This is a genomic window from Frischella japonica (genome assembly GCF_014489845.1).
Lineage (GTDB): Bacteria > Pseudomonadota > Gammaproteobacteria > Enterobacterales > Orbaceae > Frischella > Frischella japonica.
The window spans coordinates 57,672-115,342 of sequence record NZ_JABURY010000021.1 but is presented as its reverse complement, the minus strand read 5'-3'; the positions used below and the strand labels follow the sequence as shown (position 1 = coordinate 115,342).

Here is a 57,671-nt window from a genome sequence, read left to right as displayed (position 1 = left end):
CGCATTAAACCTATTTTATGGCGGACAAGGGGATGTTTGACTTCGACAATTTTCATGAAATGACCTCAGTGTTTTAAATCTATTAATCATTTAAATTTAAATGACCACTGGCGGCAGATTGTAACATGAATAACTTAATAAATAAAAATCAATTTGTGACCACACATCAAGTAATATGTGGTCTTGATAAAAATTTTTTAATTTAAAGCTGTCAATTTTTGAATAATTAATAAGTTACGTTCAGCATCTAACTGCGGAATTTGTAATTTTATACAGTTTTTTAATTGATAATCATGGGATAGGTTAGTTAACTCTTCTTGTGAAGCTTGACTTTTTAATGCATAGAATAATCCCGTTTTATTTGGTAAATGTTGACACCAATCAAGCATATCCATCAAAGAAGCAAAAGCACGACTGATTACGCCATCAAACTGTTTATGACGATACGCTTCAATTCGACTTTGTTCCGGATGAATATTACTTAATTTTAGTTCGAATTGCACTTGTTTTAAAAAGCGCACACGTTTACCAAGACTATCAACTAAGTCGAAGTGTTTATCTGGATTAATAATGGCTAGTGGAATCCCTGGTAATCCAGGGCCGGTTCCAACATCAATAAATTCTTGACCTAATAAGTATGGAGAAATGACTAAACTGTCCATAATATGTTTTATCAACATTTCATTAGGATCACGTATAGACGTTAAATTATAAGCTTTATTCCATTTATCAAGCATCATGACATATTGAATCAATTGATCAATTTGTGCCTCGCTAATCAAAAGATCCGTTTGTTGAATAAGTTTAACTAATTGGCTTTTTAACATAACTTATAGTGCCTTTTTACAGATGTAATTTTTTTTCTTTAAATAAACTAATAACATTGAGATTGCAGCTGGAGTTATCCCTGAAATTCGCGAAGCTTGACCGATACAAACCGGTTTATGTTGTTTTAATTTGGCAACAACTTCATTAGATAAACCTGAAATATCAGCATAATCAATTTCTTGCGGAATTAGTGTTTCTTCATTACGTTTCTGTCGTTCGATTTCTTCAATTTGCAATTTAATGTAACCATCATATTTAACTTGTATTTCAACTTGTTCTGCAGCTTGTCCTTCTGCTAAACCTGGAGCAAATAGTGATAATGATTTTAAGGTTTTATAAGTCATCTCTGGACGTTTTAATAACTCTTCACCATTAGCTTCTTTGGTTAAATTAGCACTTAACACCGCATTGACTTCATCAATAGTTTCAATATGTGGATGAACCCAAATATCGCGTAATCGTGCACGTTCTTGTTCAATAGCTTCTATTTTTTGATTAAACTGTAGCCAGCGATAATCATCTACCAAACCTAACTTTCGACCAATTTCAGTTAAACGGATATCGGCATTATCTTCGCGTAACATCAAACGGTATTCAGCACGAGAAGTAAACATACGATAAGGTTCATTAGTACCTAATGTACAAAGATCGTCAACTAATACGCCCAGATAAGCTTGATCGCGAGTTGGATACCATTGTTCTTCGTCATACACAAAACGAGCTGCATTTAATCCTGCAAGCAGTCCTTGGGCAGCAGCTTCTTCATACCCGGTAGTACCGTTGATCTGACCGGCTAAAAATAATCCTTTGATCACTTTGCTTTCAAGAGTTGGTTTGAGATCCCGTGGATCAAAATAATCATATTCAATTGCATATCCTGGTCTTATAATGTTCGCATTTTCGAGACCTTTCATACTACGTACAAAAGCGAGCTGTGTATCAAATGGTAAGCTGGTAGAAATTCCGTTTGGATAAATTTCATTACTATTTAATCCTTCTGGTTCTAAATAGATCTGATGAGAATTGCGATCCGCAAAACGCATGATCTTATCCTCTATAGATGGACAATAACGCGGTCCGATCCCTTCGATCACGCCGGTATACATTGGGCTGCGATCTAAATTATTGCGAATGATCTCATGAGTTTTTTCATTGGTTGATGTTATGTAACAAGGGATCTGTTTAGGGTGATCGCTTGGTTTCCCTAAAAATGAAAACACGGGTATAGGATCATCTCCCGCTTGGATCCCTAATTGAGAAAAATCAATTGTACGCGCATCGATCCTTGGTGGTGTACCTGTTTTTAAGCGACCTATTCTGAATGGGTATTGATGTAGAGCATGTGATAAACCGATTGAAGCAGGATCACCTGTGCGTCCACCACTATAATTATTTAATCCAATATGGATCTTTCCAGCTAAAAATGTACCAGCTGTGATCACAACTGCTTTAGCTTTGAATTTGATACCCATTTGGGTAATAACACCGGTGATCTGATCGTTTTTAATGATCACATCTTCAACTGATTGTTGGAAAAGCATTAAATTAGGTTGATTTTCCAATGCAATTCGGATGTTATTGCGATATAAGGAACGATCTGCTTGTGCGCGCGTAGCTCTAACGGCAGGACCTTTACTGGCGTTTAAGATCCTAAATTGGATCCCAGCATGATCCGTTGCTTGGGCCATTAGTCCACCCATTGCATCGATCTCTTTAACCAAGTGTCCTTTGCCAATGCCACCAATTGCTGGATTGCATGACATTTGTCCTAATGTATTGATATTATGGGTTAAAAGCAGTGTTTTTCTACCCATTCTTGCTGATGCCATTGCTGCTTCAGTACCTGCATGACCGCCACCGACGATGATGACATCGAAAAGATCCGGGTAAAACATATCTAACCTCAACTGAATATAATTAAAAAATGGCTATCAAGAGATAGGAATTTATTCGAATGATAAATTTTACTCGTCTTTTTAGCTACGTCAAATGATCTGTTTGTGATCACTAAATAATTAAAAGGATCTTTTATGTTTTTAGATTATATTTTTTATTATTAATAAAGAGATCTTTGTGTATAAATTTTTGTATCCCTTATTTATCAATATGTTGTTAAGGATCAAAACGTGTTGATAACTCTAATTAAACTTAGGATTAAGCTATGGATAACGATCCTTTTTATCCACATTGATTAATGTGTGGAAAGTTATTTCCATGTTGATAACAGGATTGTGATCGTTTTAATGACAGAGTTATCCACAAAAAATCAGTTTGATCGCTGTTTTTCTGTTTATTAATAGGTTATTTTGGCAGCATGATTCGATCAATTATTTGGATCTTTTATGTTTTTTTAACAGAATTTTTATCGAGAAAATTGTAAATTTCGCTATATTAAGATCATCTTTTTACAACGAGGATAGATTTGGTTAATCTGACGATCTTATTTGATTATGTGGAAAGAGGCATTAAGAGACGTATTTGAGTGTTTTCAAAGAGAGAAGATGATCGATTGGTAGTTATCTTAAGTTCACTTCGATCATCTTTAATTTTTAAACTATATTTAGTGCGCTTCGTCCCAGTTATTGCCAAAACCTACGTCGACTTTTAAAGGAATATGAAGTTGATAGCAGTTTTCCATAATCGTTTTTATTTGCTCGGTTATGGTATCTAGATGGGTTTCTTTTACTTCAAAAACTAATTCATCGTGTACCTGCATGACCATTTTAACATTATCTCCTTGTTTTTGAATAAAATGATTTACAGCTATCATTGCAGTTTTAATGATATCTGCAGCAGTACCTTGCATTGGTGCATTAATTGCAGCACGTTCGGCTGCGCGTTTTTCGATACCGCTTGCAGAATTTATTCTCGGTAAATAAAGTCGTCGACCTGATAAGGTTTCTACATAACCTTTTTCCGCAGCTAATTTACGAGTATTTTCCATATATTGTTCAACACCGGGATAACGCTCAAAATAGCGATCAATATAAAATTTTGCTTCATTTCTGGGAATATTAATTTGTCTTGATAAACCGAAAGCACTCATACCGTAAATTAAACCAAAATTGACAGCTTTAGCACGCCGACGCTCTTCTGATGTGACTTCATTTTCTTGTTTACCAAGAATTTCACTGGCGGTAAAACGGTGAATATCTTTATTATTGGCAAAAGCATCTAATAAGTTTTTGTCTCTTGATAAATGCGCCATGATTCGTAGTTCAATTTGTGAATAGTCGGCTGAGACAATCTTATAACCTTTTGGAGCAATGAAAGCCTGACGGATTTTACGTCCTTCCTCATTGCGTACTGGAATGTTTTGTAGATTTGGATCATTGGATGATAAACGGCCTGTTACTGTGCCAATTTGGTTATAATTAGTATGTACGCGATGATCAATGCGACTTATCATTAATGGTAATTTATCAGTATAAGTATTTTTAAGTTTAGCTAGACCGCGATATTCAAGAATCAGGCGGGGTAATTCATAATCATTGGCTAGTTCACTTAACACTTCTTCATTCGTTGATGGATCACCTTTGGGTGTTTTTCTGATAACTGGAAGTTGATTTTTTTCAAACAGAATGACTTGTAATTGTTTAGGGGAAGCGATATTAAATTTTTCACCAGCTAAGTCATGAATCTGTTGTTCGAGTTGATCAAGTTTAGATTGGATCTCTGTTGAATATTGGTGTAATAAGCTTTCATCGATTAAAACACCGGTTCTTTCCATATTGGCTAAGATGATCGCTAATGGCATTTCAATATCATTAAAGAGGTGCGTTAATTTACTATCTTGTTTCAGTTGAGCCCATAATTTGTTATGAATAGTAAGGGTTAAATCAGCATCTTCACAGGCATAACGTGTGGTGTGTTCGATATCGATTTTATCAATTGTTAGTTTCTTTTTATCGACTTTGGTTAATTCATCATAGGTTATTGTTTTTACATGTAGATGTTTTTGGGCTAAATGATCTAAATCATGTCTGTCATTACTATTAAGAACGTAAGATTCTAACATGGTATCATATGTAATACCTTGTACGGTAATGCCATAATTCGCTAATATTGAATAATCAAATTTGACATTTTGCCCAACTTTTTTAAGTTTTGCATTTTCAAATATTGGTTTAAGCTTTTGGATAACTTCATCAAGCGGTAACTGTTTTGGTACACCTAAATAGTGATGATGAATTGGTATATAACAGGCTTCATTTTCAGCAATACTCAACGATATACCGACTAACTCGGCGTGAAAATGATCAATATTATTGGTTTCAGTATCAAAAGCAATTAAATGGCTGGTGGCTAATTTTTTTACCCAACTGTCTAATTGTTCACTGGTTAATATAGTTTCATAATGCTTTTCCGCTTGAGGGGAAGGGATTGATGACTGACTGTTTTTATCGTTTTCTGACACTTGATTAACTAAAGGTTGCTCTGATTTGATAAATCGTCCATGATTAAGTTCGGTTAGCCAACGATTAAAACCGTGGTATTCAAAAATTTGCTTAAGTTTATTAATGTCAATTGGTTGTGGTTTTAATTGTTCATTACTAAAATTGAGTTCGACATCGGTTTTTATGGTAGCGAGTAAATAAGATAAACGAGCTTCTTGTTCATTATCGATTAATTTTTGTTGAATAGATTTAGCTCCACGAATAGATAGCGTGATGACTTTATCTATATTGTGATAGATATCATCAATACCTGTAAATTCACTAAGTAAACTACTGGCTGTTTTTTCTCCAACACCTGGTACACCAGGAATATTATCGGAGCTGTCACCCATTAAGGCTAAATAATCGATAATTTTTGTCGGTGGCACGCCAAATTTTTGTTGTACACCATTCGGATCTAAAACAACGTTATTCATGGTATTAATTAAAGTAATTTTATCTGAAACGAGTTGTGCCATATCTTTATCGCCAGTGCTGATTAATACTGATAGACCTTCTGCTTCAGCTTGTTTGGCTAGTGTACCAATCACGTCATCAGCTTCAACATTATCTACACATAATAGTGGTAATCCCATTGCTTTTAAAATGTTATGAATAGGTTCGACTTGTACTCGTAGATCTTCCGGCATAGCGTCACGTGTTGCTTTATACTCGCTGTATAACGTTTTTCTAAAAGAGCCTCCTTTGGCATCAAAAACTACCGCAATATGAGTTGGTTGATATTGATTAATCAGGCTTCTGATCATGTTTGTTACGCCATAAATCGCACCAGTGGGTTCCCCTTTGGTATTTGTTAACGAAGGCGTTGCAAAAAAGGCTCGATATAAATAGGATGAACCATCGATAAGGATAATCGGTTTTTCTGTTTTCATAGTAAATTCACTTTGATTGAATATAAACAAGTTGTTAATAATGAGTATACTCAAAAGTGATAGAAATAAAAGTCATAGCGTAGAAAAGGTGATTCTTGTCAGTTAATTAAAGTATTTATTCGTTATTTTATATAAAGGGATTGGGGTAAATAAAAATAAGATTAGTCAGAATATTAGAATTAACGCTAGTATTCTGACTATCATTGGGATGGTAGATTAATCTTGTTGTAGTAAAAAATTGATTACACGTGAATAATCCTTAATATAAGTTTCATAAGAAGTAGCATCTAGACCTTGAGAATTAATAATATACAATCTGTTAACGAAAAAACTAGGAATCGATGTTGGTTGTAACTCATCTCTAGCTTCATTTTGCTGAACTTCAAAGGCTTTTACCAAAAAGTTATCTTTCATGCTTTCATACTTGGCTTCATCAATACCTAAATTGATGAAAACACCTTTAATATCGTCGGCTGTTTTGATAGTTTTATCAAGTTGAATACCATCATAAAGATCAGATGCTATTTCATTTTGGATACCTAATACATTTGCAATAGCCCATGCTTGCGACAATTCTTCAGCGAGAGGACCAAAATTATTTAAATGATAACGTTTAAATTTAATGTTTTTCGGCAAATTAGACGTAATAGTTTCGTTAATTTTATATGTTCTTTCAAGCTTAAAACAAGATGAGCAATTAAAAGAAAAAAATTCAATCACTTCTTTTTCGGGAGAAGCAAACTTGGCTAATTTATAATATTGCTTGCCATCAGTAATTTTAACCGGTTCAACGGATTCTTCAGTTTCAGCAGCCAAAGTACAAAACGATATAATAATGGCACTGATTGTCACAAAAAACTTTTTAAACATGTTAAAAGGCTCCTAAAATTTAGTCATTCAATTAGTCATATAATGATTCAAATCAGTGTAATTAAGTAATGCCACGCGCTTTCAATAAAGCGGATTTAAAATCAGCTTCATAATCTTTTTTTATACCAGGAATTGCTTCCGATTTATCTGTATCACGCATTTTCAAATGATAAATTAATACTTCATCACTCAAGTTATTTAATTCGCCTTCATAACCTGCTTCACTACCTAATTTAGCTAGAAATTCAAGTAGATTTAAATCGGATTCTTTCTCCCAAGCTGGGGTAAGAAGTTCGATAAGTTCTTCAATTCTATGGCACGCCATAATAATTTACCTATTTATTTTGATTAATTTTGCTTATAGTAATGGTATTTAAAATTTTAGCAATGCTCTATAAGCGATTATTTATGTCACTAATGCCTATAACTGCAATTATTCTGGCTGGCGGTCAAAGTAGCCGAATGAATCGACAGAATAAAGGACTGCAATTATTACACGGTAATCCATTATACTATCACGTTATTAATAAAATAAAACCGCAAGTTAATCATATTGTGATTAATTGTAATCAAGATATTGAACAGTATCAAAAATCAGGCTATCCAGTTATTGTTGATGAATTAATTGGCTTTTTAGGACCATTAGCAGGGATTTTCTCAGGATTAATAACCAGTTCAACCGATTGGAACTTAGTGGTAAGTTGTGATACACCTTTTTTACCAGATGATTTAGTTAAGCGCTTACAAGCGCATTGTGATACTCATCTCGCGGCTTATGTGTTTGATGGTGAAAAATCACATCCTACATTAATGCTAATTCATCGTCAATTAGCTCCAATGATTAAACATTATTTATTACAAGGTAAACGAAAATTACTTGGTTTTTTACAGCAAATCGACGCTATTCAGGTTGATTTTAGTGATAAACCAGACGTATTTATTAATATTAATACGTTAGAACAATTGGCTTATTGGAATCAAAAGCAATGCAAATAATTGGAATATGTGGTTATAGTGGTAGTGGTAAAACTACGCTATTGACAAAATTAATCCCTTTACTAAAACAACAATCTATTCGTTTAGCCGTAATTAAACACAGCCACCATAATATGGATATTGACTTGCCCGGTAAAGATAGTTATCAGTTGCGTTATTCTGGTGCAGATCAAGTGATTGTTGCTAGTGATAAACGATGGGCATTAATGACTGAAACACCACATAATCCACCTGATTTACTGACATTAGCCAAACAATTTAATCAAGTTGATTTAGTTTTAGTCGAAGGGTTTAAACATGAAATGATTCCTAAAATTGTCTGTTATCGGCATTCTCTCGATAAACCGCCATTTTATGATGAGTATACACTGGCAATAGCTACCGATTACGAACTGGATATTGCAATTAAACAATTTGATATCAATGATTTAATAACAATTAGCCAATGGATTAAGCATTATTTATTGCTTTCAATATCTTAATCCAATTGGAGGAATCAATTATCAATAAAAATATTGATCGCTTTTATCTTGATGGTTAAAAAAATAATATCATCAATATGTAGATAATTTATTGATTATCATATCAATAGTATCTGTATTGAATTTTAAATATATCAATCCATTAGGTACGAGGTTAATGTTTGAATAAACATTATACGTTAGCATAAAATACAACAACGATAATAGAGTGATTATGCAGATCTCTTCGAGCATATAAAAATAACCTTTCGCTGCTGGATATCACAAATTTTGCTTATCATTTTTTTTTGCTCTTCTTGTCTCTAACTTAGTGATATTACACAATCAACAGCATCAATCGTTACAAGGCGCGAGTATTTTAGCCAATAGGTGACTAAAAATCTCTTGTTATGGTTATTGCAGAATGGTATCCGTTAACGATTGGTTCTTAGGTATACTGTTTAAAATATTTGGTAAAAATAACGTATCCTAAAATTTTACTTTAATAGTGACAATGGGGAAATGGTATATTTGCTATAGAATTGGCATTCAATATTATTTTCCTACTAATACCAAATAATTACCACCAAAGCTAACAAGTTTACTTGCTGCGGTATTACCAATTCCCCATCAATTCAATCCCATTTATCTCAATGATAGGTTACATTGTAAAGCAAACTGGATTGAGAGATAAATAGTCAATTTAGGTAAACAGAACTAGTTAGAACATCTATCGCATTAATAACCTCTTTCATCATTCATATTTATTACTAAGCGATTTTTGTTAGTAACTGTTGAATAAAATGGGGTACAATTTGGCTAGCAGGTCCATAAATTTTTAGATCAAACAGATTTTCTTTTAACGATGGTTCTAAATTTAATTCAATAGTATGTGCGCCAAACTGATTGGCTAGTTGTACAAAATTGGCTGCTGGATAGACATGACCGGATGTGCCTATGGCAATAAAATAATCTGCTTGTGTTATTTGTTGATGGATTTCATCTATATAAAGTGGTATTTCACCAAACCAAACAATATGTGGACGAATCATTTTATTTTTCTCGTAATAAATATCATCATAGCAATCGAAGATTTGACCCGTTTGTTCATCACGAACTTTTAGTAACTCACCATGCATATGAATAATATTTTTAGATCCTGCCTGTTCATGGAGGTTATCGACATTTTGCGTCACAATGGTTACATTTTCGCTGCCTATTGTGTATTCTAATTTAGCTAATGCAAAATGAGCTGTATTAGGTTTAACGTTCGGTTGTTGTAATTTTTTACGTAGCATATTGTAGAAGCGATGAACTTGAACGGGATCACGTAAATAACCTTCATATGTGGCGACATCATCCACATTATACCCTTCCCATAAACCATTTTGTGCACGAAATGTTGCTAAACCTGATTCAGCTGAAATACCAGCACCAGTTAAAATGACGAATTTAGTTTTTTTCATTATAGTTCGCTCTTTTTTAATAAGTTTTAGCTATATTGTAACGGTTTTGATATATAACTGATATTACTTAATTATTTTAAATCGAGTTTTAATGAAATAATTTTATAAAGAGATATGTAAAAATAGTATAAAATCAAATAGATATTGTTATAAAGTTTTTTTTTGGCTAATCTGTACATTAAGTGATTTTTTGATAATTTATTGAGTTTTCTACAAAAATGATAAAGTGAGTTCCATCATCACAAACTCATCGCGACGAATGATTAATTTTGTAATTTTTATAAAATAGTAAACAGGAGCAAATGATGAGTAAGAAGTACCACAAAGCCGTTATGCCAGATCAACGAGCCGTACACCCCCATACTTTTGACACCGCACCTAGTGATATCAATATCAAACCAACGCCTAAACCTACTCAGCCAGGCAGTGAACCTTATGCTGCGGGTTCACAAAAATTACCACAAAATAGTAATGCAAAATTACAAGATTTGGATACTTATCGCAGTGTCGATGATAATCAACCATTGACCACCACAACTGGGGTAAAAGTAGCGGATAATCAAAATTCATTAAAAGCCGGGGTGCGCGGTCCAACGTTAATGGAAGATTTTTTACTACGCGATAAAATGATGCACTTTGACCGTGAACGTATTCCAGAGCGGGTAGTTCACGCGCGTGGTGCAGCGGCGCATGGTTATTTTCAGCTTTATAAATCATTAGATAAATACACTAAAGCAAACTTTTTAAATGATACCGGCTTAAAAACCCCCGTGTTTGTGCGCTTTTCAACCGTGCAAGGTTCACGTGGTTCAGCTGATACGGCACGAGATGTGCGTGGCTTTGCCACTAAATTTTATACTCAAGAGGGAAATTTTGATATTGTCGGTGTGAATACGCCAACATTTTTTATTCAAGATGCAATTAAATTTCCAGATTTTGTTCATGCGGTAAAACCAGAACCGCTCAATGAAGTACCACAAGGACAAAGTGCCCATGATAGCTTTTGGGATTATGTCTCTTTACAACCAGAAACGATACAAAATGTGATGGTTGTAATGTCTGATCGTGGTATTCCACGGAGTTATAGTAATATGGAGGGGTTTGGTATCCATACATTTCGGTTAGTAAATAGTAAAAATGAAAGCTGTTTTGTACGTTTTCATTGGAAACCGATTGCCGGAACGTGTTCAATGATTTGGGATGAAGCTCAAGCCCTGATGGGACGTGATCCTGATTTTCATCGTAAAAATTTATGGGAAAGCATTGAAGCTGGCGATTATCCAGAATATGAACTTGGTTTGCAAATTATTCCGGAAAGCCAAGTAAATAATTTTGATTTTGATATTTTAGATGCGACGAAATTAATTCCTGAAGCCTTAGTGCCAGTCCAACGAATTGGTAAAATGGTCTTAAATCGCAATCCAGATAACTATTTTGCCGAAACTGAACAAGTGGCATTTTGCCCAGCTAATTTAGTTCCTGGTGTTGATTTTTCAAATGATCCATTATTACAAGGTCGTATCTTTTCGTATATTGATACTCAAATGTATCGACTTGGTGGCGCCAATTTTAATGAGATCCCGATTAATAAACCGGTTTGTCCATTCCACAATCAGCAACGTGATGGATTTCATCGGATGGAAATCAATACCAATCCGGCAAATTATGAACCTAACTCAATTAATAATAACTGGCCAAGGGAAACCGCCCCCAAAGCCCAAAATGGTGGATTTAGTAGTTATCAAGAAACATTGGATGGCGAAAAAATTCGGCAACGTAGTGAATCGATGACTAACTTTTATTCCATGCCTCGGCTCTTCTGGCAAAGTCAAACAGCAACCGAACAACAACATATTATTAACGCCTTTAGTTTTGAATTGGGTAAAGTGATGCGTCCTTATATTCGTGAACGTGTGGTTGATTTGTTATGTAACATTAATCATGATTTAGCGAAAGGTGTGGCCACTCATTTAGGTATTACATTAACCGCAGAACAAAAAGCGCGTCCCGCTCCGATTTTGTTTAATAACTTAGATAGTGATCCGACACTGAGCTTGTATGCCAATAAGACATTACCATTAACTAGTCGTAAAGTTGCTATATTAGTGAGCGACGGCGTATGTGGGGAATCTGTCGATAAAATTCGTGAAATGTTGACCAAGAAAAAGCTTTACAGCTTACTACTTGCTCCACACATGGGAGTGGTAAAAACGCAACAAGGTGACAGCTTGAAAGTAGATGGTACAATTGAAGGGAATCCTTCTGTTACCATTGATGCTGTAGTGGTTCCAACCAATCAAAATATTGAGATGTTACTCAACGACGGTAACGCTAAATATTATTTACAACAAGCTTATAAACATCTTAAACCAATTGCATTACACAATAATGCTAAACGTTTATTTGATGCGGCGATGCTTGAGGAAGATAAGGGTACGTTGATGGATGACAATATTGTTGAATTGATTTTAACCTTGATGAAAGTCCTATCCTTGCATCGTATCTGGGAACGTGAAGAAAAGGCTTTATCCGTGCCAGCTTAATACTCAAAAATGATTGGTATTAAAATTAGAATATAAACATATTATATTCAATAAAATCAATCAGTTATAATATTAAATGTAACTGGTTGATTTATTAAAATAAATCAACATATTGGTTTAATTTTTTATCTGTTAGCTAAAAAATGTCACTATATGGAATAAAAAAGTAATTATTTATCTTTAAGATCAACACTTATTTCAAAAAAGGTGTATAATTTTGCGCCTAATTATCCTGTTAATTTTTTCTGGAATCGATATTGTGATTGAAAATATAAGAAATATTGCCATTATTGCGCACGTTGACCATGGTAAAACGACATTGGTTGATAAACTCCTTAAACAATCGGGAACCCTTGATTCACGTGGTGATGACACTGAACGTGTTATGGATTCCAATGCGTTAGAGAAAGAACGTGGTATTACCATTTTGGCAAAAAATACGGCGATTGATTGGAATGGTTACCGTATTAATATTGTCGATACCCCAGGCCATGCTGATTTTGGTGGTGAGGTTGAGCGGGTTATGTCAATGGTTGATTCTGTGCTATTGCTGGTTGATGCTATGGATGGACCAATGCCACAAACCCGTTTTGTAACGCAAAAAGCGTTTGCTTATGGTTTAAAACCAATTGTTGTGATTAATAAAGTAGACCGTCCAGGTGCTCGTCCTGATTGGGTAGTTGATCAAGTTTTTGATTTATTTGTTAATCTCGGTGCCACAGATGAACAATTGGATTTTCCCATTATTTATGCTTCCGCATTAATGGGTGTAGCGGGTGAAGATCATGAGGCTATGGCAGAAGATATGACACCGCTATTTGAAGCGATTGTTAAACATGTTGAGCCACCAAAAGTTGATGTTGATGGTCCATTCCAAATGCAAATTTCTCAGCTTGATTATAATAGTTATGTGGGTGTAATCGGTATTGGGCGTGTTAAACGAGGTCGTATCAAACCAAATCAACAAATTACGATTATTGATGCTGAAGGTAAAAAGCGTAATGGTAAAGTGGGACAAGTTTTAAGACATTTAGGTCTTCAACGTTATGAAGCTGATGTTGCTGAAGCTGGCGATATTATCGCTTTAACGGGATTAGGGGATTTAAATATCTCTGATACGATTTGTGATGTCAATGCTGTTGAAGCACTACCAGCTTTAACAGTTGATGAACCAACTGTGACCATGTTTTTTAATGTTAATACATCCCCATTCGCTGGAAAAGAAGGAAAATTTGTCACTTCACGTCAAATTTTAGAGCGTTTAAAGAAAGAGTTAGTGCATAATGTGGCATTACGTGTTGAAGAAACCCCTGATCCAGATGCTTTTAAAGTCTCAGGTCGTGGCGAATTGCATCTTTCCGTATTAATCGAAAATATGCGTCGTGAAGGATATGAATTAGCAGTTTCACGTCCAAAAGTTATCTTTAAAGAGATTGATGGACGTAAACAAGAGCCGTTTGAACAAGTTACCATTGATGTTGAAGAACAGCACCAAGGTCCGGTAATGGAAGCACTAGGTTTACGTAAAGGTAATCTGACTAATATGATGCCAGATGGTAAAGGTCGAGTGCGATTGGATTACGATATTCCAAGCCGTGGCTTAATTGGCTTTAGAACTGAATTTTTAACGATGACTTCTGGTACTGGTTTACTTTATTCAACTTTCAGCCATTATGATGATGTGCGTCCTGGTGAGATTGGACAACGTATTAACGGGGTATTAATTTCTAATGGAACAGGTAAAGCGTTAGAATATGCATTACATAGCTTACAAGATCGTGGTCGTTTATTTATCGGACATGGTGTAGAAGTATATGAAGGCCAAATCATCGGTATTCATACTCGCTCAAATGATTTAACTGTAAACTGTTTAACTGGTAAAAAATTAACCAATATGCGAGCTGCCGGTACAGATGAAGCCACAACACTATCACCACCAATTAAAATGACCTTAGAACAGTCATTAGAATTTATTGATGATGATGAATTAGTTGAGGTTACACCATTATCCGTTCGTTTACGTAAGCGTCATTTGACGGAAAATGATCGTAAACGAGCATTCAGAAATAATAATAACGACTAATTTTTATTCAAAATTAAAAAGCGTTGACGATTACGTTAGCGCTTTTTTTGTACGCTCAGTTTTTATTTAGTACCCCCTCTTCTTTACCGATTAATTATCCTTAATACTGGCTTGCTATGCTGATAAATAATAGTGGCGTAGGTGAAGCTTGCTTATATTTTGTTTAATAAATAATCTTACATGTGATATTTACATGTAAGATTATTGTGATAAAATGTCTTCATCTACTTTTATTAAATATGTCATTTTTTGTTAGCCAAATTATATGGAAAAAACGCAACCAATTAAGAATTCTGCTTTTTATCAAAGACGCTATCGTCAACGTCTACAAGAACAAGGTTTTGTAAAAAAAGAAGTGTGGATTTTGCCAGAAAATACACCTAAATTACAGGAAATAGAACTGAAATTACGCCAATTTCAAAATAATGTCCAAGATATAAATACGAACAAACTACAGGAAAAAAATACAATGAAAAAAAATGAAGTATGGGGTATTACCGATCTTTACCAAACCTTAAAAAAGGAACCTTTATTTACACAAGGTACGGCGAGCATTGAAATCATTGATGGTGTTGATGCCTGCTTGCATATAATTATGCATCAGTATGGTGATTTACCGCTATTTTTAAGTGTTTCTAATCAACAAATCATGGTTGAAGCATTGCTTTGGCCGGTAAACATGGTTAACCAACCAGAAAAATTTAATCAGGATGTATTGTGTACGCGTAAACTTTTCCCGTTATCGACTATTGCCATTGAAAAAGCCGGTGATGGTAGCGTTAACTATATAATGTATGGTGCATTAAGTTCAACATCGTTATTAAGTAATATTATTTATGAACTTGAAATGCTTTCCGATAATGTTATTAAAGCAACAGAAGCTTATGAACATTATTTAAATATAAATAAACAAGATTAATCATTAATCGAATTAGAAAGAATACGAGGTTTAAAAATGGCAATATTATCAAAATTAATTACGGCATTGCGTGGTGGCATAAATGAAGCTGGCGAAGCGATTATTGATACACAAGCATTACGTATTTTAGATCAAGAAATTCGTGATGCTGATAGTGAATTAAAACAAGCGAAGGAAGCGTTAGCTAGTGTTATGGCCCAGCAGAAAATGGCTGATAAACAAGTTGTTGAAACGCAATCGAAAATTACTGAATATGAAGGTTATGCACTTAAAGCGTTAGATAATAATGATGAAGTATTAGCGTTAGAAGTTGCAGAAAAAATCTCGCAACTTGAAAATGTATTAGCTGGTCAGCAAAAACAAGCTAAAGCGTTTGCTGAAAGTGTAACGAATTTGCGACAAACTATTTCACAAACCGAAATTAATATTCGCAATTTAAAACAACAAGTTGATATTGTAAAGGCAACAGAAAGTGTACAAAAAGCACAGTCTGCTGTTTCTCAACGCTATGGGGGATCAACAGCAAAATTACAAACAGCATTGGATTCCTTAGATAGAATTAAACAGCGTCAGGAAAAAAATGCGGCAACAATTGAAGCGAAAAATGAATTAGCGCAGTCAGAAAATCATGATCCATTAGATGCTAAATTAAAAGCAGCCGGAATTAAATCAGAAAATCAAAATGCTGCGATCATTTTAGCAAAATTAAAAGAAAAAAATGCTAAATAAGTGAAGTGATTTATTTTTGATTTTTTTAGGCTAAAATAGCAAAAAATAACTAACATAAAATATGTCACACAGATATCTTGGATAAAAAGGAAAAATAACAATGGATATTTTTGTCAGTATATTTCTTGCCTTTCCTGTGGTAATTTACAGTGGCTTACTGACTTTATGTGTTTTATATTGGCTGTTTGCGGCAATGGGTATACTGGCTATAGACTGTCTTAATTTTGATCTCGATCTTGACCTTGATGTTGATGCCTATCACGCGGAAATACCTTCAACCAGTTTGGGGGGACTTCTAATGAAATTTGGTTTTAATCAAGTCCCGTTAACCTTGATTATTACGCTAATTTCGTTGATTGGTTGGATCATTTCTTATAGTTCTTTTCAATTATTACTCCTCCCTTTTTATGATGTGCCATGGATTTATTATCCAGCGGGTATCGTTGTATTTTTTGTAGTATTAATCATCGCTATATATATTACAGCTTTTATTATTAGACCAATACGGCCGCTATTTAAGCAATTGAATGCGACAAATCATAAGACTTTACTTGGACAAACCGTCGTCATTCGTTCAAGTGTTGTAAATAATGATAAAGGTGAAGCAATTTATGAAGATGGGGGGGCTGGATTAATTTTACAAGTTAGGTGTGATGAATCATATCAATTTAAACGTGGTGATAAAGCTATATTGCTTAATTATGATGCAACTTATAATAGCTATCAAATCGTGAGTATTGATGAATTTAATGGATCGTAAAGGTAAATTTTTGGAGAATAAAAAATATGGGTTTTAGTTTTGATAGTTTAACACTTTTTGGCATTGTGATTGCGATTATTGCCATTATCATTGTCGGTTTTATAGCATTATTTAAATCATTTTATATCAAGGTACCACAAGGAACGGCGTTAATTGTTAATGATATGACATCAAGCCCTAAGGTACATTTTACTGGTGCATTAGTTTATCCGGTAATCTACAAAAAAGAGTTCATGAAAATATCTTTAATCTCTTTTGATGTTGAACGTCGTGGTAAAGATGGTTTGATTTGTAAAGATAATTTGCGGGCAGATATTTGTGTCGCTTTTTATTTACGCGTTAATGAAACAACCGAAGATGTTTTGAAAGTTGCTAAATCAATCGGTGTTGATCGTGCTTCAGATCAAAAAGCAGTGAGTTCCTTATTTAGTGCTAAATTTTCCGAAGCATTAAAAACCGTAGGTAAGCAATTTGAGTTAGCTAAATTATTTGAAGATCGAATGAATTTCCGTGAGCGTATTATTGATGTTATTGGTAAAGATTTAAATGGTTATGCTTTAGAGGACGTTGCCATTGACTATTTAGAACAAACACCAATTCGTTCACTAGATCCAGATAATATTTTTGATGCTGAAGGGATTAATAAAATCACCTATATTACAGCAATTCATAAAGATGAAACCAATAAACGTGAACGAGATCTTGAATTAGCATTAAAAAAGAAAGATACCGAAACAATAGAAGCTAAACTTGAACTTGAACGTCAACAAGCGGATGCTGAAGCGCGCCAAAAACGTGAAATTGAAACAATTCGTGCTCGTGAACTTGCTGAAACATTAAAAGTGAAAGAAGAAGAACGTTTAAAAGCAGAACAAGCACGAATTCAAGCTCAACAAGAAATTGAAGTCAGAGAAGAAAATCGTCAGCGTGAAGTGGAAGTAGCACAACAAAACCGCTTACGCGCTGTTGCGATAGAAGAAGAACGTGTAGAAAGAGCACGCTCTTTAGAAGTTGTGGCTCGTGAACGTGAAGTTGAGTTGCAACGAATTGAAAAAGATAAAGCACTCGAAGAAGAAAAAAAGAATATCGCCAATGTGATTCGTGAACGTGTATCTGTTGAAAAAACGGTTGCTGTAGAAGAGGAACGTATCAAAGAAGTGCGTGAAGTATCAAAAGCCGATCGTGACAAACAAATTGTAGTTATTGATGCGCAAGCGCGTGCCGAACAAGAATTAGTAAAACAGGTTAAACAAGCAGAAGCAGATGAACAAGCGGCGAAACATCGTGCGGTCGAAATCAGTATTATCGCTCAAGCTGAGCTTGAAGCAGCAGCTAAAAACGCTGAAGCGAAAAAACAATTAGCGCAAGGTGTTGAGGCTGAAGAAGCTGCTATTGGTCTTGCTGAAGCAACCGTACGTAAGGCCAGCGCTGAAGCTGAAGAAAAAGAAGGTTTAGTTAAAGCGCATGTTTGTGCTGAAACATTATTAGCCGAAGCGAAGGGTAATCAAGAGAAGGGCTTAGCCGAAGCAAAAGTCATCGAGGCAAAAGCAATTGCCCTTGAAAAACAAGGTTTAACAGAAGCAAAAGTGTTAGAAGAAAAACTTTCTGCTCAAGCACGTGGTGATGAAAGAATTGGTTTAGCAAAAGCTACTGCAACCAAAGAAGTTGGGATCGCTGATGCTCTAGTGATTCGTGAGCGCTTAACGGCAGAAGCAAATGGTTTGGTTGAGAAGTTCCAAGCTCTTGGTACAATGAATGAGCAATCAAAAAATCATGAAGAATTCCGCTTAGCATTGGAAAAAGGTTTTGAACAGGCGATGGCGGCGATTGCAGCGAATAAAGAAATTGCCAAAGAACAAGCCGAAGTACTTGCGGCTGCGTTTAGTAAAGCTAACATTGAAATTGTGGGTGGTAATGATAACTTCTTCAATAGCTTCTCAAAAGCAATTAGTGTAGGTAAAGCGATTGAAGGGGCTGTCGGTCAAAGCCCTGTACTACAGAATGCATTACAATCCGTATTAGCTCGCTTATCAAATAACAAGGATATCGATATTAAAGAAGCGCTTGGTAATACCGATTTAAAAGCATTAGCTAAACAGTTCTTATCTTCTTCTGATCAGAGCTAGTAAGGCGATTGTTTTATAACACTTGGTAATAAAGTGATTTTCATTATCTGTTTTTACTCAGCCGCTTCATTGGCTGAGTAAAAATAATCATCTTTTCTGTATAATAATTAATGAGTTAAAAATGACAGACGTTCAACAAGATAATCAACAGCAAACAGCACTGGATAATGCCGTAGCCGAAGGCGGTGCTTATGAAATTCTCCGTAAACGTTTAACCGCATTGGGTCAAGAGCTACAGCAAAAAACGGAAGCATTAAACCAACAAAGATTGTCTGAGTTCGGTAAAAGTGATATGTCAATTATTAGCCGAATTCGTATTCGTACGGAAAATAATTGTATCGCTCGAGATATTGTACGATTTGGTGATTGGTTATTATTTGGTTATAACGTCTTTCTAGGGTTGAAAAAAGAGACCAAAATAGCCGATGTATTTTCACTTTATCAGTTAGTAGAACGTGATGGTAATTACGAGACTGAACCGGTTGCTCTGGGTGATACCTTTTTAAATATTGAGCGTTTTGTACAAGATTTTAATGAACTTTATACTTATTATAAAAATGCTCAACTTTTGCAATTAGTTGAACGAGATGGGAAATTACTGGCAAGTTTTCAAATTGGTGAAAGGGTTAGTGATATTCGGGTTTTCCGTTGGTCTATTTCAAGTGATAAAAAAACCATTAATTATATTGATAATCGTGGTGAACGTGATATTGCCTTACCGCCCGCTTATGATTTTGAATGGGTTGAAACAACGCGTGAAAATATTGTTAATGGTCGTTTTCCGCATATCAATATTTTAGATACAGTATTTGTTGAAACGATTGGCGGTGATCTAACCATCAAATGTGAGAATAATACCAATGATGGTTTGGGTATTTATCGTGAAGAAGTTTTGGATAAAAACCAATCGCTTAACGATGCTAAAATTGAATATGCTAAAGTGGGTTCTTTAATTCTATTAAGAATATTACCTTATCGCGAAGAGAATTGGCGATATCTTATTTATAATACGTTGACTCAAAAGGTTCAGCGTATCGATTCTATTGGTCAAGCTTGCATTCAATTACCAGAGGATCATGGTGTTATTTTTCCGGGTGGTTATTATTTACAAAACGGTGAATATAAATCTTTTGATCAATCAATGGAAGGAATGCGGTTCCGCCGTATTCGTCGTTCACCAAATGGTGAAGATGTGATGTACATCTTTTATGATCCGAATTCGGGCCGTTTAGCACTGTTTAATTACAATATGATTGAACGAAAACTCAGTAGTCCGATTCTTGGTCATGGTTATGCCGTGTTTGAAGATGGACGAATGGTGGTTTTTGAAGGTGAACGTGATGAACCTACACGTGTCCATCCAATGCAAATCTGGCAAACGCCATTTTACAGTGATGAATATGCTGCACAACAACCTACTAATAATAGCTTCTTAGGTAAAATTGGAAATGCTGAATTAGTTAGGGGGATTTCTGATCTCTATTTTATTGTTCGTGAAATTGATAATCAGGCTGTTTCATCTGCTCTTTATAGCAAATTGATCACCGATACCAAACGTTTATTTGATAGTTATTTTTGGTTGAACGATGAACGTCATTTATCATTTAATACCAACCTACATAATATTTGTCAAACTAGTGAATTAGTATTGGATGAGTATGAGAAAGTTGAAAGTATTCGTCGGCAGTCTGATAGTTCTATGCGTGAGGCGATATCTGATCAGAAGGCATTACTAACCACGCTTTATCCAGATACATGGCAAGAGACCCAAATGTATGTTGATGCACTTAATGCTATTAAGATGCAACTTGGGAAACTTGTTACTTTACGAAGCTATCGTTATATTGATCTCGATCAGCTCGATCAGATGGAAAATGAATTAAAAGAACGACAATCTATCGTTTCTTTGGCAACCGCAAAATTTTTAGCTGGTGAACAAGCGCTTAAGCCATTTTTAACAAAAATTAATGAATTAGAAGCTACTATTGCAAAAGCGGATACAGCAGTCCAACTTAACGAGGCCATTAAGCAAACGGAACAAATGTCGGTTGACTTAGATATGCTGTCTCAGTTAATTGCTTCATTAAAATTTGATGATGTCACATTACAGACAAAAATTATAGAAGCTATTGCTGATGTTTATAGCCAGTTAAATCAAACCAAAGCACGTATTAATCAAAAACGTAAAAGTCTAGCTAATGTTGAAATGGTTGCACAATTTGGTGCCCAATTTAAGTTGTTTAACCAAAGCATTGCCAATGCGTTAAGTATCTCAACAACACCAGAAAAGTGTGATGATGAATTGTCGCGTTTACTTGTGCAACTGGAAGAACTTGAAAATCAATTTAGTGATAGTGACGAATTTCTTAATGATATTTTATCTAAAAGAGAAGAAGTACTTGAAACATTCGAAACCCATAAACAAGCACTACTCGAAGAGAGAACCAAGCGATCTGAAGCATTGCAAACAGCAGCGCAGAGAATTCTCGATAGCATTCCACGCAGAACGGCTAAATTTGTGGATCCTAATGAGTTAAATGCTTTTTTTATTGCAGATACGTTAGCCCTGAAAATTAAGGAATTGGTTGAAAAACTTAGGTCTTTATCTGATAACGTTAAAGCCGATGATATCGAATCGCGTTTTAAAAGTGCTAAAGATCAAGCTATTCGCACATTACGCGATAAATCAGAGATTTTTGAGTCAGGTGGTAATGTGATCAAATTAGGTCCTCGCCACAAATTCAGTGTTAATACCCAAGAGCTTGATTTAACCATGGTGGCAAAAGAAGACCATCTTTATTTACAACTTACTGGTACTGATTATCAAGAAAAAATTAACAATTCCAAACTTAATAGTTATAAAGCATTTTGGCCATTATCGTTAGAATCAGAATCTACAACGGTTTATCGTGCTGAATATTTAGCCTATTCTATTATTTCCTCGGCGCTGAAAAATGAAAATGGTTTAACCTATGCAGATTTAACAACGCAGGTAAATCAATTAGATAGTTTAAATAAAACGGTGCGCGATTATGCCGCAGTGAGGTATCGTGAAGGTTATGAAAAAGGGGTGCATGATCATGATGCGGTAAAGATTATAGCCAAATTAATTCCATTGGGTGAAAGTGCAGGTTTGTTGCGTTACAATCCTTTAGCTCGTAGTTTGGCCATCCTATATTGGCATTATAATCAAAAAAATGATATTGCGACTTTGTGGCCTGAACGGTCAAAAACCTGTATGGATATTTACACATTATTTGGTCATGACGAAGGATTACAAAACTTGCGTTTAGAAATTGCCAATGAGTTAACGTTGTTTTTGTCCCAGTATCCCATTGCACATGAACATTTTCATATTAAACAAGCCGCCGAATATCTCAGCTATGCTTTAGCTGTGGTTCCCCAAGAATTTGTATTAAGCAAATATAGTAAACGTTTATTTGACGAGTTGAAAAATCATTTAAATCAATCCCATATGTGGAGTGATTTTAACCAGTCACAGGTGAAACTAGCTGATCGCATTGCCGATCGATGGCAATTAATTGAAAATTGGTATAAAGGCTTATGTACTTTACCAAAATATCAAGCTTTACAAAGCTATATTGCTGAAGCAGTGATTTTATGTTTGTTAGATAAACAGACACATCTCAATATTACGATCAGTGAAATGGAACTGGAAATTACGATAGGGGATTTATTAGGACAACATCAACGAGTTAAGCAAGGTGTATTGACTATAAATCTTGATAATTTCTTTACCCGTATGCGCCATCAATCGCGTATTGTCATTCCTGAATTCCAGAAATATCAAACTATACGTCAAGAAATATTAAATGAACAGCGTAATGATTTACATTTGGATGAATTTAAGGCGAAACCGTTAAGCTCATTTGTTAGAAATAAATTGATTAATCAAGTTTACTTACCGATTATAGGAGATAATTTAGCTAAACAAATTGGTACGGTAGGTGAAAATCGGCGAACTGATTTAATGGGCTTATTATTACTGATTTCACCGCCAGGCTATGGTAAAACAACGCTAATGGAATATGTGGCTAATCGTTTAGGCTTAATTTTTATGAAAATTAATGGGCCAGCATTGGGACATAGTGTTTTATCTTTTGATCCCCAACAAGCTCCAAATGCGACCGCTCGTCAGGAGTTGGAAAAACTCAATCTTGCATTAGAGATGGGCAATAATGTGATGTTATATCTTGATGATATTCAACATACCCATCCTGAATTTTTACAAAAATTTATTTCATTGTGTGACGGTTCCCGTCGTATTGAAGGGGTATGGCAAGGTAAAACTAAAACCTATGATTTAAGAGGTAAAAAGTTCTGTGTCATTATGGCTGGTAATCCGTATACCGAGTCAGGTGAAGTCTTTAAGATCCCAGATATGTTGGCTAACCGTGCCGATATTTACAATCTTGGTGAAGTGTTAGGGGGAATGGACGAGGTCTTCGCTTCAAGCTATATTGAAAACTGTTTAACGTCAAATAGTGTTTTGTCGCCATTAGCATTACGTGATTTAAATGATCTTTATCACTTAATCGATCATGCTCAAGGTAAACCGCTAAATACTAATGAATTAAGTTATACCTATAGCCAAGCTGAGATCGGTGAAATTGTTGCAGTGTTAAAACATTTGTTGACTATCCGTGAAGTGGTATTTAAAGTTAATCAACAATATATTATTAGCGCCGCACAGTCAGATAAATATCGTACTGAACCGCCATTTAAACTACAAGGTAGTTACCGTAATATGAATAAATTAGCGGAAAAAATCTCAGCGGTGATGAATGCACAGGAGATCAATCAGGTTATTGAAGATCACTATTTAGGTGAGGCTCAATTATTGACCAATGGTGCAGAGGAAAATCTCTTAAAATTAGCTGAAATTCGTAATGTATTAACAGCTGAACAAAAAGTACGTTGGCAACAGATCAAACAAGATTTTATGCGTAACAAGGCTCTGGGCGGTGATGATAGTGATACTGGCGCAAGAATTGTGACTCAGTTAGCAGATCTTGTGCAAAGCGTTCAATCCTTAAAAGTATAAATTTATTAAAACGATCCAATCCTAAATCGGAGAAATGTTTTAGGGTTGGATATCGCTAATATCTTGATTTATTGACTTTGAATTAGCTATGTTTTCTCTAATCAAACAATATGTTAGACATTTTGATTTGATAGTGAATACACATTGAGAAAATATTATTCTTTAGTATATAAAAGGTATTGATAGGGTAATATAATAAGTTATAAATCTCTCAACCGGATGAAAAATAACAAATGTTAAAACACAGGAAAAAAATTTTATTTTTTTTAATATTAAGTTTATTAAGCTGTTTTATCTATTACCGATATTTTTATTTGGAACAATTAGAAGATAAAGACAAAATTGGCCAAATTGTCGATCAATTTAACGGCGTGAATGTTTATTATAATGGTAAGATCGGTAATGTTAGCGGTCGTAATGTGACCAAAGATGGTTATAATCTAGGTCAAAAATATCAATGTGTTGAGTTCATTAAACGTTATTATTATGAGCGTTTTAATCATAAAATGCCGGATAGTTATGGGCATGCCAAGCATTTTTTTGATTCTGATATTGCTGATGGGCAAATAAATGCTAAACGTAATTTATTACAATTTCATAATGGTTCACCAACTAAGCCAGAAGTAGAAGATATAATTGTGTTAGGCAAATCCTTATATGGTCATGTTGCCATAATTAGTAATGTTACAGCTAACGAAATTGAAATTGTTCAACAAAATCCAGGCCCTAATGCCAGCAGCCGTGCTACCTATCCATTAATATTTAAAGATGGCTTATGGACGATTGATAATTACCGTGTTTTGGGTTATTTACGCAAAGCGAAATAATGAAAAATTCTTTAATCAATCGATGATAAATTAAAATGTTAGGTTATAGATGCAGATAACAGATTATATATTTAACGCAGATTAATTAAATATATAATCGATGTTATTCGTTAATTAGCTTCAATATTTAAAACAATAATCTAGCTTTGATCGTTCCCGTGACCTGTTTTAGTTCGGTTAAAATATCTTCTGCTCTTGTAAAATCAACACTATCAATATCAATGACTACATAACCTACTTCTGGAGAAGTTTGCAAGTACTGACCAGCAATATTTAAACCACGGTTTGCAAATAAGGTATTGATAGCGGTTAATACACCAGGTTGATTTTTATGGATATTGATAAAACGGCTTACGCCTTTACTTGGAATCGGCAAAGAAACTTCAGGGAAATTTACTGCGCTTAACGTTGAACCAGAATCAGAATATTTTGCTAATTTGGTGGCAACTTCTATGCCAATATTTTCTTGTGCCTCAATTGTTGATCCGCCAATATGAGGTGTAATAATAACATTATCGAATTGACACAAAGGAGAGCTGAATGGTTCACTATTACTTGCTGGTTCGCTAGGAAAGACATCAATCGCCGCACCGCCAATATGTTTACTAGCTAGCGCATTAGCTAATGCATCAATATCTACCACTTTACCTCGGGAAGCGTTAACCAAAATAGAGCGTGGTTTCATCATATTAAATTCCTTTTCACCAATCATTTTTATGGTGGTCGGATTTTCTGGAACATGTAATGAAATTACGTCACTCTCGGCTAAAAGCGCTGCCAAACTTGGCATTTGTTTAGCGTTACCTAATGGTAATTTAGTTTCTATATCATAAAAAAACACTTTCATACCTAATGATTCAGCCAGTACGCTCAGTTGGCTACCGATATGACCATAACCAATGATACCTAAACGTTTACCCCGTGCTTCATGAGAACCAATGGCTATTTTATTCCATTTACCTAAATGTGCTTGTGCATTAGCCTCAGGAACTCGTCTTAACAGTAAAATCATTTCAGCTAGAACTAATTCAGCAACCGAACGGGTATTTGAAAACGGTGCATTAAATACCGGAATTCCTCTTCTACTCGCTGCCTGAAGATTAACTTGATTGGTACCAATACAAAAACAACCAATTCCAGCTAATTTAGGCGCACAATTGATGATTTCTTCCGTCAGTTGGGTTCGAGAACGAACGCCTACAAAGCGAGCATCTTTAATAGCTTCTTTTAATGCTTGCTCATCGAGTGCTCCTTTATAGTATTCAATATTGGAATAACCTGATGCTTTTAAAATTTCGATTGCGCTTGGATGAACGCCTTCCAGTAATAAGAATTTATTTTCGTCTTTATTTAATGTCTGCACGACCATGTTATTTCCTTAACAATTTTGTTGAGTTTGTCAGGCTATTATAATGCAATCTCTTTTACACCACTTTTAGTACCTATTAGCGCAATATTGGCCCCTCGGTTAGCGAATAAACCCACGGTAACCACACCAGCAATATTATTGATTTTATGTTCCATTTCAATGGCATTTGGTATCATAAAGTCGTGAATGTCTAGGATTACATTGCCATTATCGGTTACCACGCCATCACGATAAATCGGTTTGGCACCGAGTTTGAAAATTTCTCTAGCTACATATGAACGAGCCATTGGGATAACTTCAATAGGAAGGGGAAAATTTCCTAAGGTTTCAACCACTTTTGATTCATCAACGATACAGACAAATTTTTTACTAATGGCTGCGATGATTTTTTCGCGCGTAAGTGCAGCTCCACCACCTTTGATCATTTGCATTTGATGATTAATTTCATCAGCACCGTCAACGTAAATATCTAAACTATCGACATCATTACAGTCAAAAACACGAATACCATATTCCATTAATTTTTTGGTTGATGCTTCAGAGCTTGAAACAGCACCAATAATATCATTTTTAATCGTCGCTAAGGCATCAATAAAATGTGCGGCGGTGGAGCCTGTACCCACTCCTACTATAGTTTTAGGTTTCACAAATTTTAATGCGGCAAACCCGACAGCTTTTTTTAATTCGTCTTGAGTCATTGGTATTACCTTAAATTAATTATGAAAAATAATAAATTTTTATAAGCAATCTTGTGTAAGATATGGCATAGTAACCAATTGAGAAGCAAAAATCATTATGATTTTGATAAAAAATCGTAAATTTGATCAGCAATATTTAACAATAAACTATTATAATACTCATGAAACGTCCAGATTATAGAGCATTACAGGCATTGGATGCCGTTATCAAAGAACGAGGATTTGAACGCGCGGCTGATAAGTTGTGTATTACACAACCAGCGGTATCGCAACGTATAAAACAGTTGGAAAGTTTTTTCGGTCAACAGTTGTTAGTAAGAACGATCCCACCTAAAGCGACGAAACAAGGTGAGCATCTGTTAGGTTTATTGCATCAAGTTGAGTTGTTAGAACAACAATGGCTTGGTGATAATGATCACACCACGACCCCTTTATCGCTTTCTATTGCGGTGAATGCTGATTCATTAGCAACATGGCTATTACCTGCATTAAAACCGGTATTAGATAAAAATAATTTGCGTTTTGATATTCAGGTTAAAGATGAAGAGCATACTTTAGATTTATTGCGATTAGGAACAGTTGTTGGAGCGATCAGTATTCAAGAATTACCCTTGCCTGGTTGTTTATCAGATCGCCTTGGCGCATTAGATTATATTTTTGTGGCCTCACCAGACTTTGCTAAGCGGTATTTTCCAAATGGTGTAACTCGCTCAACTTTAATGAAAGCGCCAGCGGTTGCGTTTGATCATTTGGATGATATGCACCAAATGTTTTTAAATGAAAATTTTAATATGGCACCAGGTAGCGTGATATGTCATATTACCAGTTCATCAGAAGCTTTTGTTCAGCTGGCTAAACAAGGGGCAGCGTGTTGTATGCTACCAATCCTACAAGTCGAAAATGAATTAAAAAATGGTGAATTAATTAATTTAACAGAAGGGTTATTTCAGCGTCGTATGTTATATTGGCACCGATTCGGACCTGAAAGTAGTGTGATGCAAAATATTTCCGAAACCTTAACACAGTATGCTAAGAATGTACTGTGGCAACAAGATTAAAAAGTGGTGATTATCAACACTATAATTCATTTCTGTTTTACGTGGGTCACTATCTGACCCACATCTATATCAATTAAATTTACTAACGTTGAGTTTAATATTGGTATTATTTATTGCAATTGCGTTAGTAAATTGGCTAATGATCTAACCCCAACGCCTGTTGCTCCTGTTGCCCATAATGCGGTTGCTGATTTGCGGAAGGTTGCTGAACAGTCAATATGTAACCAATTTTGCTGATAGTTATTTACAAAATAAGATAAAAAAGCTGCCGCAGTGCTCGCGCCAGCAGTGTTTGGCAAACCGGAATTACCAATATCAGCAAATGATGATGGAAATTGTGAACGGTGAAATTCTGCTAATGGTAATTGCCAAAATGGTTCAAGTTCATATTGTGCACTTGTTAACAGTTGTTGAGCGAAGCTCTGATCAAACGATAGCAATGAATGATAATCGTTACCGACCGCTACTTTTGCCGCCCCAGTTAATGTTGCACAATCGATAATATATTTAGGATGTGCATCACATGCGCATAATAATCCATCAGCCAGCACTAAACGACCTTCAGCATCGGTATTTTCGATTTCCACACTGACACCATTACGGTAACGAATAATATCACCTAATTTAAAAGCTTCACCACTGACTAAATTATCTGCACAGCATAAATAGAGTTTAATACGTGATGTTAAACCACGGCTAATGGCTAAGGCTAAAGCTCCGGTTACTAATGCTGCACCGCCCATATCTGCGCGCATGGTTTCCATAAATTGGGTTGGTTTTAAGCTATAACCACCAGAATCAAAGGTAATTCCTTTACCGACTAAACAAGCCATAACTGGGAAGTTATCATCGCCGGTTGGATTATAATCGAGCTCTAATAATACCGGTTCTCGCACTGAACCTTTACCAACCGTATAGATGCCCATGTAGTTATCTGCTTTTAGCGCCTCACCACAAATAAGCTTATATTTTACATTGTTTGATAAAGATGTGATTAAATCTATACTCATTTGTGCTAACTGCACTGGACTTTGCTGCTCTGCAGGTTGATTAATCGTATTACGGGTCCAATCAATGATCGATAAACGATTGTTTAATTCATGTTGATCATCTTGATTAAGCTTAGACCAGTGAATTTTTGCTTTATGATAGCTTTTAGGATGACGATAACCAAGCCAAAAATGCCAGTTAGCTTCGAGATCCCATCCTTCGCCAGCCAAAGTAAGATCGTAAATGCCTTGGCTTTCGATTTTGCGACCTGCCTTTTGGATGGTTTCTAAATAAGATTTAGTTGTACAATGAATAGTAATACCTTGATCGGTATAGCTGAGTAAAGCAGATTGACCCCATTGTTCATCGGCAGATTGGTGGGACAGAAAAATCGACATAGTCGCCATGATATTTGTTACTCCATTGAAAGTGATTCGCGTTTTATATCACTATTTTAGCAAAATTAGTTAATAATACACCTTTGATTCATGGTTACCACGTTAATCATGGCATAAAAAATTTTGTTGATGGGGGCATTAGTAAATTACGTTATAATTACATCAATCATATTAATTTCGGTAGGAGGTCATTTATGTCATTATCGTCACCCCATATTGTTGCCATTAAAAATGGTATCAATTTCCGTGATTTAGGCGGAATTAAAACCAAAGATGGGCGTAAAATTCGGACAGGATTACTTTTTCGTTCGGGTGATTTTTCGCAAATTACAGATGAAGAACAGGCTTTTATTGAACAAAAATTAGCGATTAAAGCGGTGTTAGATTATCGGGATAATGGTGAAGCACAACATCGGCCAGATAAGCTTTGGCATTCAGTGCAATATTTTAATGTTCCAGCTAATCCATTAAGTGATGATGTCAGCGCCAACTTGACTAAAGAATTAACTGAAACGAATGATTTAAAACAGCATAGTCCAGCGGACTTTATGATTAAATTGTATCAGTTATTACCGTTTAATAATCCCGCTTATCAAACATTAGTTGATTTATTAGTCAATGGTAATGGTAAATCGATTGTTCAGCATTGTGCTATTGGTAAAGATCGCACCGGCATTGGTGTCGCATTAACACTGTTAGCATTAGGCGTTGAAGAAGAACAGGTGATGCAAGACTATATTTTGTCAGAAAAATTATTAGCTCCCGTGATTGATCAGATCTTTGCTAAGTATCAAGGTAAATTAGATCAACAGTGGCTTGAAAAACGTAAGCAGATTTTTGCTGCTAATCCACTGTATTTACAAGCGGCATTTGACGCGATAAAAGCACGTTATAACACGTTCGATCACTGGCTTGAGAATGATTACCAATTAACTGATGAAAAACGACAAGTTATTCAACGCTATTATTTAATTTGATTTTATTTACTGTCATTTCGATATATACTCACCGCCCTTAAACTAACAAGTCAATTAAGGGAAATGGCAATTATTTTTAGTGCTGAATAAATATGCCAGCATGTCGATACCATAATAATATAAATCTAAAATGATCTGGGAGCCCTATTATGTTAACCAATGAAATGACAAAAAAACTCAATAATCAACTTAATCTTGAATTTTATTCATCCAATCTCTATTTGCAAATGAGCGCTTGGTGTGATGATCAAAATTTTTCAACCTTTGCCCGCTTTTTACGTGATCATGCTAAAGAAGAGATGGCTCATATGCAGCGTTTATTTGATTATGTACAAGATTGTGGTGCATTTGCTATTGTTGGGCAAATTGATGCACCAGAAACAGAATACGCCTCATTAAGTGATATATTTAAAAAAGCTTATGCTCATGAGATTAAGATCAGTCAAGCGATTAACGATTTGGTTGATTATGCGTTAACACAAAAAGATTATCCAACGTTCCAATTTTTACAATGGTATGTTGCTGAACAGCATGAAGAAGAAAAACTCTTTAAAACTATTGTCGAAAAACTGGAATTAGTGGGTAACAATAAACGTGATTTATTTTTTATGGATAAGGATTTTAATCAAATGTTGTCTGAATCCGGTTTACTTGCTAATAATCATGAGGCATAGGTTATTTATACATTATGATATGCCTGAGTTGAAAATATTATTAACATTTCTTTTAAATTAAGATGTTAGAGGCTTTATTTTTGATAAAGTTTCTAACAGTGATAAGATGATTTTTATTGATTAAGGCATATTTGAGTGATTGGCTGTTCACAACAAATCGATAAATAAATTTGTTCCAAAGGTTGATGATGGTAATAGAAATTATCGGCAAAAGAGGCGGAAATCTGTTTCTTTTGCATATTTAGTTGTAATTCTTTCATTTGCCAAACACTTTTGGCATATAGTTTTAAGGCTGCTTCCCGTAAGGTCCATAATTGCCAAAATGCAGATAACCCGTCGGCTTGTTGATTTAACCAAGTATTTTCATGTTCGGAAAAAAACTGTGCAGCGATTTTGCGATACTGTTTTCTTGGTCGATCCTGTTCAATATCAATCCCGATTTTCCCATTACTGCATATAGCTATTGCCACATAATCTCCACTATGACTGATATTAAAATCGGGTAAATTTGTTTTTTCAAACTGTGGGCGTTGGTTGTTTCCAATAATAATTAATGGTAGACAAGATATCCCATAATGATCATTAAGTAATTCGGCTAGTAAATAACGACACGTAATAAATTGTTTTTGGCGTTTACCGTGTAATTGTTTTGCGTGGTTAATCACTTGGGGTGAAATTAATGGTGATGCTAACATCGCTGAAGTATCAAACTGATTAACATTTGCCAATTGAGCTAAAACGTAGTTTTCCCGCATATTGATAAGTGATAATTAAAAATTATGATTATTTTAACAGGATTTTGCAGAGTTGTTTTAAAACATGTTATGCTAATTAACGAATATTGATAATAATCATTGAGAAAACACTATGAAATTTCCAAATGAAGTACAAACTACTTTGGTACATGCTGGTCGTGACAAACGTTTTACCCAAGGCGCAGTAAATAGTGTAATACAACGCGCTTCTTCAATTGTGTTTGATTCTGTTGAGGACAAAAAAAAAGCTACCGAAAAACGTACTCAATATGAACTATTTTATGGACGCCGAGGTACTTTAACGCATTTTGCTTTGCAAGAAGCAATGTGTGAATTGGAAGGAGGAGCGGGTTGTTATTTATATCCATGCGGCGCAGCAGCCATAACTAATACCATTTTAGCATTTGTTAAAACGGGTGATCACATTTTATTAACCGAAGGGGCTTACGAGCCGACACAAGAATTTTGTAATGAAATTTTAACTGACTTAGGGGTTAAAACTGATTATTTTCCTATTCTTGTTGGCGAGAATATTGCCGAATATATCAAACCTAATACCAAAGTGGTGTTCCTTGAAGCACCAAGCTCAGTAACTATGGAAGTCCATGATATTCCAGCTATTGTGAAAGCGGTACGCAAAATCAATCCAGAAATTGTGATTATGCTGGATAATAGCTGGAGTGGCGGCGTGTTTTTTCCAGCATTAGCTCATGATATTGATATTTCAATACAAGCCGGTACTAAATATTTAGTTGGTCATTCTGATGCGATGATTGGTACAGCAGTAGCAAATGAGCGTTGCTGGCCACAACTGCGTGAACGTAGTTATTTAATGGGGCAAATGTGTGATGCAGATACCGCCTACATCACTGCTCGTGGACTACGAACCTTAGCTGTGCGCTTAAAACAGCATCAGGAAAGTAGTTTAAAAGTGGCTAAATGGTTAACTAAGCACCCGTTAGTTGAGCGAGTTAATCATCCAGCTTTAGCCAGTTGTAAAGGTCATCAGTTTTTTAAACGAGATTTTCTTGGTCATAGTGGATTATTCTCTTTTATTTTAAAAGAGCGCTTGAGCGAAGCTCAGTTAGCAGAATTTTTAGATGAATTTAAGTATTTTTCAATGGCTTTTTCGTGGGGCGGATTTGAATCATTAATTCTCGCTAACCAACCAGAGGATATTGCTCGTATTAGACCGATTAGTGGAGTTGATTTCGACGGAACTTTAATTCGTATTCATATCGGATTAGAAGATGTTGATCATTTGATTGCCGATTTAGAAGCAGGACTTAATCGCATTAATACCAACAAAAATAAAATCACTGCGTTACAGTCATTAGTATAAATCAGTTTTTAATTTATAGTATCAATTATGGGAAAACGAGCTATAACGCAGGCTATTGAGCATACAGTATTAAACCGAATTGGTGAGCATCGTGATATTTTAGTCGCTTATAGCGGTGGTATTGATTCTACCGTTTTAGTGCATGCTTTAGTCCGTTTAAAGCAGCAAGTATTACCTGAATTGCAATTAACAGCAATTTATATTCATCATGGTATTAGTACCAATGCAGATGACTGGGCAAAACATTGCCAGCAGCAGTGTCAACTTTGGCAGATACCTTGTGTCGTCGAAAAAGTGAGTCTACGGTTAGACCAAGGTAATATTGAAGCTCAAGCCAGAGCTGCACGTTATGCAGCTATAGCTAAACATTTTAATCAACAAACGATTTTATGCACAGCCCAACATCTCGATGATCAATGTGAAACATTTTTATTAGCATTGAAACGAGGCAGTGGTCCAGCTGGATTATCGGCTATGCCGGAACAGAGTTTGTTGGCAGATCATCTGTTATTGCGTCCTCTATTAACAATTTGTCGCCACCAGATCGAACAGTATGCTCAAGCGTATCATTTGCAATGGATAGAAGATGAAAGTAATCAAGATGACCATTACGATCGCAATTTTCTGCGTTTAAACGTTTTGCCACTACTTAATCAACGTTGGCCACATTTCAGTCAAATGGTGGTGCGTAGTGCTGAACTTTGTCAACAACAAGAACAGCTCCTGAATGAGTTACTGGCTGAAACGTTAGCGCAATTAACAGATAAGCAAAAAAGCTTGTCCATCCAACCATTATTATCTTTTTCCGCGGTAAAGCGTAATGCTTTATTACGGATGTGGCTAAAATGCAGCCAAGTTATCATGCCAAGTCGTAAACAATTAGCCATGATTTGGCAAACCGTTATTTTAGCCAGAGAAGATAGTAATCCAACATTTTTATTGGCGGATAAACAGATTCGTCGTTATCAAAATCGTCTTTATTTGTTGCCTCGCTATCAGGATTTGCGTGTGAACAAATTAATCTGGCAGTTAACCAATCCATTGATACTACCCGATAATGTCGGCATATTATCGGCAAATTCTGCACAAGGTAATTGTCGTTTACCGCATGAGAATGAGCTGGTGAGTGTCAGATTTTCCGCCCATGGGCAATTGCAAATTGTTGGTCGTAACGGTTCTCGATCAATAAAAAAATTGTGGCAAGAACTGAATATTCCACCTTGGATGCGTAGTCGTATTCCGCTTATTTTTTATAATGAAACACTAATTACGGCTGTCGGTGTATTTGTAACGCAGGCGGGCAAAGGCGAACAGGTGCGGTTTATTATAAATGACGGTGACCATTTAACATCTCATGTTGATTAGTTATTGAAATAAAATTTCATCACCAATGGTGTTTATACTGGATTAGCTCACCTTTTCAAAAACATTTAATAACAGTTATACTAAATCGGCATTTTCAATGCCGATGGTCACAATATATTAAATTTAATTTAACATTACTGATTAAATTGTAATACATAGCATCGTTAATAAAAATCCCAGTTAAAACTGGGATTTGATATAAAATCGATTAGTGTTACGCTTCAATGGCAACACGTAATTTTTGCATAGCATTTTTTTCAAGTTGACGTATTCGTTCTGCCGAAACGTTATATTTTGCTGCAAGCTCTTGTAAAGTTGATTTGCTGTCATCCGCATCTAACCAACGAGCTTTGATAATATCCTGACTACGTTCATCTAATTGGGATAATGCATCGTGTAGTTTATCCGTGGCATCATTTTCCCAGTTGTCTTCTTCAATCGATTTTGAGAAATCTGATGAGGTATCTTCTAAATAAAGTGCCGGTGCAACTACTGAATTATCATCATCTTCGCTATCAATATCAAATGACATATCTTGCGCAGACATACGTGATTCCATTTCCATGACATCTTTGCGTGATACGCCAAGCTCATCGGCAACCATAGCGACTTCATCATGACTAAACCAACCTAAACGTTGTTTTGTTTTACGTAAATTAAAGAATAACTTACGTTGTGCTTTGGTCGTTGCAACTTTAACAATTCGCCAGTTTTTCAACACATATTCATGAATTTCCGCTTTAATCCAATGAACAGCAAAAGAGACTAATCGTACACCCATTTCCGGATTAAACCGACGTACCGCTTTCATCAAACCAATGTTACCTTCTTGGATTAAATCCGCTTGTGGTAATCCATAACCAGAGTATCCGCGTGCAATGTGTGCGACAAAACGCAGATGTGATAAGATCAGTTGTCTAGCAGCATCTACATCATTATGATAGTAAAGCTTCTCACCTAATTCTTTTTCTTCTTCTGCGCTCAACATTGGATAGGTGTTGATCATTCGTAGATAAGCATCAACATTTCCTTGTGGAATTAAAGCAACAGACTGCATCTTTAATTCGTTACTCATATCAATTCTCCCCCTTGTGGGATTACTTGTGATTATACCTTAATCACTAAGTAAAAATTCTGTATTGTAATAATAAACCCTAGATCTTTTATTACGTCTTGCTAAATTAGACTATAAAACTGTGATTTAGTTCACCATTTTTACATGTTAATTTGGTTATATTGGTTCAATAACTCTAAATCATAAAATTAATTAATATGTGGCATATTTAAATACTTTTTGGTTGCTAATAAAGCTGATAACCAACCTATCATCGTTGCAATTAAGATGATAAATAAACTTTCATCCCAATTTAAACCTTCTAAGTTGAATATTGTTCCAAAAACTGAGGAAACATTCAAGATAATCGCATCTATTCTAAAGATAAATATTTCCGATAATATTAATGCTAAAATCGCACTAATGAAACCATTAAACATGCCACTATATAAAAAAGGTCGTAAAATAAAGCCATCAGTAGCGCCAATAAGTTGCATAACAATAATGGTTTGTCGGCGACTAAAGATAGCTAACCGGATACTATTACCAATAACTAATGCTACGGCAATCATCATAAAAATTGAAATTGTCCATACAATGGTTTTAACCATGTCTGTAAAGGTGGTTAACCGAGTAAACCAACTATCATCAAGCCTAACATCATCAACGCCTTTAAGTTTAACGATTTCAGTTTGTATTGCATGTAAAATTGCCGTTTGTTTGGCTTCATCTTTGGGCATAATGATAGCAACCGCGGGAAGGGGATTTTCATCTAATAATTCTAACGCTTCGCTAAAACCAGACCATAATTTAAACTCTTGGAGTGTTTCATCGCGCGATAAATAGTTTACCCTTTCTACTTCTGGAAATTGGGTAATTTGTTTAATTAAATTATCAGTATCCTTTTGATTAAGTGTTTTATTGATATAGACGGTTAAATTTGGCGTTGGGTACCATTGATGTGCGGCTTGATTAGCATTTTTCCATAATAAATAGCCAATGGTTGGTAAGGTAATAGAAATTGCAATCACAATAATGGTGAGTAGAGAGGCTATAGCATGTTGACGAAAATCATTATATACATTTTGCCAAGCATAATGGATTTGCCTTTTCCAACGTGGGAAGAAAGAATTATCATCCCGTTGTTGATTGTTTTTTCTAATCCTCAGCATGCCTATCCCCAGTTAGTCTACCTTGATTTAAATTTAATATGCGACGATGTTTACGTCGAATTAAGCCTAAATTATGGGTTGCCATAAGAACGGTCACCCCAGTTTGGTTAAGTTCTTCAAATAATTTTAGAATATCCTTGGATAATTTATCATCTAAATTACCGGTCGGTTCATCGGCGAGTAAAACCATTGGACGATTAACAATTGCCCTAGCGATCCCAACACGTTGTTGCTCACCACCTGATAATTGAATAGGGTAAAATTTCATTTTATCGATTAAACCGACCTTATCCAATGCAGCAGAGACACGACGACGAATTTCTTCAAGTGGTTTACCTAATATGATCAAAGGGATTGCTACGTTATCATAAATAGTATGATCCATTAATAATTGGTGATCTTGAAAGATCATGCCAATATTACGACGTAAAAACGGAATATCTTGTTTTTTTAATTGACTAACATCATGACCGTTTAAAATTACTTGACCATCATTAGCCCTTTCTAATCCACAAATTAAGCGTAATAAGGTACTTTTACCTGCCCCAGAATGACCCGTTAAAAAAGCCATTTCTCCTTTATTGAGGTGAAAATCAATATTTTGTAGTGCGGGTCTGCCACCAGAATAAGCTTTACTGACACGTTTAAATCGAATCATATATCTTAATTTTCTTCCGTTGTTTGGTCAAACAATGCTTCTATGAAATCATCGGCGATAAATGGTCGTAAATCATCAATTTTTTCACCGACCCCAATAAAACGAATAGGAATATTAAATTGATCAGCAATACTGAAGATTACGCCACCTTTAGCAGTACCATCAAGTTTAGTTAAGGTAATCCCTGTTACCCCAACTGCTTCATTAAAAATTTTGGTTTGACTGATGGCATTTTGTCCAGTACTGGCATCGATGGTTAGCATAATTTCGTGTGGTGCTGTTTCATCTATTTTTTTCATTACACGTACGATTTTTTTCAATTCATCCATTAAATGGCTTTTATTTTGTAGTCGTCCGGCGGTATCTGCAATAAGTACATCGATCTTTCGGGATTTAGCTGCTTGAATAGCATCGAAAATAACAGATGCTGAATCAGCATTGATATGCTGGGCAATAACGGGAATATCATTTCTTTCTCCCCATACTTGCAGTTGTTCGACCGCAGCGGCTCTAAAGGTATCGCCAGCGGCTAACATAACTGATTTGCCTTGATTTTGAAATTGTTTGGCTAATTTACCTATAGTAGTCGTCTTACCTACACCATTTACACCTACCATTAGAATTACATAAGGTTGATGTGTTTGTATATCTAATGGTTGATCCACTTTGGTTAAAATCGCCCGTAATTCATCTTTTAAAAGTTGATTTAAGGCTTCAGCATCTTTTAATTGTTTACGTGATGCGTGCTCAGTCAAAGAGTGAATGATTTTTTGCGTAGTATCAATACCAACATCAGCAATTAATAATTGTTCTTCAAGTTCTTCGAACAATTCATCATCGATTTTCTTTCCTTTAAATAAACTAAATAAACCAGAACCAATATTTTGTTTGGTTTTGAATAATCCATTTTTTAAGCGGGCAAAAAATCCAGTTTTTTTCTGTTCACTCATATTGTAAATCGCTCCAATTTCTATTGGTAATATTTTATTATTGTCTAAAATCTCAGTTTTCTCAAATGTCTTTCAAAATAAATAAATCCATTTTTTATATTTTTAAAAGGTTTATTAATGAATTATGTGCCATTTTCTTACATACCGTATTTATAACGTTAACTAAAGTGGTTGACTGGCAATTTCAGCGGCAATACGAATCTGCTCTGCGCTGGGTATTTTTCCCGTATATAAAATAAACTGTTCAACGGCTTGTAATATCATGACCTCTTTACCCGTAATCATTATTTTATGTTGTCGTTTAGCTTCATTTATTAATGGTGTATTTGTCGGTATTGCGACCACTTCAAAAATCACTGTTGCTTGTGAGATCAATTCTCTGGAGAATGATAACTGTTTGGCTTCTTCTCCCCCATCCATACCGATGGATGTAGCATTAACTAAAATATCATAATTTTTTTGAGGTGTAGTTTGGTGAGGGTAGTGGTATTTTTGTGATAATTGCAATCCTTTTTCGCTATTACGCGCTAAAATAGTAACATCTTTAAAACCAGCATCGTGAAAAGCAGCAATCACGGCTTTGGCCATTCCACCACTGCCGTGGATAATTACGGATTGCTTGGGGGCAAGCTTATATTGGTTGATCAATTTACGAATTGCAGTGTAATCGGTATTATAGGCTTTTAAATAACCACCATTATTAACAATAGTATTGACGGAATCTATTGCTTTTACCGAATCGGTTAATTCATCTAAAAAAGGGATACAAGACTCTTTAAATGGCATCGATATTGCGCAACCGCGAATGGCTAAAGCACGAATTCCAGTAATCGCATCCTGAATGCTGTTGGTCGTAAATGCTTTATAAATATAATTTAAATTTAATTGTTGATATAAACTATTTTGAAAGCGTGTACCAAAGTTACCTGGTCTACCTGATAGTGACATACAAAGTTGAGTATCTTTATTAATCATAATAACTACTCCTGTTAAATGTATTATGTTGTTTTATATAATGTAAATTTATTTAATGATTGCCACTTTCCTAATTCAAGATGATGGTCAAATAGATTAAATTCGCCGATTTGAACTCTTACTAATCTTAGACATGGAAATCCCACAGCAGCACACATGCGCCTAACTTGTCGATTTTTCCCTTCTGTAATGGTCAAACTTAACCATGAGGTTGGGATGGTTTTTCGTTCACGAATAGGTGGATTTCTTTGCCATAAGGTGGTTGGTTCAGTAATGATTTTAGCTTTGGCAGGTTGTGTTCTGAATTCTTTAAGTTGTACCCCTTGCTGCAAATGGTGAATGGCATTTTCGGTTAATTCACCTTCAACTTGTGCCCAGTAAGTTTTTGTTAATTTAAATTTTGGTGATGCTATTTTAGTTTGAAGCTTTCCATTATTTGTGAGCAACACTAATCCTTCACTATCAGTATCTAATCTACCAGCAGGATAAAAATTGGGTAATGAGATATACTGTTTCAAAGTGGGGTGGATTTGATGTTCGGAAAACTGACAAATGACCCCATAAGGTTTATTAAATGCAATTAATGACATCGCCATAATATTAGAATCTCGTAAATAACTCATAGCAATTATAACATTAATTATTATAAATAACCTATCTGCATAAAAAACCGGGCATAAGCCCGGTTTTTATGGAAGAAATGTAGTATTTTTAGACAAGTTTTTTCATTTGGTCAGCTATTTTTTCTGCTTGTTGACCAACTACGATTTGTACACCACCTTTTCCTAATTTAATCACGGCCATGGCTCCTAAAGCTTTGGCATTAGCCTCATTGATTAAATCAGAATTTTTAACATTTAAACGTAAACGAGTTATACAAGCATCGATATTGGTTAAGTTTTCTTTACCACCCACAACTGCTAAATATTGTTGTGCTAAACTGTTAATATCTTCTTTGGTTGTATGTGTTGATTCTTCAGTCGGTTGTTCACTGTCATCATCTTCACGGCCAGGCGTTTTTAGGTTGAATTTAACAATAACAAAGCGGAAGACGACATAATATATAACAAAGAAGGCTAAACCTTGTACAATCAGCATATACCATTGAACGGCTAAAGGATTACGAGATTGCAGTAACATATCAACTAAACCAGCACTGAAACCAAAGCCAGAAATCCATTGCATAGTTGCTGCGATATATAGCGAAACACTGGTTAATAAGGCATGAATCACGTAAAGTTGTGGTGCTACGAACATAAATGAGAATTCAAGTGGTTCAGTAATCCCCGTAAAGAAGGCAGCAAAAGAGGCTGCTAGCATGATAGAAGCTGTTTTGTCTTTATTACCTTTTTTAGCTGTATGATACATTGCTAATGCTGCACCAGGTAAACCAAACATCATAATTGGGAAGAAACCAGCTTGATAACGGCCGGTAATACCAATTACTGCTGAACCTGCATTGATAGATTTTTGTCCGCCTAAGAAGTTAGGAATATCGTTGATACCCGCAACATCAAACCAAAATACAGAGTTAAGTGCATGGTGTAAACCAACCGGAATAAGTATGCGGTTGAAGAAACCATAAATACCAGCACCGATAGATCCTAAATCTTTAATGTTTTCACCAAATACGACTAGACCGTTGAAAATAAATGGCCAAATATAAAGTAGTGCAAACGAAACATACAACATAACAATCGATACAATAATTGGTACTAATCGTTTGCCACTAAAAAATGCTAATGCCTTATGTAATTCAACACCACTAAAACGGTTGTAAAGTTCAGCCGAGATAACACCGACTAAGATACCAACAAATTGATTATTAATTTTTGCGAAAGCAGGTGAAACATGTTCAATTGCGGTGGAAGTTAAAAGTGAAACAGATTGTGGTGATAACAAGGTGGTAATCACTAAAAAACCAACCAGTCCACTTAACGCAGCCGCACCGTCTTTATCTTTAGACATTCCATAAGATACACCAATTGCAAATAAGATTGGCATATTATCAATAATAGCGGCACCAGATTTAATTAAAAAAGCGGCAATTATACTGTTAGTACCCCAACCTTCCGGGTCAACCCAGTATCCAACGCCTAAAAGAATTGCTGCTGCAGGTAATACAGCAACTGGAACCATTAGCGAACGCCCAATGCGCTGTAAATAAGCTAGAATTCCCATAAATTTTTTACTCCCAAAATTGTCATTCATATGTTGTTTATTTATGCTTATTATTTGACACTATAATATTTTACTTAACAAATTAATTATACTATTTTGTGACAAATATCACTAAATTTTTATACAAAATTAAGTTGCATATAAGCTTTTAACGGCTATTTATTTTATAATATAAAAAAACTTTGTAAAAAATAGTTATATTGGATAAAGTAGCGAAATAATATATTGGAAGCGAAAATAAGTACATTGTTATCCTTTCATTAAAATAAATTTAAACATACTAATAAAGCAAGATTTGTACAGGAGAAACTAAATGCGTTTAATTCCATTAAAACATAGTCAAGAAATTGGAGCATGGGCTGCGGATTATATTGTTAAAAAAATTAATAGTTTTAACCCCACTGCTGATCGTCCATTTGTTCTAGGTTTACCAACTGGAAGTTCTCCTTTAGTGATGTATCAACAATTAATTAAACGTTATCAAGCTGGTTTAGTTAGTTTTAAACATGTGGTAACATTTAACATGGACGAGTATGTAGGAATCCCTGAAGATCACCCACAAAGTTACCACACCTTTATGTTTCAAAACTTTTTCAATCATATTGATATTGATAAAAGCAATATTCACATTCTAAATGGTAATGCAACTGATATCGTTAAAGAGTGTGAAGATTATGAAGAAAAAATAAAATCATACGGAAAAATTGATCTCTTTATTGGTGGCGTCGGGCAAGATGGTCATATTGCATTTAATGAGCCAGGATCATCTTTACGTTCACGTACTCGTATTAAAACATTAACTGAAGATACTCGAATTGCAAATTCACGTTTTTTTGATAATGACATCAGTCAAGTACCTCAATATGCTTTAACGATCGGAGTTGGAACGTTGATGGATGCTAAGGAAGTGATGTTACTAATTTCAGGCCACAATAAGGCGTTAGCTTTACAACAAGCTGTTGAAGGTGCGGTTAATCACTTATGGACCGTTACAGCGTTACAAATGCACGCTAAATCATTGGTAGTGTGTGATGAAGCCAGTACAGAAGAATTAAAAGTTAAAACATTAAAATATTTTAAACAACTGGAAGCAAAAAATCTTGAGGTTACAATTTTGTAATCTCTGTTAACCCATTTAAATTATTTGAGGCGTTAAAATATAATGTATGCATTAACTAATTGTCGAATTTATACCGGATTAGAAATCCTTAATGATCATGCTGTTGTAATTGATGGTGATAGAATTGTTGATGTGTGTCATCAAGATGCGTTACCACAAAATATAACGGTTGAAAATTTAAAAGGTGCCATATTAGCTCCCGGTTTTATCGATATCCAGTTGAATGGTTGTGGTGGTGTTCAATTTAATGAAACCATAGAATCACTCAGTATTGAAACTCTTGAAATTATGCAAAGAACTAACCTATTAACCGGATGTTCTAGCTATTTACCAACTTTAATTACGTCAAGCGATGAATTTATGCGTAAAGGCGTTGAAGTTATGCGTGAATATTTGAAAAAGCATAAACATCAAGCACTTGGACTACATTTAGAAGGTCCATATATTAACGTTGAGAAAAAAGGTATTCATAATCCTGCTTTTATTCGTCAACCATCACAAGAAATGATAGATTTCCTATGTGAAAATGCGGATGTGATTAAAATTATTACCTTAGCACCGGAAAAAGTGGATAAACGTTTCATTCGTCAATTAAGTGATGCCGGTATTCATGTATCAGCTGGTCATACCAATGGAACTTATGAAGATGCTCGTGAAGGGTTTAATGCCGGTATCCGTATGGGAACACATTTATTCAATGCCATGCCTGCGATAGCTGGTAGAACGCCGGGTGTAGTTGGCGCGATTTATGACGAACAAGAAGTGTATAGTGGTATTATAGCTGATGGACTTCATGTAAGTTGGGCAAATATTCGTAATAGTCATAAAATTAAACGTGATAAGTTAATTTTAACCACCGATGCGATCATGCCGGTTGGTACTAATATGACCGAATGTACTTTTGCTGGTAAAACCATTTATTATAAAGATGGTAAATGCACCGATATTAACGGTACATTAGGTGGTTCGGCACTAACTATGATCGAAGCGGTTAAAAATGCGGTCAATTATGTTGGTATTGCACTTGATGAAGCTTTAAGAATGGCGACATTATATCCAGCTAAGGCGATTAGTGTCGATAAGGATCTGGGTACTATTACTGTGGGTAAAATTGCAAATATTGTCGTGTTCAGTCATGAATTTGTTGTTGAACGTATGATTGTTAATGGTGAATTAGTTTAATCTTTGCCTGAGTTAATTAAGAAGTGGATCGTTTTTAGCGATCCACCTCACAAAATTTCCGCCTTATTCAGGATAAGTTGACGAAAACTGCTAATTAAGGAGATTTCAGTATATAATCTTGGGTAAAAATAATTGTTAGGATGACCTCATGGCTTTTAATTATCTGAATTTAGTTGGCAATGCGGAATTGATGAAACAACTAAATTATGCAATGATTTATCGGCTAATAATACAACAAAGCCCCATTTCACGAATTCAATTGGCTGAAAGCAGCCAACTCGCACCAGCAAGTATTACTAAAATTACCCGTCAGCTTTTGAATAAAAAATTAATTAAAGAAGTTGATATTCAACAATCTACCGGGGGGCGTCCAGCCGTTTCGATTGTGGCTAAATTTGATTATTATCAGGCGATTTCGATTCAATTGAGTCGTTCTCATGTGATGATTGAGCTATATGATCTTGGTGCTAAATCCTTAGCCAGTAAACGGATCCCTTTAAATGATTTTACACAGCAGCAAACTCAAAACTATTTAATTAGTTTAATTGAATTATTTTGTCAAGAACAACAAAAAAAGATTAAACATCTGATTGCTATTGCGGTGGTAATGCCAGGGGTAATCGATTCTGTAAAAGGCATCGTCCGTTATACCCCACATATTCATGTGGATAATTGGGCTTTATGCGATATATTAAAAACAAAATTTGATGTTCCTATATTTATTGGCAATGATGTTCAAAGTTTAGCATTGGCAGAAAGTTATTTTGGTTCTACCCAATCGGTAGAAGATTCAATTTTAGTGCGTGTTCATCGTGGTGTAGGTTCTGGAGTGATAATTAATCAACAGCTATTAATGAATCACAATCAAAGTGCCTGTGAAGTGGGTCATATACAAGTTAATGAGCTTGGCGAACGATGTCATTGTGGTAATTTTGGTTGTTTAGAAAATCAAGTGGTAAATAATGCAATTGAGAAACGAGCAAAATTATTGTTAGAACAAGGGTATCGAAGTAAGTTGACAGTCGATAAATGTGATATTTTGACTATTTGTCAATTGGCTAATCAGGGGGATGAATTAGCCGAAAAACTGATTAAAAGTGCTGGTGAAAATCTGGGACGAGCGGTGGCAATGATGGTTAATATCTTTAATCCTCAATGTGTTGTGGTTGCCGGAGAGATTACAAAATCACCTGAAATTTTACTCAATGCGGTTAATAATGCATTATATTCACAAAGTTTAAAGCAATTGCGTGAAAATCTTATAATAAATTGTTCAAGCTTAGATGATCGCTCAGCGATCGGCGCATTTGCATTAGTACAACAATCATTGTTTGATGGATCATTATTAATGGCGATTTTAGAGAATAAGTCATAAATAAAGCAACTCGCTACATTGCATTGTAGCGAGTTAATTTTATTATTAGCATAAAATGTTTAACATCCTACGCAATGGTTCAGCTGCGCCCCAAAGTAATTGGTCACCAACATTAAATGCTGATAGGAAGTCTTTTCCCATATTTAATTTACGTAAACGACCTACCGGTGTGGCTAATGTGCCGGTTACTGCTGCTGGGGTCAGTTCTTTCATGGATAATTCGCGATCATTGGGAATGACTTTAACCCATTGATTATGTGATGCTAACAGTTGTTCGATATCTGGAATAGCAATATCTTTCTTCAGTTTTATGGTGAAGGCTTGGCTATGGCAACGTAATGCCCCAATGCGTACACATAAACCATCGATTGGAATAATACTGGATGTACCGAGAATTTTGTTGGTTTCAGCCTGACCCTTCCACTCTTCACGGCTTTGACCGTTGTCTAATTGTTTATCAATCCATGGAATTAAGCTACCAGCAAGTGGCACACCAAAGTTATCTGTTGGTAGTGAACCATCACGCATTTTTGCGGTAACCTTTTGCTCGATATCTAAAATAGAAGAGTGAGGATTGGCTAACTCTTTAGCAACATCAGCATGTAGCATTCCCATTTGAGTAAGTAATTCGCGCATATGGCGCGCACCACCACCTGAAGCCGCCTGATAAGTTGAAACAGATACCCAATCTATCAGATTAGCGGCAAATAAACCACCAAGAGACATCAGCATTAAGCTAACGGTGCAGTTACCGCCAACGAAGGTTTTGATGCCATTATTCAGTGCAGAATCGATATTTGCACGGTTAATTGGGTCTAAAATGATGATAGCATCATCTTTCATTCTCAATGTTGATGCTGCATCAATCCAATAGCCCTGCCAGCCGGCATTACGTAATTTAGGATAAATATTGGTTGTATAATCACCACCTTGACAAGTAACAATAATATCTAGGGCTTTTAAGGCTTCAATATCGTTGGCATCTTGTAATAAACTTGTTTTGCCAGTAAAATTTGGTGCAGTTTGACCTGCTTGAGACGTCGAAAAAAAGATAGCATTGATTCTATCAAAATCGCGTTCTTGGATCATTCTTTGCATAAGAACCGATCCGACCATTCCTCGCCAACCAATAAAACCTACATTTTTCATAATTAATTATCCAATTTTGAGCTAATATTATTTGTCGTGGATAAAACCACATTCCATGATTATGTCTATTAAAGCAAAATACCAGTATAAAACAAGTTAGATAATAAATTATTTTAAGATAATAAATCGTTATAACTACTGATTATGATTGCTCTATAATGACGATCCAAAATCGTTATCAAAAAATGAAATAGTACACAGTGAAAATTGTCTATTGTGTTGTATTTTTATCCACCTATTAGCCATTGCATTTATGAATTGCAATATTATAATGCACGATTTATTTGATTAATTTATTGATCTTGAATATGAATTCATCACAATCACCGGCGCTATCTTTATGGGTAATAATATTAATGGCGATTGCTGTTGGTATCGCTGTAGCGAGTAATTATTATGCTCAACCATTATTACACTCGATTACTAATGATTTAAATATTTCGATTGAAAATGCTGGTATTATCATTACAACAGCCCAATTTAGTTATGCTGTGGGTTTGTTATTTGTAGCACCACTAGGTGATAAAATTGAACGTAAGGTATTGATTATTAATTTAATGATATTAACAACATTAGGATTAATTATCAGTGCGTTGGCTAATTCATCAACGCTGCTTATTGTAGGAACAGCTATTGCAGGTATCTTTTCAGCGGTAGCTCAGGTGCTCATCCCCTTTGCCGCTACGCTAGCATTACCAAACCAACGCGGTAAAGTTGTAGGAATTTTAATGAGTGGTATGCTGTTAGGAATTTTATTAGGTAGAACCTTTGCCGGTGCGATCTCAACGATGACTGATTGGCGAATGGTTTATTGGGTAGCTGCTGCTATCATGTGTGTGGTGACATTATTATTAAGCTATGCTTTACCGCGTTATAGTCATAAAAGTCATCTTAATTATTGGAAGTTGATTTTTTCTATTTTTGGACTCTATCGGCATGAGCATGTATTGCGGATTCGTTCACTAATTGGCGGTATTGCGTTTGCACTGTTTTCACTTCTTTGGACGCCACTAGCTTTTCTACTGACCGATTCTCCTTATCATTATTCTGATTTTGTGATTGGATTATTTGGGTTAGCCGGTGCTGCAGGCGCAATGAGTTCACCAATTGCTGGGCGGTTATCGGATAAAGGTAAGGGCAATGTATTAACAACCGTAGGATTGATTTTATTGCTACTATGTTGGTTACCATTATCGCTAGCAAAAATATCGATTATTGCATTAATTATTGGCATTATTATCATAGATTTTGCTGTACAGTTAACCCATATTTCATCCATGAATGATATATATCAAGGTAATCCAGCGATGCGTACGCGCTTAAATGTCGGCTACATGCTAAGTTATTTTACAGGGGGCATGTTAGGTTCGTTATGCTCAACGTATCTTTATGCCCATTACGGCTGGTATGCGATAGCGATAGCCAGTGTCGGATTAGCGATAATAGGTATTGCATTATGGTGGCACTATCTTTATTCATTAAGGCAACAGACTGTTTAAAAGAATAAGGAAAATTCCGTATTTATCATGGTAAGGGGAAAATTTTTCTAAATTAGGTTAAGCGGTAAATCGCGATATTTGCTAGACCGATGCAAATTATCCATTACAATATACGACATCATTTTTAGGTTAATTAACGGAATACATAATGGCACAATATGTTTTTACGATGAATCGAGTGGGAAAAATAGTTCCACCCAAACGTTATATATTAAAAGATATTTCACTCAGTTTTTTTCCTGGCGCAAAAATTGGTGTATTAGGTTTAAATGGTGCAGGTAAATCGACACTATTACGTATTATGGCAGGTGTTGATACCGAAATTGAAGGTGAAGCGCGTCCACAACCAGGGTTAAAAATTGGTTATTTACCACAAGAACCAAAACTCAATCCAGAACAAACGGTGCGCGAAGCTGTAGAAGAAGCGGTTAGTGAGGCTAAAAATGCCTTAACACTGTTAAATGAAGTGTATGCTGCTTACGCTGATCCTGATGCTGATTTTGATAAATTAGCAAAACAGCAAGCTGAATTAGAGGCGATCATCCAAACGCATGATGCGCATAATTTGAATGTGCAATTAGAACGAGCTGCCGATGCATTACGCTTGCCTGATTGGGATGCGAAAATTGGAAATTTATCAGGTGGTGAACGTCGTCGTGTGGCATTATGTCGTTTATTGTTAGAAAAACCGGATATGCTGTTATTGGACGAACCGACCAACCATTTAGATGCTGAATCAGTCGCGTGGTTAGAACGTTTCTTACATGATTATGAAGGCACTGTGGTGGCCGTAACCCATGACCGCTATTTCTTAGATAACGTTGCCGGTTGGATTTTAGAGCTTGACCGGGGTGAAGGGATACCTTGGGAAGGTAACTACTCTTCATGGTTAGCTCAAAAGGAGCAACGCTTAGCACAAGAAGCATCTACAGAATCGGCACGCCGTAAATCCATTGAGAAAGAGTTAGAGTGGGTACGACAAAATCCGAAGGGGCGCCAAGCAAAGAGTAAAGCGCGTATGGCACGTTTTGATGAGCTTAACAGTACCGAATATCAAAAACGTAATGAAACTAATGAGTTATTTATACCAACTGGACAACGATTAGGCGATAAAGTGATTGAAGTGGAACACCTGACTAAATCGTATGGAGACAGAGTACTCATTGATGATCTTTCTTTCCGTATTCCGAAAGGGGCGATTGTTGGAATTATTGGACCAAATGGTGCTGGTAAATCAACATTATTTAGAATGTTATCTGGTCAAGAGAAAGCGGATTCTGGTACGATTACGCTTGGCGATACTGTGCAATTGGCTTCAGTGGATCAATTCCGTGATAAAATGGACGATAAGAAAACGGTATGGGATGAGATTGCCAATGGGCAAGATATTATGCGAATTGGTAATTTTGAAATTCCTAGCCGTGCTTATGTTGGTCGATTTAACTTTAAAGGGGTTGATCAACAAAAACGCGTTGGCGAGCTTTCCGGTGGTGAACGCGGTCGAGTCCATTTAGCGAAATTACTACAAGTAGGCGGTAATGTTTTATTATTGGATGAACCTACTAACGATTTAGATGTTGAGACGTTGCGTGCGTTAGAAAATGCCTTATTGGAATTCCCTGGTTGTGCGTTAGTGATTTCCCATGACCGTTGGTTTTTAGATCGGATTGCTACCCACATTCTTGATTATCAAGATGAAGGTCACGTGGCGTTTTTTGAAGGTAATTTTACCGAATATGAAGATTGGAAAAAACGTACTTTAGGGGCTGAAGCATTAGAGCCAAAACGTGCTAAATATAAACGTATTAGTAAATAATTGGTCCTTATTTAACCACTTATGATGCATATCTGTTATTTTTAAAGCCGAATATTTCGGCTTTTTATTTGTAAAGTATAAAAAATGGTTAAGCAAGTTTAAGTAGCGTCATGCCAATAATTAAGCCTGTCACGCCTAACCATCCACGCCAATTTAATTGTTGACCGAATAAAAATTTTCCGGCGAGTGTGGTCGCAATCAGACCAAATCCCCCCCATAATGCATAAGCAACAGATAAATCTATCGTTTTAACTGCTTCGGCTAAACAGGTAAATGCAATTAAAACAAATAGAATGGATAAAATGCCAAAGATCTTATTTTCAAAGCCGTTAGAGTATTTTAAGAAGATATTAGCTACAATATCTAATATTGCTGCCAGAATTAAAAAACTGAAATGATACCAATCAAAATTAAACATATCGTTCCTATTATTATTAAGTTGTTTTTTCCCCAGATTCAATAAGCGCTATGCTGGCAAAGATAATGATCAGACCTAATATTTTTTGTCCATTCATGGGATCATTAAATAGCGTAATACTAAAAAAGATGATAAATATCGTGCCAATACCTTCCCATAATGCATAGGCGATACCGATGGGAATTTGTTTGACCGCAATGGCAAGGCAGAGATAGGAACAGGTGATCATAATATACATAACAATATGACCCAATTGATAACCATGGAGAGAGGCATACTTCATTGAAATCGTACCGGTAACTTCAAATAAAATGGCTAATAATAAAAATAATCGATAAAACATACGATTGCCTAAATAAATTTAAATTTTTAAATTGCTTTATAACGACAATATTGACTTTAATATAATAATTTTTTACGTCTAAATGCGTGATATCATTGAGATAACTAAATGGCTAACAGGATTAAGACTGATTAAAGCGAAGATCGCCAAAGAAACTCGCCTGCTAGAATTGAAGAAATATAAAATACAAATGTTAGTGTTTGAACCGAGAACATAAATTTATCATTGAATTAATATGTTAGCTTATACACTATCAATCATAGCATAGCTGTGCTAAAAAATCATCTTTTGAGAATTAATCTACATTTTTAAAAATTAATCAAATGATATTGATTAAAATGTCAATGCGATTAATCTCAAATCAAAAAATTCAGCAAAATAATATTGCCGAGATTAAAGCGATTCTTGCTTCAATTGTTTTTGTTTATTTAATTTATCGATAATTTTTTGATGAATGCCGCCAAAGCCACCATTACTCATGATTAAAATCACATCTTTGGATTTAACATCTTTCGCGATCATTTCAATGAGTAAATCGAGATCACTTGACCAGTAAGCCGGTTGCACACATTGTTCGGTAATTTCTGAAACGAGCCATGGTAAATTCTCTGGTTGGTAAATGAATACTTCATCAGCGCGACCTAAGGCGGGAGCAATCTCATCCTTGCTGATACCTAATTTCATGGTATTAGAACGAGGTTCAAGTACAGTGAATATACGGCGATTGGCACCGACTTTACTTCTTAAAGCTTCAAGTGTGGCTAAAATTGCGGTTGGATGATGAGCAAAATCATCATAAATTTCAATATCATCAACTTTGCCATATAATTCTAATCGGCGTTTAGCATTAACAAACGAACTTAATGTTTGGCAGGCCATTTCAGGTGTAATACCGACATTTTTTGCTGCGGCAATAGCCATTAGGGCATTATGCATGTTATGCTCACCGACTAAATCATAACAAACTTTGCCGACTAATTTTTGCTGAAAATAAACATTAAATTGACTTGCATCATTAGTGATTTTTTCGGCTTGCCAGCCAGTTTCAGATTCTGTTTGAATTTGTTCACTCCAACAACCTCTAGATAAAATATGTTTGATACTAATATCTTCTTGCGGTGAGATAATCAATCCTTTACTAGGCACTAGTCTCACTAAATGTTGGAACTGTTTTTGGATTGCACGCAGATCATCGAAAATATCAGCATGATCATACTCAACATTATTTAAGATCAATGTTTTTGGGCAATAATGCATAAATTTGGAACGTTTGTCAAAAAAGGCACAATCATATTCGTCAGCTTCAATGACGAAGAAAGGGCTTTCTCCTAAACGAGCTGAAACATTGAAATTACCAGGTACCCCACCAATTAAAAAACCTTGTTGATAGCCTGCCTGTTCTAAAATCCAGTTTACCATACCGGCAGTTGTTGTTTTTCCATGGGTACCGGCAACAGCAATGACCCAACGATCTTTGAGAACATTATCATGTAACCATTGAGGTGCGGAAATATACGGAATATTGTTATCTAATATGTATTCAACACAAGGATTACCTCGTGACATCGCATTACCAATAATCACTAGATCTGGTACCGGATCCAGTTGGCTTGGATCATAGCCATCAATTAACTGAATATTTTCTCGTTCAAGCAAGGTGCTCATTGGGGGGTAAACATTTTTATCCGATCCGGTTACATTATGTCCTAACGAACGCGCTATCAGAGCGATTCCCGTCATAAAGGTGCCGCAAATTCCTAAAATGTGAATGTGCATGGTAAATCCTTAATTAATTATTGCTAGTAAGTTATTATACTTATCTTAACATAAATTGATACTTCAGCTGGTTAAATATTCAGCGCTATTTTGGTGCACAATGTGCTGTGTTCAATCTATTATCAGTCTATCTGAATTAATACATCCATCAGAAAATATGACATATTTTGAATGATTTGCTAGTATTAATGATTAGCTGATAGGCCAAAGATGACGAATTAACAAATTGATCGTTTCATTACCTCTAAAGTCATTGACTTCAAGGTGATAAACAATTTCTACTTTTTTGACTGATTGATCGGGCCAATAATTTAAGTCAATATTAAATGCGATAGCATTAAGTAATGGTCCTCCAGCTAAGGGTTCAAGAACCATCCTAAGATGTTTCGTGCCAATGAGCTTTTGTTGATGAACTAAAAATATACCATCAAAGATCGGTTCTGGAAAATTTGCACCCCAAGGACCGCTTTCTTTTAAGATCTTGGCCGTTTCGATATTAAAATACTTATTTTCAATCTCTCCATCGGTTTCGATCTCATTTTTTAGGCTGACTGTCTTGAGTACATTGCTGACTTCCTCTTCGAAATAACGGGTAAAAGTAGCTAAATTGGCTAGGGGTATGGTCAAACCGGCAGCCATAGCATGGCCACCAAAACCGCTAATTAGTTTAGGATCACGATTATGAATGATCTCTAGAACATTACGTAAATGAATATTATTGACTGAGCGTCCCGAACCTTTCAAAAACCCATCATCAGTTTTAGCAAATGAAATAACAGGACGATAGAATTTATCTTTTATACGTGAAGAGAGTACACCAATAACACCTTGATGAAATTTAGGATGGTAGATGACAAAGCTATTAGGAATTTCGGTAGTGGTTTTCTCGAGCTTATCAATAAATGATAAAGCTTCTTTTTGCATTGCTTGCTCAATCGCTTTTCTGTCACTATTGAGTTCTTCTAAAATATCGACGATTTCTAATGCACTATGTTCATCTTTAGCTAATAATAATTCAACGCTTAATGACATATTATCCATTCTGCCTGCGGCATTTAAACGTGGGGCTAGATAAAATGAAAGATCTTGTGCCGTTAATTTTTGTATATTACGCCCAGCACTCTTACTAAGTGCTTTTATTCCAGCACAACAGTAACCGGCGCGTATACGGCTTAATCCTTGTTGCACTAATATGCGATTATTTTGATCAAGATTAACCACATCGGCTACAGTACCTAATGCGACTAAGTCAAGTAATTGGGCTAAATTGAATTCAGATAACTGATGTATTTCGAACCAATTATGTTGTCGTAATAACGCTCTAAATGCCAACATAAAATAAAATGTTACCCCAACTCCAGCTAAATTTTTAGATGGAAATGGGCAATCATTTAAGTTGGGATTAATTATTGCATCAGCAGCAGGGAGGACTTCTGGTGCTAAATGGTGATCAGTTATGATCACTTGGATATTATGTTGTTTGGCATAATCCACCGCCTCTACCGCTGAAATTCCATTATCAACAGTGATAATTAATGCTGCCTGTTGTTCAATGGCTCGTTTAACCACTGAAACGCTTAAACCATAACCATCCTCAAAACGATCAGGAATAATATAATGAACATTTTTTATGCCAAATTGATTTAAAGCGGTCATAATCAGTGCGGTGCTAGTTGCTCCATCGGTATCAAAATCACCGACAATGAGAATTTTTTTTTCGGTTAATACCGCTTGATAAAGTAATTCTGTAGCCTGATCAATATGGGTAAGTTGTTGATATGTTAATAATACTTGTGTTGAGTGATTCAATTGTTCGTTAGCAGTTATACCACGCGCAATATAAATTCGTTGTAATAAAGGATGAATGGTATCTGGAAGTTTTATTGTTTTATCGACTTGGCGTCGTTTTATCACAGCATTTAACATAATATATAATTTTTATAGAGTTAGGTTTATGCATTAGCATAAACCTATTTCGGCGATTAAATAAATGTATTTTTAATTAGTGTTATTGAGTATCTTTAATAAAGTTTCTGCTGGGACATAACCGGAAAGAACTTCTCCAGATGGCAGTATAATTGCAGGTGTGCCTGAAATACCAATCTGATGACCAACCTTATATTGCATTTCTACATAGGGTACAAGACTTGAAGCTGGGGAGATAGTACCTCCTTTATACGCATTATCAAATGCTGCTTTACGATCTTTGGCACTCCAAATGGATTGCATATCTTTTGCTATTGGGGAATCTAAGCCTTGTCTTGGAAAAGCAAAATAGTGGATCGTAATACCGGCATCAAGGTAACTATCAATCTCGTTATGAAGTTTTTTACAATAGGTGCATGTATAATCCGTAAAGACAGAAATAACAAATTTTTCATTTTTGGCTTTGTATACAATCGCATCCTTATCGATGGAAGCAACTAATCGTGCATAATTGGCATTGGCAATATCTTTTGCTCGACCACCTTCAATATTATAAATCGGACCTTGGGTGATAAATTTGCCGTCATCAGTCGTATAAAAAATAGCATCAGGTGTCGTCACCATTTTGAGTGACTTTATTTCTGATTGTTCGATTCGAAGCTGTTTTGAGTTATAGCCCATTTTATCAAACGTAGCTAAAATGTCATCATCGCTCGCTTGTGCGACACTTACAGTAGCGCCAATGCTAATAAGTATTGTTAATGTAGAAAAAATTTTTTTCATTTAGTCTGTCCTGTGATTAATATCTTAATAAATAAAAATAGTTATGCTCTTGGATGAAATTTTTGATGTAATTGTTTTAAACGTTCCGTTGCTACATGAGTATAAATTTGCGTTGTTGATAAACTACTATGACCTAACAACATTTGTACAACTCGTAGATCCGCTCCGTGATTAAGCAAATGCGTGGCAAATGCATGGCGTAATACATGAGGAGATAATGCATTAATATCAATGTTGGCTAGTATGGCATAATATTTGATTCGATGCCAGAACGTCTGACGTGTCATTGCTGTCCCTAAGCGGCTAGGAAATAAGATATCACTTGGTTTATATTTGAGTAACTCATCGCGACTATATTTTAAATAGTACTCAAGCCAATAAATTGCTTCTTCTCCCAATGGTACTAATCGTTCTTTATTACCTTTACCAATAATCCGGATTACACCTTGATTTAAACTCATATCATTTAATTGTAAACCGACTAATTCAGAAACACGTAAGCCCGTGGCATAAAGTAATTCCAACATGGCTTTATCTCGAATTTCCAATCTATCTTCAGTATTAGGTGCTTGTAATAACGCTTCTACCTGTGATTCAGTTAAATCTTTAGGTAAATTTTTCGGTAATTTAGGTGATGATAAAGCGGCTGAAGGATCATCAATACGATAATTTTCACGATATAAATATTGATAAAATTGTTTGATGGCACTAAGTAGACGTGCTGAACTACTGGCTTTATAGCCTTGGGTCACTCTTTGTAATAAAAAATCTTGTAAGTGCGCCATTTGCACCGTTAATAATGTCACATTTAATTTATGTAATACATTACTCAGTGCCTGTAAATCTAGACGATAAGATTGAATAGTATTATCTGCCAAACTTTTTTCTAACCAAAGAGAATCCAGAAACTGTTCTAACAATACATTATCTTGTGACATAATTAACGGTTATTCCTGTGATAATTAATATATGGTACGACTATTTCTAAACAATAGCCGTTCGATACCACTCACGATATTTTTAGTTAATCGATCAGTAAGTTTTTTACGGCGATGATATTTAACACTCATAATTTTGTAATTTTCTAATAATGATAATATTACATCATCACTAGTATTGATTTCATCAATGAGACCTTTATCTTTTGCTTGTACTGCAAACCAATGTTCTCCAGTTGCTACTTCTTCAATATTAACATTAGGGCGATTTTCAGCCACAAAATCCTTAAATAGTAAATGTGTTTCTTCCAACTCTTGCTGGAATTTTTGACGACCTGCTTCAGTGTTTTCACCAAACATCGTCAAAGTACGTTTATATTGTCCGGCAGTTTGTAATTCAATATCGATATCATTTTTTTTCAATAACCGATGAAAGTTAGGTATTTGCGCTACCACGCCTATTGAGCCAATAATGGCAAATGGTGCAGCAATAATTTCATTGGCTGTGCAAGCCATCATGTAGCCACCACTAGCGGCAACTTTATCAACAACCGCAGTAAGATGAATATCGCGTTGGCGAAAACGTAATAATTGAGATGCCGCCAAACCATAACCATGTACGACGCCACCAGGGCTTTCTAGTTTTAGTATTACTTTATCTTCTGGTTTAACAACGGATAAAACGGCGGTTACTTCCTGTCGTAAATCTTCTACTTCATGAGCATCGATGCTGCCATTAAAACTCAATACATAACAATTAGGTTTACAAACGGTAGAATCCACATTTTTTGTTTGTTCCTCTTGCCCTGCGAGATTATCAGTTTTGGTTTTTAATGCTTGCTTCTGTTGTTTTTTTTCTTCTTTACGTATCTTCTTTTGTTGCTTGTTGTATTCCTTGTTAGCAAAATCATCCATAGTACTTAGTAGCATCGTTTCTTTAATATCGCGATATTCTTCGGTTAAATCTTTAATTTCCAAGCTACCAGAAGGGGCAGATTTTTTGCGTTGTACCAAAATAAACAGTAAGATCGTTATAATTGCGATAACAATCGTAACTGTTTCGGCAAGAAATACTAAATATTGAGAAAGCCATTCCATAATTAATCTATCCTTCTTTTTAAATGCAATAAAATAGTTTATATCAAGATAAGTTGATACTGATATTTTGTTCAAAATAGGCTAAGTTAAGCTTATTTATTATATTCAATGTATTTTAGTAGTGAAATAAAGCTAATATAGCAAATTTACGTTATTCTTGCCGAATTTACATGCTTTTTACTTTATCCTGTGTTATAAAAATAAGATTATTAAACGACATTAGGTTACCCTATTTCTAAGAATATTGGTTAGTGTATCATATGTTAAAATCATGTCTTTATTCAATAAAGTAATTTTATTATACTAACAGCCCGATATACACGGTATTATAACAAAACAATGAGACGCTCATTATGACAACAACAAGCCAGTTACTACCAATTAGCCAGATTGCACAGCATTATCAAATTCATGATGACTATTTAATCCCCCATGGCAAATATGTTGCTAAAATTGATTTATCTATCATTAAGGCCAATCAAAATAACGAACAAGGTAAACTTGTACTTGTTACGGCGATTACACCCACCCCTTTAGGTGAAGGGAAAACCGTTAATACGATAGGTTTAAGTGAAGGTTTGAACTATATTGGTAAAAAAGCGATTGCCTGTATTCGGCAACCGAGTTTAG

46 protein-coding genes and 1 pseudogene (2 of these 47 cut by a window edge) are annotated in these 57,671 nt (G+C 35.3%); 21 read left to right on the top strand and 26 right to left on the bottom strand.

Features of this window, described 5'->3' with window-relative positions; translation table 11 throughout:
* The 6 genes from upp to FcAc13_RS11285 form a co-directional block, all read right to left on the bottom strand.
* On the bottom strand, positions 1 to 56 hold the 5' portion of the coding sequence (gene upp, locus FcAc13_RS11310; protein ID WP_187756326.1) for a uracil phosphoribosyltransferase. It extends 571 nt beyond the left edge of the window; the window shows 56 of its 627 coding nt (coding positions 1-56); the start codon lies at positions 54 to 56; the stop codon falls past the left edge of the window.
* Positions 57 to 197: 141 nt separating this feature from the next.
* The gene (gene rsmG / locus FcAc13_RS11305; protein WP_187756325.1) at positions 198 to 827 is read right to left on the bottom strand and encodes a 16S rRNA (guanine(527)-N(7))-methyltransferase RsmG; all 630 of its coding nucleotides are present in this window, start codon (positions 825 to 827) and stop codon (positions 198 to 200) included.
* Between the two features lie 3 nt (positions 828 to 830).
* Positions 831 to 2,723, bottom strand: a complete 1,893-nt coding sequence (gene mnmG / locus FcAc13_RS11300) for a tRNA uridine-5-carboxymethylaminomethyl(34) synthesis enzyme MnmG (protein WP_187756324.1) — start codon at positions 2,721 to 2,723, stop codon at positions 831 to 833.
* A 665-nt stretch (positions 2,724 to 3,388) separates the two neighbouring features.
* Complete coding sequence (gene polA / locus FcAc13_RS11295; protein ID WP_187756323.1) at positions 3,389 to 6,157, bottom strand: DNA polymerase I; 2,769 nt, start codon at positions 6,155 to 6,157, stop codon at positions 3,389 to 3,391.
* Positions 6,158 to 6,373: 216 nt separating this feature from the next.
* Complete coding sequence (locus tag FcAc13_RS11290) at positions 6,374 to 7,027, bottom strand: DsbA family protein (RefSeq protein WP_187756322.1); 654 nt, start codon at positions 7,025 to 7,027, stop codon at positions 6,374 to 6,376.
* A gap of 61 nt (positions 7,028 to 7,088) precedes the next feature.
* Positions 7,089 to 7,352, bottom strand: a complete 264-nt coding sequence (locus FcAc13_RS11285) for a YihD family protein (RefSeq protein ID WP_187756321.1) — start codon at positions 7,350 to 7,352, stop codon at positions 7,089 to 7,091.
* Positions 7,353 to 7,435: 83 nt separating this feature from the next.
* Here FcAc13_RS11285 and mobA point away from each other — a divergent pair, with 83 nt between their 5' ends.
* Positions 7,436 to 8,023 (top strand): molybdenum cofactor guanylyltransferase MobA, encoded by a 588-nt coding sequence (mobA, locus tag FcAc13_RS11280; protein WP_187756320.1) that lies wholly within the window; start codon positions 7,436 to 7,438, stop codon positions 8,021 to 8,023.
* A complete protein-coding gene (gene mobB / locus FcAc13_RS11275) occupies positions 8,014 to 8,505 on the top strand; it encodes a molybdopterin-guanine dinucleotide biosynthesis protein B (RefSeq protein ID WP_187756319.1) in 492 nt (163 codons plus the stop codon). Before mobA ends, mobB begins: the two co-directional genes overlap by 10 nt.
* A 749-nt stretch (positions 8,506 to 9,254) precedes the next feature.
* Here the strand turns inward: mobB and cobB are convergent.
* Positions 9,255 to 9,950, bottom strand: a complete 696-nt coding sequence (gene cobB / locus FcAc13_RS11270) for a Sir2 family NAD+-dependent deacetylase (protein WP_187756318.1) — start codon at positions 9,948 to 9,950, stop codon at positions 9,255 to 9,257.
* Positions 9,951 to 10,255: 305 nt separating this feature from the next.
* Between cobB and katE the strand changes: the two genes are divergently transcribed.
* From katE to FcAc13_RS11230, 8 genes are all read left to right on the top strand, one after another.
* Entirely contained in the window at positions 10,256 to 12,493 is a 2,238-nt protein-coding gene (gene katE, locus FcAc13_RS11265) for a catalase HPII (protein ID WP_223064594.1), read from the top strand.
* A 259-nt stretch (positions 12,494 to 12,752) separates the two neighbouring features.
* Positions 12,753 to 14,576: a translational GTPase TypA gene (gene typA / locus FcAc13_RS11260; RefSeq protein ID WP_187756426.1), complete on the top strand. Its 1,824-nt coding sequence runs from the start codon at positions 12,753 to 12,755 to the stop codon at positions 14,574 to 14,576.
* Positions 14,577 to 14,841: 265 nt separating this feature from the next.
* A complete protein-coding gene (locus FcAc13_RS11255) occupies positions 14,842 to 15,495 on the top strand; it encodes a YjfI family protein (protein ID WP_187756316.1) in 654 nt (217 codons plus the stop codon).
* Positions 15,496 to 15,531: 36 nt separating this feature from the next.
* Positions 15,532 to 16,224, top strand: coding sequence for a PspA/IM30 family protein (locus FcAc13_RS11250; RefSeq protein WP_187756315.1), 693 nt, complete (start codon positions 15,532 to 15,534; stop codon positions 16,222 to 16,224).
* A 100-nt stretch (positions 16,225 to 16,324) separates the two neighbouring features.
* A complete protein-coding gene (locus tag FcAc13_RS11245) occupies positions 16,325 to 16,984 on the top strand; it encodes an OB-fold-containig protein (protein WP_187756314.1) in 660 nt (219 codons plus the stop codon).
* A 26-nt stretch (positions 16,985 to 17,010) separates the two neighbouring features.
* Entirely contained in the window at positions 17,011 to 19,110 is a 2,100-nt protein-coding gene (locus FcAc13_RS11240; RefSeq protein WP_187756313.1) for a flotillin family protein, read from the top strand.
* 121 nt (positions 19,111 to 19,231) lie between these two features.
* Positions 19,232 to 24,175, top strand: coding sequence for a DNA repair ATPase (locus FcAc13_RS11235; RefSeq protein WP_187756312.1), 4,944 nt, complete (start codon positions 19,232 to 19,234; stop codon positions 24,173 to 24,175).
* A gap of 314 nt (positions 24,176 to 24,489) precedes the next feature.
* On the top strand, positions 24,490 to 25,002 hold the full coding sequence (locus FcAc13_RS11230; RefSeq protein ID WP_220679304.1) for a CHAP domain-containing protein: 513 nt from the start codon (positions 24,490 to 24,492) through the stop codon (positions 25,000 to 25,002).
* Positions 25,003 to 25,129: 127 nt separating this feature from the next.
* Here the strand turns inward: FcAc13_RS11230 and serA are convergent, their stop codons facing one another.
* Positions 25,130 to 26,371, bottom strand: a complete 1,242-nt coding sequence (serA, locus tag FcAc13_RS11225) for a phosphoglycerate dehydrogenase (RefSeq protein WP_187756310.1) — start codon at positions 26,369 to 26,371, stop codon at positions 25,130 to 25,132.
* A gap of 38 nt (positions 26,372 to 26,409) precedes the next feature.
* Positions 26,410 to 27,069: a ribose-5-phosphate isomerase RpiA gene (gene rpiA / locus FcAc13_RS11220; protein WP_187756309.1), complete on the bottom strand. Its 660-nt coding sequence runs from the start codon at positions 27,067 to 27,069 to the stop codon at positions 26,410 to 26,412.
* 161 nt (positions 27,070 to 27,230) lie between these two features.
* Here rpiA and FcAc13_RS11215 point away from each other — a divergent pair, with 161 nt between their 5' ends.
* Positions 27,231 to 28,127 (top strand): LysR family transcriptional regulator ArgP, encoded by an 897-nt coding sequence (locus FcAc13_RS11215; protein ID WP_187756308.1) that lies wholly within the window; start codon positions 27,231 to 27,233, stop codon positions 28,125 to 28,127.
* Between the two features lie 110 nt (positions 28,128 to 28,237).
* Here FcAc13_RS11215 and pepB read toward each other — a convergent pair whose 3' ends face one another.
* On the bottom strand, positions 28,238 to 29,515 hold the full coding sequence (gene pepB / locus FcAc13_RS11210; RefSeq protein WP_425499472.1) for an aminopeptidase PepB: 1,278 nt from the start codon (positions 29,513 to 29,515) through the stop codon (positions 28,238 to 28,240).
* 194 nt (positions 29,516 to 29,709) lie between these two features.
* On the opposite strand from pepB, the gene FcAc13_RS11205 reads away from it, so the two are divergent.
* A complete protein-coding gene (locus FcAc13_RS11205) occupies positions 29,710 to 30,492 on the top strand; it encodes a tyrosine-protein phosphatase (protein ID WP_187756306.1) in 783 nt (260 codons plus the stop codon).
* A 149-nt stretch (positions 30,493 to 30,641) separates the two neighbouring features.
* A complete protein-coding gene (ftnA, locus tag FcAc13_RS11200; protein WP_187756305.1) occupies positions 30,642 to 31,166 on the top strand; it encodes a non-heme ferritin in 525 nt (174 codons plus the stop codon).
* 113 nt (positions 31,167 to 31,279) lie between these two features.
* Here the strand turns inward: ftnA and FcAc13_RS11195 are convergent, their stop codons facing one another.
* The gene (locus tag FcAc13_RS11195) at positions 31,280 to 31,921 is read right to left on the bottom strand and encodes a 4'-phosphopantetheinyl transferase family protein (protein ID WP_187756304.1); all 642 of its coding nucleotides are present in this window, start codon (positions 31,919 to 31,921) and stop codon (positions 31,280 to 31,282) included.
* Between the two features lie 112 nt (positions 31,922 to 32,033).
* On the opposite strand from FcAc13_RS11195, the gene metC reads away from it, so the two are divergent.
* Positions 32,034 to 33,263 carry a cystathionine beta-lyase gene (metC, locus tag FcAc13_RS11190; RefSeq protein ID WP_187756303.1) on the top strand — a complete coding sequence of 410 codons (1,230 nt, stop codon included), beginning with the start codon at positions 32,034 to 32,036 and terminating at the stop codon, positions 33,261 to 33,263.
* 27 nt (positions 33,264 to 33,290) lie between these two features.
* Entirely contained in the window at positions 33,291 to 34,628 is a 1,338-nt protein-coding gene (gene tilS / locus FcAc13_RS11185) for a tRNA lysidine(34) synthetase TilS (protein WP_187756302.1), read from the top strand.
* A gap of 214 nt (positions 34,629 to 34,842) precedes the next feature.
* Here the strand turns inward: tilS and rpoH are convergent, their stop codons facing one another.
* From rpoH to nagE, 7 genes and pseudogenes are all read right to left on the bottom strand, one after another.
* Positions 34,843 to 35,703: an RNA polymerase sigma factor RpoH gene (gene rpoH, locus FcAc13_RS11180; RefSeq protein WP_187756301.1), complete on the bottom strand. Its 861-nt coding sequence runs from the start codon at positions 35,701 to 35,703 to the stop codon at positions 34,843 to 34,845.
* Between the two features lie 188 nt (positions 35,704 to 35,891).
* On the bottom strand, positions 35,892 to 36,854 hold the full coding sequence (ftsX, locus tag FcAc13_RS11175) for a permease-like cell division protein FtsX (RefSeq protein ID WP_187756300.1): 963 nt from the start codon (positions 36,852 to 36,854) through the stop codon (positions 35,892 to 35,894).
* The gene (ftsE, locus tag FcAc13_RS11170; protein WP_187756299.1) at positions 36,841 to 37,512 is read right to left on the bottom strand and encodes a cell division ATP-binding protein FtsE; all 672 of its coding nucleotides are present in this window, start codon (positions 37,510 to 37,512) and stop codon (positions 36,841 to 36,843) included. The genes ftsX and ftsE overlap by 14 nt, the downstream gene beginning before the upstream one ends.
* Positions 37,513 to 37,517: 5 nt before the next feature.
* Positions 37,518 to 38,447 (bottom strand): annotated as a pseudogene (gene ftsY, locus FcAc13_RS11165) (signal recognition particle-docking protein FtsY); the annotation flags it as partial.
* A 177-nt stretch (positions 38,448 to 38,624) separates the two neighbouring features.
* Positions 38,625 to 39,437, bottom strand: coding sequence for a shikimate 5-dehydrogenase (locus FcAc13_RS11160; protein WP_187756298.1), 813 nt, complete (start codon positions 39,435 to 39,437; stop codon positions 38,625 to 38,627).
* A 23-nt stretch (positions 39,438 to 39,460) separates the two neighbouring features.
* The gene (locus tag FcAc13_RS11155; protein WP_246415135.1) at positions 39,461 to 40,060 is read right to left on the bottom strand and encodes a pseudouridine synthase; all 600 of its coding nucleotides are present in this window, start codon (positions 40,058 to 40,060) and stop codon (positions 39,461 to 39,463) included.
* Positions 40,061 to 40,148: 88 nt separating this feature from the next.
* Positions 40,149 to 41,618 carry an N-acetylglucosamine-specific PTS transporter subunit IIBC gene (gene nagE / locus FcAc13_RS11150; RefSeq protein ID WP_187756297.1) on the bottom strand — a complete coding sequence of 490 codons (1,470 nt, stop codon included), beginning with the start codon at positions 41,616 to 41,618 and terminating at the stop codon, positions 40,149 to 40,151.
* Positions 41,619 to 41,931: 313 nt separating this feature from the next.
* Here nagE and nagB point away from each other — a divergent pair, with 313 nt between their 5' ends.
* The 3 genes from nagB (at position 41,932) to FcAc13_RS11135 (ending at position 45,295) form a co-directional block, all read left to right on the top strand.
* Positions 41,932 to 42,738, top strand: coding sequence for a glucosamine-6-phosphate deaminase (gene nagB, locus FcAc13_RS11145; protein WP_187756296.1), 807 nt, complete (start codon positions 41,932 to 41,934; stop codon positions 42,736 to 42,738).
* 42 nt (positions 42,739 to 42,780) lie between these two features.
* Positions 42,781 to 43,920 (top strand): N-acetylglucosamine-6-phosphate deacetylase, encoded by a 1,140-nt coding sequence (gene nagA, locus FcAc13_RS11140; protein ID WP_187756295.1) that lies wholly within the window; start codon positions 42,781 to 42,783, stop codon positions 43,918 to 43,920.
* Between the two features lie 148 nt (positions 43,921 to 44,068).
* Positions 44,069 to 45,295 (top strand): ROK family protein, encoded by a 1,227-nt coding sequence (locus FcAc13_RS11135; protein WP_187756294.1) that lies wholly within the window; start codon positions 44,069 to 44,071, stop codon positions 45,293 to 45,295.
* Positions 45,296 to 45,340: 45 nt separating this feature from the next.
* Here FcAc13_RS11135 and asd read toward each other — a convergent pair whose 3' ends face one another.
* On the bottom strand, positions 45,341 to 46,444 hold the full coding sequence (asd, locus tag FcAc13_RS11130) for an aspartate-semialdehyde dehydrogenase (protein ID WP_187756293.1): 1,104 nt from the start codon (positions 46,442 to 46,444) through the stop codon (positions 45,341 to 45,343).
* 308 nt (positions 46,445 to 46,752) lie between these two features.
* On the opposite strand from asd, the gene FcAc13_RS11125 reads away from it, so the two are divergent.
* Both FcAc13_RS11125 and ettA read left to right on the top strand, forming a co-directional pair.
* A complete protein-coding gene (locus FcAc13_RS11125; RefSeq protein WP_187756292.1) occupies positions 46,753 to 47,943 on the top strand; it encodes an MFS transporter in 1,191 nt (396 codons plus the stop codon).
* A 148-nt stretch (positions 47,944 to 48,091) separates the two neighbouring features.
* The gene (gene ettA, locus FcAc13_RS11120) at positions 48,092 to 49,759 is read left to right on the top strand and encodes an energy-dependent translational throttle protein EttA (protein ID WP_187756291.1); all 1,668 of its coding nucleotides are present in this window, start codon (positions 48,092 to 48,094) and stop codon (positions 49,757 to 49,759) included.
* Between the two features lie 88 nt (positions 49,760 to 49,847).
* On the opposite strand, the gene mdtI is transcribed toward ettA, so the two are convergent.
* The 7 genes from mdtI to sohB all read right to left on the bottom strand — a co-directional run bounded on the left by mdtI (position 49,848) and on the right by sohB (position 57,041).
* Positions 49,848 to 50,177 carry a multidrug/spermidine efflux SMR transporter subunit MdtI gene (gene mdtI, locus FcAc13_RS11115; RefSeq protein ID WP_187756290.1) on the bottom strand — a complete coding sequence of 110 codons (330 nt, stop codon included), beginning with the start codon at positions 50,175 to 50,177 and terminating at the stop codon, positions 49,848 to 49,850.
* 16 nt (positions 50,178 to 50,193) lie between these two features.
* On the bottom strand, positions 50,194 to 50,520 hold the full coding sequence (locus FcAc13_RS11110; RefSeq protein ID WP_187756289.1) for an SMR family transporter: 327 nt from the start codon (positions 50,518 to 50,520) through the stop codon (positions 50,194 to 50,196).
* A 393-nt stretch (positions 50,521 to 50,913) separates the two neighbouring features.
* Complete coding sequence (mpl, locus tag FcAc13_RS11105) at positions 50,914 to 52,296, bottom strand: UDP-N-acetylmuramate:L-alanyl-gamma-D-glutamyl-meso-diaminopimelate ligase (protein WP_187756288.1); 1,383 nt, start codon at positions 52,294 to 52,296, stop codon at positions 50,914 to 50,916.
* A 192-nt stretch (positions 52,297 to 52,488) separates the two neighbouring features.
* The gene (gene recJ, locus FcAc13_RS11100; RefSeq protein ID WP_187756287.1) at positions 52,489 to 54,222 is read right to left on the bottom strand and encodes a single-stranded-DNA-specific exonuclease RecJ; all 1,734 of its coding nucleotides are present in this window, start codon (positions 54,220 to 54,222) and stop codon (positions 52,489 to 52,491) included.
* A gap of 72 nt (positions 54,223 to 54,294) precedes the next feature.
* Positions 54,295 to 55,005 carry a bifunctional protein-disulfide isomerase/oxidoreductase DsbC gene (dsbC, locus tag FcAc13_RS11095; protein ID WP_187756286.1) on the bottom strand — a complete coding sequence of 237 codons (711 nt, stop codon included), beginning with the start codon at positions 55,003 to 55,005 and terminating at the stop codon, positions 54,295 to 54,297.
* Positions 55,006 to 55,046: 41 nt separating this feature from the next.
* Entirely contained in the window at positions 55,047 to 55,946 is a 900-nt protein-coding gene (gene xerD / locus FcAc13_RS11090; protein WP_425499471.1) for a site-specific tyrosine recombinase XerD, read from the bottom strand.
* Positions 55,947 to 55,967: 21 nt separating this feature from the next.
* The gene (gene sohB / locus FcAc13_RS11085; RefSeq protein ID WP_187756284.1) at positions 55,968 to 57,041 is read right to left on the bottom strand and encodes a protease SohB; all 1,074 of its coding nucleotides are present in this window, start codon (positions 57,039 to 57,041) and stop codon (positions 55,968 to 55,970) included.
* Between the two features lie 353 nt (positions 57,042 to 57,394).
* Here sohB and FcAc13_RS11080 point away from each other — a divergent pair, with 353 nt between their 5' ends.
* Positions 57,395 to 57,671: the 5' end (the start) of a formate--tetrahydrofolate ligase gene (locus FcAc13_RS11080; RefSeq protein WP_187756283.1), read on the top strand. It continues 1,436 nt past the right edge of the window; the window shows 277 of its 1,713 coding nt (coding positions 1-277); the start codon lies at positions 57,395 to 57,397; its stop codon lies beyond the right edge, outside the window.

Coding starts and splice junctions, on each gene's coding strand:
- FcAc13_RS11195 (WP_187756304.1), bottom strand. CDS start 31,921: ATGCGGGAAAACTACGTTTTAGCTCAATTGGCAAATGTTAATCAGTTT.
- pepB (WP_425499472.1), bottom strand. CDS start 29,515: ATGTCGATTTTTCTGTCCCACCAATCTGCCGATGAACAATGGGGTCAA.
- rpiA (WP_187756309.1), bottom strand. CDS start 27,069: ATGACTCAAGACGAATTAAAAAAAGCTGTCGGGTTTGCCGCATTAAAA.
- FcAc13_RS11110 (WP_187756289.1), bottom strand. CDS start 50,520: ATGTTTTATCGATTATTTTTATTATTAGCCATTTTATTTGAAGTTACC.
- serA (WP_187756310.1), bottom strand. CDS start 26,371: ATGGTCGTGCAGACATTAAATAAAGACGAAAATAAATTCTTATTACTG.
- asd (WP_187756293.1), bottom strand. CDS start 46,444: ATGAAAAATGTAGGTTTTATTGGTTGGCGAGGAATGGTCGGATCGGTT.
- cobB (WP_187756318.1), bottom strand. CDS start 9,950: ATGAAAAAAACTAAATTCGTCATTTTAACTGGTGCTGGTATTTCAGCT.
- metC (WP_187756303.1), top strand. CDS start 32,034: ATGAAATTTCCAAATGAAGTACAAACTACTTTGGTACATGCTGGTCGT.
- dsbC (WP_187756286.1), bottom strand. CDS start 55,005: ATGAAAAAAATTTTTTCTACATTAACAATACTTATTAGCATTGGCGCT.
- FcAc13_RS11290 (WP_187756322.1), bottom strand. CDS start 7,027: ATGTTTAAAAAGTTTTTTGTGACAATCAGTGCCATTATTATATCGTTT.
- mdtI (WP_187756290.1), bottom strand. CDS start 50,177: ATGTTTAATTTTGATTGGTATCATTTCAGTTTTTTAATTCTGGCAGCA.
- ftnA (WP_187756305.1), top strand. CDS start 30,642: ATGTTAACCAATGAAATGACAAAAAAACTCAATAATCAACTTAATCTT.
- FcAc13_RS11245 (WP_187756314.1), top strand. CDS start 16,325: ATGGATATTTTTGTCAGTATATTTCTTGCCTTTCCTGTGGTAATTTAC.
- FcAc13_RS11255 (WP_187756316.1), top strand. CDS start 14,842: ATGGAAAAAACGCAACCAATTAAGAATTCTGCTTTTTATCAAAGACGC.
- FcAc13_RS11155 (WP_246415135.1), bottom strand. CDS start 40,060: ATGAGTTATTTACGAGATTCTAATATTATGGCGATGTCATTAATTGCA.
- recJ (WP_187756287.1), bottom strand. CDS start 54,222: ATGTTAAATGCTGTGATAAAACGACGCCAAGTCGATAAAACAATAAAA.
- rpoH (WP_187756301.1), bottom strand. CDS start 35,703: ATGAGTAACGAATTAAAGATGCAGTCTGTTGCTTTAATTCCACAAGGA.
- ftsX (WP_187756300.1), bottom strand. CDS start 36,854: ATGCTGAGGATTAGAAAAAACAATCAACAACGGGATGATAATTCTTTC.
- FcAc13_RS11160 (WP_187756298.1), bottom strand. CDS start 39,437: ATGATTAATAAAGATACTCAACTTTGTATGTCACTATCAGGTAGACCA.
- sohB (WP_187756284.1), bottom strand. CDS start 57,041: ATGGAATGGCTTTCTCAATATTTAGTATTTCTTGCCGAAACAGTTACG.
- mobA (WP_187756320.1), top strand. CDS start 7,436: ATGTCACTAATGCCTATAACTGCAATTATTCTGGCTGGCGGTCAAAGT.
- nagE (WP_187756297.1), bottom strand. CDS start 41,618: ATGGGAATTCTAGCTTATTTACAGCGCATTGGGCGTTCGCTAATGGTT.
- rsmG (WP_187756325.1), bottom strand. CDS start 827: ATGTTAAAAAGCCAATTAGTTAAACTTATTCAACAAACGGATCTTTTG.
- FcAc13_RS11125 (WP_187756292.1), top strand. CDS start 46,753: ATGAATTCATCACAATCACCGGCGCTATCTTTATGGGTAATAATATTA.
- polA (WP_187756323.1), bottom strand. CDS start 6,157: ATGAAAACAGAAAAACCGATTATCCTTATCGATGGTTCATCCTATTTA.
- katE (WP_223064594.1), top strand. CDS start 10,256: ATGAGTAAGAAGTACCACAAAGCCGTTATGCCAGATCAACGAGCCGTA.
- FcAc13_RS11135 (WP_187756294.1), top strand. CDS start 44,069: ATGGCTTTTAATTATCTGAATTTAGTTGGCAATGCGGAATTGATGAAA.
- FcAc13_RS11215 (WP_187756308.1), top strand. CDS start 27,231: ATGAAACGTCCAGATTATAGAGCATTACAGGCATTGGATGCCGTTATC.
- FcAc13_RS11240 (WP_187756313.1), top strand. CDS start 17,011: ATGGGTTTTAGTTTTGATAGTTTAACACTTTTTGGCATTGTGATTGCG.
- mobB (WP_187756319.1), top strand. CDS start 8,014: ATGCAAATAATTGGAATATGTGGTTATAGTGGTAGTGGTAAAACTACG.
- ftsE (WP_187756299.1), bottom strand. CDS start 37,512: ATGATTCGATTTAAACGTGTCAGTAAAGCTTATTCTGGTGGCAGACCC.
- tilS (WP_187756302.1), top strand. CDS start 33,291: ATGGGAAAACGAGCTATAACGCAGGCTATTGAGCATACAGTATTAAAC.
- FcAc13_RS11250 (WP_187756315.1), top strand. CDS start 15,532: ATGGCAATATTATCAAAATTAATTACGGCATTGCGTGGTGGCATAAAT.
- FcAc13_RS11235 (WP_187756312.1), top strand. CDS start 19,232: ATGACAGACGTTCAACAAGATAATCAACAGCAAACAGCACTGGATAAT.
- mnmG (WP_187756324.1), bottom strand. CDS start 2,723: ATGTTTTACCCGGATCTTTTCGATGTCATCATCGTCGGTGGCGGTCAT.
- ettA (WP_187756291.1), top strand. CDS start 48,092: ATGGCACAATATGTTTTTACGATGAATCGAGTGGGAAAAATAGTTCCA.
- nagA (WP_187756295.1), top strand. CDS start 42,781: ATGTATGCATTAACTAATTGTCGAATTTATACCGGATTAGAAATCCTT.
- mpl (WP_187756288.1), bottom strand. CDS start 52,296: ATGCACATTCACATTTTAGGAATTTGCGGCACCTTTATGACGGGAATC.
- FcAc13_RS11205 (WP_187756306.1), top strand. CDS start 29,710: ATGTCATTATCGTCACCCCATATTGTTGCCATTAAAAATGGTATCAAT.
- FcAc13_RS11285 (WP_187756321.1), bottom strand. CDS start 7,352: ATGGCGTGCCATAGAATTGAAGAACTTATCGAACTTCTTACCCCAGCT.
- nagB (WP_187756296.1), top strand. CDS start 41,932: ATGCGTTTAATTCCATTAAAACATAGTCAAGAAATTGGAGCATGGGCT.